Below are 55,628 nucleotides of genomic sequence, written 5' to 3'. Positions count from 1 at the left end.
ACACGGACCGGGCCATCCTCTTCTCGCCGGAGATCACGCGGGCGAACGGTCTCGCCCTCGACATCGAGAACGACGGGACGGGCTGGACGATGACCGTCTGGCTCCCCGACCGCGACCGACTGGCTCGCCTCTTTGCCTTTGCCGATGCCCACGACGTCGATATCGACCTCCGGCGCGTCAACGACTACGCCGGCCCGGTCGAGGGGGCGGTCGACCTCACCGCCGCCCAGCGCGAGGCGCTCCTCACCGCCCTCGACGCGGGCTACTTCGAGGAACCACGCGAGGCGACGCTCGCGGCGGTGGCGGCCGAACTCGACATCTCACAGCCGGCGGCGGGCGGGCTGCTTCGGCGCGGAATGAAACGGCTCCTGCTGGCGACGGTGGCCCGGGACGACTAGTCGGCGCGGCCGTCGGTCTCACCGCCGGCGGTGCCGTCGGCGGCGCCGTCGACGCCGATCCGGCCCTGAAGCTCCCGCTTCGACGCCGGGCTGATCGTGATCCCAGCCGCCTCCAGTCGCTCCTTGGCCGCCCGGGCGTACGCCGACCGGACGGCGAAGATGTCCCGCCGACGCGGGTCCTCGATCCAGTAGTGGACGCGGAGCACCACCGAATCGGAGCCGAAGTCGTCGACGTACGCCTTCGGCGTCGGCTCGGCTACGATGTCGTCGACGGCTTCCGTCGCCGCCGTCAGGTGATCGAGCGCCGCCGCCACGTCCGCCTCGTAGGCGACGCCGACGTGTTCGACGATGCGTCGTCGCCCCCGACCGTACGGTCGGGTGATCGCCTGTCCCGTCAGGAGCGTGTTCGGTACCGTGACGAGTTCGCCGTCCGGGGTCAGGATCCGCGTCACCCGGAGCGTGATGGACTGGACGGTCCCCTCGCGGTCCGCCCACTCGATGTAGTTGCCGACGTTGAACTCGGGGTCGACGACGAGGACGAGGCCGCTGACGATGGAGCCGATGACGGTCTGCCCGGCGACGCCGACGGCGAGGGTCCCGGCCGCGATGACGAGCGCCGAATCGCCGATGAACCGACCGTAGCCCGCGGTGCCCGCGGCGACGAAGAAGGCGACGACGAGGACGAGCAGGCGGACGTACCGCGAGACCGCCTCCTGGATCGTCGGGTTGTTGCTGTTGCGTCGGCGGACGAACCGTGCGACCAGCGGTTCGACCGCGAACCACCCGACGAGGACGACGGCGACGAAGCCGGCGACGAACCACACCGCCCGACGGATGAGGGCCCAGTAGGCGGCGAGGCCCTCCGGGCCGACGACCGGCGTCGGCACCGGCGTCGGCGTGGCCGTCTGGAGTGCGACCTGGAGCATACCGACGCCACGGTCGGACGGTACAAAGCTCCTCGGCGTCGCCTGGCTACTCCGTCGTCCCGGCGTCCTGCCGGTCGAGTTCGGCCGTCAGTTCGTCGGTGCCGGCGTGGGGGAGCTGCTCGCGCAGGCGACCGATCACCTCGCGCGTCTCGACGAGTGAGGAGCCCGCGACGGCCCGAACCAGGGCCGCCGCCCGCTCCCGACGGGTGTGCCGCCACGACGCCTCGCGGGACTCGTAGGTGCGGATCGCCCGCAGGAAGTCGATCTTCGAGAACTCGGGCCAGTACGGCGCACAGAAGAAGACGGCGGCCTCGTTGCCGTTGGCGTGCCACGGCAGGAAGTTGCTCGTCCGCTCGTCGCCGCCCGTCCGCACGATGAGGTCCACGTCGCGGACGGGGCGGGCGTAGAGCCGGCGCTCGATCTCGGCGGCGTCCACGTCCGCCGGATCGAGGTTGCCGGCCGCGACCGACCGTAGCGTCTCGCGGGCGGCGCCGAGCAGCTCCGCCCGGCCGCCGTACGCCAGCGCGACGTTCAGGCGGAAGCGGTCGTACCCCGCCGTCCGTTCCTCGGCGTACGCGACGGCGTCGCGGACGCGTTCGGGGAGGCGGTCGACCTCCCCGAGCGCGCGGATACACACCTCGTTCTCGTGGACCTCCTCCCTGTCCGCGAACGACCGCAGCTTCGACTCGATGAGGTCGAACAGGTGGTCGCGCTCCTCTGGCGGGCGCTCGAAGTTCTCGGTCGAGAAGGCATAGAGCGTGAGTTCCTCGACGCCGAGTTCCTGACACCAGCGGAGCACCCGCTCGGTGGTCCGGGCACCCTCCCGGTGGCCGTCGGCGGCGCCGTCGCCGCGTTCGCGGGCGTAGCGTCGGTTGCCGTCCTGAATGACGGCGACGTGGTCGGGGGTGCCGTCGATGTCGCGCCGGAGAAGCCGCTCGTAGGCGCGCTCGACCAGTCGGGGGACCCGCGTGTGCATATCCGTGGCGTCGGCACCGATTGGTATGGTTCTTTTGACACGCGGCTTCGACGACGACAACCCCTATTAGCTTCGGGCGTCTGTGATTTCACGATGAGTGACGCCGACGCGGCGGTCGGGGACCCCGATTTCGAGCACGTCCCCGAGACCGACCAGTCGTTCGAGAACGCGCTCGCGAAGGCGCGGAACGGTCACCGTCTCACCGTCGACGACGGGGTCGAACTCCTGACGACCGGGACGGATCGGGCGGGGATCGACCCCGTCCGGAAGGAGCGGGTGCTGGAGGCGGCCGACCACCGCCGCGCCGACGTCGTCGGCGACGACGTGACGTTCGTCGTCAACCTCAACAACAACGTCACGACGGCCTGCGACACGGGCTGTCTGTTCTGTAACTTCAAGGACCGCGCGTCGGCGTTCGAGGCCGACGCCCCCGACGACCACGGCGGCTTCACCAAGACGCCGGCCGAGTCGCGCCGGGCGGTCGAGGACGCGGTCGAACTGGGCATCTCGGAGGTGTGTTCGGTCAGCGGTCTCCACCCCGCGTTCGCCCTCGACGCCGACCACCGCGAACTGCTCGAATCGGCCGCGGACCCGGGCCGCCTGAACTACCGCCCGCCCGAGGCGTACACCACCTCGCCGGGCACCTACGCCGAACAGGTCCGCGCCATGTCCGTCGACGGCGTCCACGTCCACTCCGTGACCCCCGAGGAGGCCTACCACGCCCGCCGCGGCACCGACTGGTCCTACGAGGCGGTGTACCGCCGCCTGCGTTCGGCCGGCCTCGACAGCGCACCCGGCACCGCCGCGGAGATTCTGGTCGACGAGGTGCGCGACGTGATCTGTCCGGGGAAGATGGACACGGCGGAGTGGCTCGACGCCATGGAGGGGGCGATGGCCGCCGGCCTCCCCGTCACCGCGACGATCATGTACGGCCACGTCGAAAACGAGATGCACCGCGCCATGCACCTGAAGCGGGTGCGCGACCTGCAGGACCGCACTGGCAACATTACGGAGTTCGTCCCCCTCTCTTTCGTCCACCAGCGGACGCCGCTCTACGACCGCGGCCTCGTCTCGGGCGGCGCCACCGACGCCGAGGACGAACTCATGATCGCCGTCTCCCGGCTCTTTCTCGACAACGTCGAGAACGTCCAGACCTCGTGGGTGAAGTTCGGCGACGAGAAGTCGCTGAAGACGCTCTCCTGTGGCGCCAACGACTTCATGGGGACCCTGCTGTCCGAGGAGATAACCAAGCGCGCCGGCGGCGACTACGGCGAGTTCCGCTCCGTCGCCGACTACGTGGAGATGGTGACCGCCATCGGCCGTCGGCCGGTCGAGCGGTCGACGGACTACGAGCGCCGCCGGCCCATCGACCCCGACGATGCCCCCTACGGTCCCCGACTCGGCCCCCGCGCCGACGGGACGCCGATGCTCGACCGGTCGCTCCCCTCCTCTCCCGCGGCGGACGACTGACGATGATGGCGACCACCCACGCGGCGGTCGGACTCCTACTCGCGGTGCCGTTGGCCGTCCTCGCCCCCGACCTGGCCGCCGCCGGCGCCCTCGCCGCCATCGCCGGCGGCGTCTTCCCCGACCTCGACCTGTTCGCCGGCGTCCACCGCCGGACGCTCCACTTCCCCGACTACTACTGGCTGGGCGCGCTTCCCGCTCTCGCCGCCACCGTTCTCTTCCCGTCCGCCCTCACAGTTGCCGTCGCGTACTTCCTCCTCTCGGCCGCCGTCCACTCCGTCAGCGACGCCTTCGGCGCCGGCACGGAACCCCGGCCGTGGGAGCGCACGTCCGCCGAGGCGGTCTACCTCCACTCCCGCAGCCGGTGGCTCCGGCCGCGCTACTGGGTGCGCTACGACGGCGCCCCCGAGGACTACCTGCTCACCGTCCTCGGCATGTCGCCGGGGCTGATCCTGTTCGGGCCGACCGTCGGCCGCGTCGCCCTCGCCTGTCTGCTCGTCGGCGGCGCCTACACGCTCGTCCGCAAGCGCCTGCCGGACCTCGAGGAACGGCTCCTGTAACCGTCACCCACAGGGGGTATCGACGTACGTCGGACCGATTCCGATCGGGCCGTTCTCGGTTTCGCTCCGACTCCCGACCGTGACGACGGCGGCGACACACCCCGGGTCCTCGTGGTCGTCACCGTAGTACGTGGTGTAGTCGTCGCGGGTGAACGTATACTCCCGACCGCTGGATTCACGGTCGCCGTCGTCGCCGACGTGGAGCGCCCGGACCGTGTACTGCGCTCGCCGCGCCGACCACGACGGCTCGACGATCACCGACGCCCCGGCGTCGCCGGCGTCGAGTGCCGAGAGTTCAATCCTGCGGTCGAGGAGCGTCTCGTCGCCGCGCTCGATCATGAGGCGGATTCGGTTCGACACGAACGAGGAGTTGATGATCTCGACTCGCCCGAGCACCGTCCCCGACCCGAACCGACCGGACGCACAGCCGGCGAGCGCGACGCTCCCAGCCACGGCCAGCCCTTCGAGTGCGTCGCGGCGGTTCATCGACATACCGACGTTCGCCGTCGCGGGTGAGCCTTACGATGCGTCCGAGACGGCGCGATACCGCCGCCCCGCGTCGTCGTCCGCGTCGAGCGCCTCCCGAATCTTCGGCCGGAGCCACGTCCCCGGCGTACTCTCGACGTCCGCCCGCCGGAACGCGGCGGGGAGGTACCGCTCGTGGGTCGGGAGACGTTCCCGGAGGGGGACGCCCGCTTCGGACGCGAGCGATTCGAGTTCGTCCAGCGCCGGCCACGCGTAGTCGGGGTTGATGTAGTCGTCCGTCACCGGCGAGACGCCGCCCAGGTCGTCGACGCCGCAGTCCAATAGCTCACGAGTCGGCGAGAGGTTCGGCGGCACCTGCACCGATACCTCCGGCGGCAGGGCCGCCCGCGCCATCGCCGTCGTCTCCCGCATCGTCTCGACGCTCGGGCGCTCGAAGTCCGAGCGCTCGTTCGGGACGACGGTCTGGACGATCACCTCCTGAACGTGGTCGTATCGCTCGTGGAGTGCGCGGATGGCCAGCAGGCTCTCCGCGCGGTCCCGGCGATTCTCGCCGATGCCGACCAGAATCCCGGTGGTGAAGGGAACGCCCACCTCGCCCGCCGCCCGAATCGTCCCCAGTCGGCGCTCGGGCGTCTTCCGCCGGCCGCCCGAATGCGCGCTCACGTCCGCCGTCGTCTCCAGCATCACGCCCATGCTGGCGTTGACCTCGGCCAGTCGCACCAGCTCCGCCCGCCGCAAGTCACCTGGATTGCTGTGGGGGAGCAGCCCGACGTCGAGCGCCATCTCGCAGGCGTCGTAGAGATAGTCGAGCACGTCGTCGTACCCCCAGTCGTCGAGCTGGTCGTGGACGGCCGTGTAGCGCTCGTCGGGCGCGTCGCCGAAGGTAAAGAGCGCCTCGGTACAGCCGGCGTCGGCGCCCACCCGCAGCTGCTCCCGGACCGCCTCGGGGGGCATGAGCGTCGCCTCGCCGGGGACGTCGTAGAACGTACAGTACGTGCAGGTGTACCGACAGGCGGTCGTGAGGGGCAGAAAGACGTTCCGCGCGAAGGTGAGTTCGGGAGCGGACGCCACGTCGTCGGGCGCCACGTCGAGGAGGGCGTCGACCGCGGCGTCGTCGACGAGGGTCTCGGGGGCGACCCGCTCGTCGTCCGCCTCCGGCGCCCGTGGCATGGCCCCGGTTCCGCGCCGGAAGGGGAAAAACCTCACCCCACGCGGTCGAGACCGACCCGCCCCTCGCCCGCGTCGAGTTCGAACCGCGCCCCGAGCCACGCCGCTGCCTCGCCCTCGCCGTGGAGCAGGACCTCCACTAGGTCGGTCGGTTCGTCCACGTCGGTCGACAGGCGCATCGAGTCGACGACGGCGATGTCGGCACCCACCTCGCGGGCGGCGGCGACGTGGTCGCGATAGGAGACGCCGTGGAAGTCGACGCGGAAGTCCGGATGGTCGATCACCAGCCCGTTCGTGCCGCCGCCCCGTCCGGGCGCGATGGCGACGTCGGCGTCGGCCGCGACGTCGACGAGACGGTCGACGGCCCTCGGCGTCGCGAGCGCGAGGTCCGCGACGACGACGCCGAGCGGTTCCGCCCCGCCGAGGCGAGCGTTCACCGCCGCGGAGAGCGGGCGGTCGTCGACGGTCACCGGCGCGTCGGCCACCTCGACCGGCGCCGTGGCGATCACTTCGGGGTCGTGGCCGGCGTCGAGACAGGCGTCGAGGACGTCACGGAGCATCGCCCGCGCCACGTCCTCGCGTTCGTCGGCGTCGAGCACCCCGTCGAGGCGCGTCTTCGGATCGGTCGCCTCGAACGGGACGAGAATGCGCATCTCTGTCGTGATTCACGTGGGTGCGTATAGATAGCTTTCCGATGATCGACGGTTCGGCCGTCGGCCTATCCCAGCGGGTCCTCGGGACCCTGCTGGGAGCGCCAGTAGAGGACGCCGCCCACGAGGAGCGCGAGGACGACCAGCCCGCCGACGGCGTAGATAATCGTCTGGCGGGTCTGACTGGACTGCTCGGCCTGATTCGCCTGCTCGGTCGCGCGGTTGGCGAGGTTGGTCGCCACGTCGAAGCTGCCGTCCTCGTACGCCGCGATGGCGTCGTCGTAGTTGGCCTGGGCGTCCGAGGGGTTCGCGCCGGCGGCGCGGGCCTCCTCGATGGCGGCGCCGGCCTCGTCGATGGCCTGCCGAGCCGCGTCGCTTCGCTCGGTGTAGTGGTGCGACTCCCAGCTGTCGATGGTGCTACTCGCGCCGCCGGACTGCCCGCGGGTGAGCTCCATCGTGGTGAACGCTTGGGCCGGGTCGTAGCTGTACGACCCGACTTCGGGGACGGTCCCCGTCACCCGGACCTCGACCTCCGCGGTGCCGGTGCTCGCCGCGATGTCGACCCCCGAGAAGGACTGGCCGGTGGGTTCGACCAGTTCGACCTGCGAGCCCGTCTGGTCGTAGAAGACGACCGTCCAGGACACGTCGGTCAGTTCGGTCGTTCCCGAGAGCTGCCACTGCTCGCTCTGGGGGTTCCGATACAGCTCGTCGAGGGTGACCGTCGCCGATACTTGCGTGCCGACCTGCCCTTCCTCCGGAACGTCCTCGCCAGTGACGGAGACTGCTGCCGCCGGGACGGTCGCGGCGAGCAGAACGACGATGGTGGCGAGGACGACCCTAGAAGAGTGATTCGAGTTCGTCCTCGTCATCTTCGACTAGATTCTGGAGATTAGCTTCGCTCTCTTCGCGGATTTCGTTGATGTTGTCCTGTGCTTCGATGGCGACCTGCTGGAGTTCCTTGATGCGGGGAACGTTCGTGACGCCGGAGAGCAGGATGGCGGAGGCGACGAAGTCGCTGTTGTTGATTGGGTAGTCGCCGCCGCGGACCTCCATGCTGCCGGTCTGCTCTTCGAGCCACTTGCGGCCACGCTCGATCCCTTTCCGATTCAGGTAGGCGGAGGGGCCGGCCATCACGAGGAGGGCGCGTTCCGTGCCGTCGATTTCGCAGGGAAGGGTGAGGCGACCGAGGGCGGCCTTGCGGACGAGGCTGGTGATGCGGTTGGTGGTGTTCGCGGAGTCGAGTTGGTCTTCGATCGATTCGTCGTTGCCCGTGAGCTTCGAGAGCAGGCCACCGGATTTCCCCTTGCGCTCGACCGTCTCGCGGGCGTAGCCGACGGTGGAGACGCCGCCGCCGGAGAGCGTGTTGATGATCTCGGAGCTGTCGACGACGGATTCGGCCACTTCCTGTCCCTGCCGGACCTCGCCGGCGCCGAACAGGATGCCGAAGCGCTTGACGATCTCCTCGTTGATCTCGTCGTAGCCGCTCTGGACGGACTCGCCGGTCTGTCGCCAGGCGTCGTTGTCGAAGACGAGGAGGTTGTCCACCTCGTTGACGAGCGTCTGGAACGAGCGGGCGGCGTTGAGCGTGTAGATGCCCCCCTCGTCGCTGCCGGGGAGGATGCCCAGTCCGTAGACGGGTTCGGTGTAGATGCGCTTGAGATGTTTCGCGAGGACGGGCGCGCCGCCGCTCCCGGTGCCGCCGCCGAGACCCGCGACGATGAGGAAGGCGTCGACCTCGTGGACGGGGATGCCGTCGATGGCCCCCTGCACCTCGCCGATGTCCTCCTCGGCGACCTCCGCGCCGAGTTCGTTGTCCGCACCCACGCCGTGTCCCTTCACGCGGGACTGGCCGATGAGCACGCGCTGTTCCTGTGGGATGTGCTCCAGTCCCATCAGGTCGGCCTTGGCCGTGTTGACCGCGACGGCCGCACGGACGATTTCGCTCCCCGTCCGCTGATCGTACTCCAGGAACTTGTCGACGATCTTCCCACCGGCCTGTCCGAAACCGATCATGGCCAGTTTCATAGTTTCAGACCCCTCTTCATTGGGAAGAACCCAGGCGCAAAACGGACATAAACCTTGTGGGCGATTGCTCGATTGACGGGCGGTTTCGACGACCGAATCGGCTGACTGCGAGGGGACGAGCGCCGATCCGGTCCCGTCCGACGGGCGTCTGCCGTCCGTCAGCGCTCGCCGAGGTAGTCACCGAGCGTCCGCAGGTTGGCCTCGTCGACGCCGAAGGCCTCCACGTCGTTGTGGGCGGTGGTGTTGTCGAACTGGAGCGACCGGTACTGATCGGCACCCATCGGGGCGCCGGGTAGCGATCCCAGCACCGACAGTCCGACCTTGGCGAGCGCCATCGGGACGGGAACGACCGTCGCCGGACGCCCCTCGCTCCCGTGAACGAGGCGCGCGATGTCCGCGAGCGTGCGCTTCTCCGGGCCGCCGATTTCGTAGACACCGCCGTCGTAGGCGTCGTCTTCGACGCCGTCGGCGAGCATGGGGGCCAGATCGCCGATCCAGATGGGCTGGAACCGGGTCTTGCCGCCGCCCGGCAGGGGGGTGAGATACGGCGGCGCGAGCTTCTTCGTGAACGAGACGAACTCGCCGCCGTCACCGAAGATGACGGACGGACGGAAGATGACGTAGCGCAGCGACGACGACCTGACGATCTCCTCGGCCTCGCCTTTCGCCCGGATGTACGCCGTCGCGCCGTTCGGGTCGGCGCCCAGCGCGCTCATCTGGACGATCTTCTCCACGCCCGTCTCCTCGGCCGCGTCGACGACGTTCTGCGTGCCCTGACGGTGGACGACGTCGTGCATTTTATCGCCACCCGAGGGTTTGAACAGCGGCGACAGCGCGACCAGGTTGACGACGGCGTCCATCCCCCGCATCGGTTCGAGCAGCGAGTCGTACGCCGTCACGTCGCCCATCGCCTTCTCGACGCCCCCGGGAAGGTCGCCCTCGCTCGGTCGTCGGGAGAGCGCCGTCACCGAGTGCCCCCGCGATTTCAGTTCGCGGCACAGGTGTCCGCCGACGAACCCGCTGCCGCCGGTTACCAGAATCTTCATAGCCGATACATATCCGCGTATCGACCTAAAGCTAACGCGCTGTGAACCGTTCACACGGCGGGTTTCGGTCGCCCCACGACGCCACCGAGATAGTATCAAAAAACAGATATTATCGCCGCGTCGGCGACCCGGATCGTTAAACGCTCGCTCCCGTATGCACCACTATGCTCCTCACGCTGGAGGGTCTCGACGGCAGCGGCAAGACGACGATCTGGCGGGCGCTCCGCGACCGCTACCCGTCGGCCGTCTTCACCCGCGAACCCACCGACTCGTGGTACGGCGAGGCCGTTTCCCGCTCCATCGCCGACGACGACGCCGACCCGCTGGCCGAACTCTTCCTCTACGCCGCCGACCACGCCGATCACCTCTCCCGCGTGATCCGCCCGGCGCTCGCCGACGGGTCGTTCGTCGTCTCCGACCGCTACTCCGACTCCCGCATCGCCTACCAGGCGGCGACGCTCGTCGACCACCTCGACGACCCGTTCGGGTACGTCCGCGACCTCCACGAGCCGTTCTCGCGCCCGCCCGACGCGACGCTGTATCTCGACGTCGACCCCGAAACCGCCGCGGAGCGAAGTGGCGGCACCAACAAGTTCGAGCGCGCCGACTACCTGCGGGCCGTCCGCGAGAACTACGAGCGCCTCGTCTCCAGCGACCCCGAGCGGTTCGTCCGCATCGACGCCACGCAGTCCGAAGCCGCCGTCGTCGACGAGGCCCTGGCCGCCGTCGAGCGACTCCGTTAACGTCCCGTCGTCTCGGGCAACTCGTACTCGTCCGGCGCGGGAACGTACAGCACGTCGATGGTCACGCCCAGTCCCATCGGGAGCCCGACCATCAGGCCGAGGACGGCCGCCGCGCTTCCGAGGTCGACGCCGACGCCGAGGCTGAACGCGACGATGGTCGTCACGACGAGGGCCAGCGGCACCAGCAACGCGGTGTAGACGACCGATCCCCACCGCGTCTTCAGCTGGAGGCGGAAAAAGCGGGTCATGACCGCGGCGATGGCCGTGTTGCCGGCGAAGACGGCGGCCATCAGGGCGAAATCCAGTATCGTCGCCATGGCGGTGATAGAACCTCGACCGGCTTTGGCCTGTCGACTCCCTACCGCTCGCCCGCCCCTCGCGCCCGGTCGACGAGCCCCGCCACCGGGTCGACGTAGTCGTACCCGGGGATGATCCCCTGGACGTACGTCCCCTCTACGTAGTTGATGATCGCGGCCGCGTCCTCGACGCCGCGGCGCTCGTCGATGTCGGTGTACGCGAACCTGACGACCACCTCGCCCGCCGTGGGGTCGACGCTCGGCTCGAAGTCGTGGTCGCCGCGCACGACGCCGTCGGCGTCGGCCACGCGGAGTTCGAACGTCTCCAGCCATCCCTCCTCGATCACCGGCGCCACGTCGCCGTCGACGGCCGTCGAGAGCGAGGGCACGCGAACGCCCACCTCGTAGTCGATCCGTCCGTCGGATTCACGCGCCGTCACGACGGCGTCGAACGCCGTCGTCGTCGCCTCGAACCGACCGTCGTCGGCGCGTTCGAAGCCGTCGTGATCGCGGAACGCCCGTGCGACCCGTCCGGATGTCTCGGTCATGTCCGTGACAGGCACCGCGCGGCCAAAAGCCCCTCGCGTTCGCCCCGCCGTCGCTTTCGGCACCCCCGCCATCCTGCCGACTGCGGCACGCTTAAGTTTCTCCCCCTGCTTTGTCCACGTGACGCTTCGTCTGGAGGGCCGAAGCGTCAGCGGGGACCAATTCAGGGCGGCAAGCGATTCGACGGACCCTCTTTCCCCGTCGAATCGCTTTTCGCTTTACCGCTTTCATCGTTCGAGCCGACGGCTCGTCGATGCTGTCCGTTTCGTACGACACGGTGCACGTTCCGTACTGCTAAGCGGGTGCGTGGGAGGCACACTGCACGCTCCGCACGTTCGTTGGACGGGGTGCGAGGAAGGGGATTCGAACCACGGTCGTTCCGCTACGCTCCACTCCCTGATTCGAATCCCCTCGGCACACTGCACGCTCCTCACGTTCGTTGGACGGGGTGCGAGGAAGGGGATTCGAACCACGGTCGTTCCGCTACGCTCCACTCCCTGATTCGAATCCCCTCGGCACACTGCACGCTCCTCACGTTCGTTCGGAGCGGCAGTGCGAGGGAGGGGATTCGAACCCCCGAACTCCTACGAGAGCGGGTCTTAAGCCCGCCGCCTTTGGCCTGGCTCGGCCACCCTCGCGCGCTACACTCCCCGTTTCCCGTTCCGCCGCAAGTGGCTTTCGGTCGGTGAACCGACGCCGGCCGGTTACTCGTCGTCCTCGTCGAACGTCCGGAACTCGACCGACGCGCCGAGGATGTCCGCCAGCGACGTGACGGTCGCCCGAAGCTCCTCGATCTGTCGGTCCTGCCGGTCGAGCCGGTCCGCCAACCCCTCGACCGACGTTTCCAGTTCCGCCAACTCGCCTTCCAACTCCTCGGGTACCCGCTCCGAGAGGTCCGCGACCGTCTCCTGTACCTCCTCGGCCTCCGACGCCGCGACGAGGCCGTGCTCCGACGGGTTGGTGAGCATCCGTCGGTGGGAGAGAATCGCCTCCGAGACGCTCTCGCTCCCGTCGGGCAACCCGATAGTCAACGGCTCCACCTCGCCCGTGACCGCGCTCTCGGGCGCCGACTCGTCCGAGCCGTCGATCACGGTCGCCTCGGCCGTGCCGTCCGTCGCCGTCTCCGATTCGTCTTCGTCGTCGACCACGGTCGCCTCGGCCGTGTCGTCCGTCTCCGTACTCCGCTCTGCCGGATCGATCTTCATACTCCCGCGTTCGGACCGTCTCCTGATAAATTATTGTCAGACAATGGTAACTTTCGAGACACGACCTTCGCCGTGCCGACCGACCTCACGACCGGTCGGCGGCCCCGTAGCACGCCTCGACCCGTCGGTCGAACGCGTCGGCGAGGGCGTCGGTGGTTGCCCCGCCGCCGACGGCGGCGCCGTCGACGGCCGCCACCGGCCGCACCTCCCACGTCGTGTTCGTCAGGAACGCTTCGTCGGCCGTGCGCACCGCGTCCACGTCGTAGGTCCCCGTCTCGACCGGAATCCCACGCTCGGCGGCCAGTTCGAGCACGACGGCCCGCGTCACGCCCGGCAGGATCGGTCCCGCGAGCGAGGGCGTCTTGAGCGTCCCGCCGTCGACGAAGAAGACGTTGCTCGTCGCCCCCTCCGCGACGGCGCCGTCCACGTCGCGGACGAGACACTCGTCTGCCCCCGTCCCCCGCAGTTCCAGTCGCGCCAGAATTCCGTCGAGGTAGTTGTGCGTCTTGGCGGCGGCGGGCATCGCAGTCTCCGGAATCCGGCGCCGCTCGACCGTCCGCACGTCGGCGGGGCCGTCCCACACGTCCTCGCCGTCGACGCCGCCGCGGGGGAGCGGCTTGACGATAATCACCACCGACGGCTCCACGTCGTCCGCGGGCGTCAGCTTCCCCGGCTGGACGCCGCGCGTGACCGAGACGCGGACGTACGCGTCCGCGAGGCCGTTCGCCGACAGCGTCGCGTCGATCCGGTCGTGGAGGTCGTCGGGCACGGCGTCGGGCATCCCCAGCGTCTGGCAGGTGTTCGCCAGTCGCGTCAGGTGGGCGTCCCACTCGAACACCGCGCCGCCGTAGGCGCGACACGTCTCGAACGCGGCGTCGCCGTAGAGGAACCCGCGGTCCTCGACGCTCACCGTCGCCTCGCTCGACTCGACCAGCCGGCCGTTCACGTGGTACTGCATAGCTCGAGGAAGTTGCGGACGAGCCGTTTCCCGTCGTCGGTCAGGATACTCTCGGGGTGGAACTGGACGCCGATATGCGGCTTCTCGCGGTGGCGGACACCCATCACGACGCCGTTGCCGTCGTCGGTGTGGGCCGTCTCCACCAGTGCGTCGGGCACGTCGTCGCGGCCGACCGCCAGCGAGTGATATCGCCCCACGTCGAAGCGCTCGGGCAGGCCGTCGAAGACGCCGCCGCCGTCGTGGGTGATCGTCGACCGCTTGCCGTGGACCACCTCCGGGGCGTGGCCGACCGTCGCGCCGTGGACCGCACACAGCGCCTGATGGCCGAGACAGACCCCCAGGGTCGGATACTCGAGGTCGGCGAAGACGGGCATCGACACGCCCGCCTCCTGCGGGGTGCCCGGCCCCGGCGAGACGACGATGCCGTCCGGGTCCAGCTTCCGAATCCCGTCTACGTCCACCGCGTCGTTCCGGCGGACGAGCACCTCGCCGGCCGCCTCGCCGACGTACTGGACGAGGTTGTACGCGAAGGAGTCGTAGTTGTCGACGACCAGAATCCGACTCATCCCCCCGTCACCTCCATCTCCATCCCGTCGCCGAGGGCGGCGTCGACGGCGTTGACCAGCGCCCGCGCCTTCGCCAGCGTCTCGTCGTACTCGCGGTCCGGCACCGAGTCGTGGACGACGCCGCCGCCCACCCGGAGGTGGTACTCGTCGCCGTGGCGCACCAGCGTCCGGATGATGATGTTGAGCGTCGCGCGGCCGTCGAAGCCGATGGCCGCCATGCTCCCCGTGTACGGCCCACGCCGGCGCGCCTCCACCTCGTCGATGATCTCCATCGTCCGTGGTTTCGGTGCGCCCGTAATGGTGCCCCCGGGGAACGTCGCGCCGATGGCGTCGCCGAGATCGTACCCCTCGGCCAGTCGCCCGGTCACCTCGGAGACGAGGTGAAACACCTCCGAGTAGCGGTCGACGCGCCGGTACTCGTCGACGGTGACCGAGCCGTACTCGCTCACCTTCCCCAGGTCGTTGCGTTCGAGGTCGACGAGCATCGCGTGTTCCGCTCGCTCTTTCTCGTCGCTTCGCAGATCCGATTCGAGGCGCCGATCCTCGGCGTCGGTGTCCCCGCGCGGTCGGGTGCCAGCGATGGGCTCCGTCCGCAGGTGGTCGCCGTCCCGCTCCAGCAACAACTCGGGACTCGCGCTCACCAGGTCGACGCCGGGGAACTCGACCAGCCCCGAATACGGCGCCGGGTTCACGTCCCGGAGCGCGGCAAAGGCCTCGACCGGGTGGACCGCCGCCGGCGCCGTCAGCCGGTGGGAGATGTTCGCCTGGAAGGTGTCGCCGTCGCGGATGTACGCCTGCACCCGGCGCACCCGGTCGGCGTACGCCGCCCGATCACAGGAACTCGTGAAGTTCACCGGCCCCGTCGTCGGCGGGTCGCCGACCGACGGATCGCCCATCGTCGCCGCCGTGGCCAGTTCCAGCGCCCGTTCGACGCCGCGTTCGTAGGCCGCCTCCGTATCGCCGTCGACGCGCGGCGTCGCGACGATCCGCAGCGTCGACTCGCCCGCTCGCCACGCCGCGAGACAGGTGTAGCGTGCGAGTTGGAGCCGCGGGAGTCCCCGGTCGTCGACGGCCGACGACGGCAGGTCCTCGATCTCCCGGACCGTGTCGTAGGAGAGCCACCCGAAGAAGCCGCCGGGGTAGGGAACCTCGCAGTCGCCGCGGGCGAGCGACTCGTCCGCGACGAGGTCGGTGATGGCGTCGAGGACGCCCTCCTCGACCTCGTGGACCGCGTCGGGGTCGACGCCGAAGTAGCCCCAGCCGGGTTGCCCGCCCGAGGTTTCGAAGAAGACGGAAGGGGCGTCGCCCCGTGCGCGGCGGTAGGCCTCGAACGGCTCCGCGCCCAGCCGAACGACGACCGGTACGCGCGTTCCGGGCGCCGCACCGGCCGCCGCGTCACGGAAGGTGTCGAGCGACGTCTCGACCGTCGCGTCGTCGCTCACGCGCGCTCCACCCCCGCGCTGCGGCGATCACCGCCCGCCGCCCGCGTCGCCCCCTCAGCGGTCCACATCGACGTATTCGAGGCGGACCTCGTCGAGTGGCTGGTCGTTCGGGTCCGTCTTCACCGAGCCGAGTTCCTCGACGACGTCCATCCCCTCGATCACTTCGCCGAAGACGGCGTGCTTGTCGTCGAGGTGTGGCTGGGCGTCGAGGGTGATGAAGAACTGCGAGCCGTTGGTGTCCGGACCGCGGTTGGCCATCGAGAGGACGCCCGGGCCGTCGTGGCGGAGTTCGGGGTGGAACTCGTCGTCGAAGGTGTAGCCCGGGCCGCCGCGGCCGGTGCCGGTGGGATCGCCGCCCTGGATCATGAAGCCGTGGATGATCCGGTGGAAGGGGATGTCGGCGTACAGCGAATCGCCGCGCGTCTCGCCGGTCTCAGGGTCCTCCCACGTCACCGTCTCGGGAGCCGGGTCGTCGTTCGCCGCCGGGTCGTGTTCGGCGAGGTTGACGAAGTTCTCCACCGTCTTCGGCGCCCGATCCGCGAACAGTTCGACCGTGATGTCGCCGTGTGTCGTATGCAGCGTCGCAGTCGGATTGCTCATACGAACTCCTCGCGGGCCGGCGGGATAACGTTGCTGTCCCGTCGCGGGGTCGTCGTTCCGTCCGGACGGTCCGCGGGGCGGTCCCGCCGTGACGTTACGACTCCGCCGTCACCGGCGCCGCGGTCGCAGTCGTGGTCGCGTTCCCCGACGGCGTCCCCGACTCCGAATCATCGTCCGCGCCGAGTTCGTCTTCCTCGTCCTCCTCGGGCGGCGCCTCGTAGTCGCCCTCGATCATGAACTCGGCGACGTACGCCACCAACTGCTCGTTGTCGGCGACGCGGTACCGGTCTCCCTGCATGAACGTCTTGTCGCCGAGCAGGAGGACGTTGTTTCGCTCCACGGCGACCGGATACTCGCCGGTCACCTCGTCGCTCCCCGACTTGATCGTGTTCGGCGCGCTCCGGAGGAGGACGCTCCCGTTTCGGGCGGTGACGGCCGCCGCCGTGTACATCGTCGTCTGCTCGACACCGTCCAGTTCGCCGCTCGTCGGCCGGGCGAGGACGTGTTTGAACGTCCCGTCGGCGTTCTCCTGGTTGTAGAGGTACTGGGTGTCGACGCTCATCCCGTACCGGGACGCGAGCGTCGTGAGCCGGCTCTCCTGTGTCGCGATGCTGGTTCCGAAGATGCTGGCGCTGACGGCCGTCCGGTCCGGCTCGCCGATCATCACCAAGCGACCGCCGTTGCCCGTGAACTGCCGCACGTCGTCGATGTCGCCGGGCAGGTACTCCGACCCGGGATCGATCACGAGGAACGCGTCCGCGTCCTCGAGCGCGACGGCCAGGTCGCCGTCGGTGTAGAACTCGACGTGATACCCCTCCCGAACCAGCGCGTCGACGAGCGGTTCGATGTCCGACCGGCTGAAGCGGTTGGCGTGCCCGCGGTCGATGACGACCGTCCCCGTGTCGTCGGCGTCGGGATCGGGGTCGGGATCGACCGTCCCCGTCGCTTCGATGGGGTCGGGGACGACGGCGTCGGGTTCGTACTCGGGGTTCTGGAGCGACGTTCGCCCGTCCTCACTCTGGAGGAGCGTCGAGCCCCCGGCGACCACCGCGAGGACGACGGCGACGGTCAGGACGAGGACGACCAGCCGCTTCCCCAGTTCACGCCACATGGGTGCCTCCCGACGCCGCGGCGACGGCCGGAGACGGCGACAGGCGGGTCGCCGCGGTCGGTCGCGTTTCCGCCGCCGAGTCGTTGGCCGGGTTCAGATACGTCGCCGGCACCATCAGGAACACCGGTCCGGACGGCTCCTCGCCGTAGAGATACGTGGCCGACACCATCGTCTTGTTCGGCGCGGTCGACGCGACGTAGTTCGAGCGCGAGAGGAACCGCGCGGTCCCGTCGGGGCGCATGACGCGCACGTCGTAGTTGTCGAGTCCCGCCTCGTCCGCGGCGTGTTCGACCGCCGCCTGCCGCCCACCGATGGAGTCGACGAGGCCGTTCTGGACCGCCTGGGTGCCGCTGTAGATGCGCGCCTGTTCGAGTTCGGTCCGGGAGAGCTGAAGCTCCGAGCCGCGCTGCTCGAAGATGGCGCCGATGAAGGCGTTACCCAGTGACTCCAGGATGTAGTTGAACTCGCGTTCGTCGCCGCCGGTCAGCTTGTTCGGGCCGGTGGTGGAGATGACCGTCGTCGGTTCCAGTGCCCTCGGCGTCGTCGCGAGCACGCCCACGCTCCCGACCGTCGAGGCCGGCTTGGCGTAGATGTGATCGCTCGGCGCGATGGTGTAGTACGCGCCGGAGGCCGCCGCGGCGTCGACGCTGGTGATCACCGGCATCTCCTGGCTGGTCCGCTTCGTCTGGAGATACAACTCCTCGCTGGCGGCGGCGCCACCACCCCCGCTGTTTACGAGCAACACGACCGCCTTCACGTCGGAATCGGAGCGGGCCCGCTGTAGCATGGCCGATACCCCGGCGGACGTCCCGCCGTCGATGGTTCCCGCCACCGGAACGACCGCGACCGTTCCGTCCGAGGACGTGGCGTTCCACGCGACGGGTGCCAACGCGAGGCCGACGACCACTCCGATGACGACGAACAGCACGTACGACCGTGCGATTCGCCGAAGGAGGGCCCCTATTCTGCTCGCCATGACGTACGTGAAGGTGTACCACTACAAAAAACGTCGGCTACGACCGATCACAGCGGTGAGAGTCTCGCCAACAGCTGTGCCCCGCGGAGGGCGCCGGCTCTGGCCGCCGCCTGCCCTTTGAGCGCCCCCGCCTTCGCGTAGTAGCCGCTCTTCCGCGCCGACCCGACGGCGTAGTGACGGGCCGAGGCCGGGATGGGCTGTCTGCGACCCTGCATCCGCGTCGAGCCGTTACGCATCGCGTCGAGCACCGTGTCACCGTCCAGGTCCGCCCGCGCCACGCCGTCGATGACGAGTTCGGTGAACGCCCGGCCGACGTGGGGGACGGAGTGGGCGTCGCTGGCGGCCAGCGCCGGGTAGCCGCGTTCGGCCGCGAACCGCCGCGCCCGCCGGTTCCGAAACCCCGTGAACAGCCACGAATTGAACACTTCGACCGCGTCGCAGTCGACGAGGTGGCGCCGCGGAATCCCGTGGCGACTCCGCTGGAACGGGTGTGGAACCACCGCCACGCCGCCGTGGTCGCGAACCCACTCGACCGTCTCGTCGAGCGGCGCGCGCCGCGGCGGCATCTCGGTCACGCCGATAGCCAGCAGGTGTCCCACGTTCGTCGACACCTCGACGCCCGGAATCCCGATCAGACCGTACTCCGGGGCGAGTTCGGCCGCCCGGAGCGACTCGTGGATCACGTCGTGGTCGGTGACGACGATGCCGTCCAGCCCGATTTCCGCCGCCTGCTCCAGCAGCAGCTCCACGGGGTCGTGGCCGTCGTAGGAGCCCTCGGAGTGAACGTGCGGGTCGATTCGGAGCGTGGTCTGCACACCATCTATTCGCTCGGCGAAAGGATAAGCCTCGTGGCTCGGGGCCGCAGGGGACGACCCGTCGTAACTGTTCACCGTCCGTCGCCGTCAGCGCGGGCGATGACGGACGGAACTGACTTCCAACACCCCGTCTCACTCGGCGACGGCGAGCGTCTCCTCGAGGACGTCCCGCACCGTCGCCACTTGGTCGTCGTCGAGTTCGACCAGCGGCGGCCGCACCCCGTCGTCGTCGATGACGCCGCGTTCGATCAGCGCCGCCTTCGTCGTGGGCGCGAAGCCGAACTCCAGGGACGTGTCGAACAGGGGCGCGATGTGGTTCAACTGGAGGTCACGTCCGCGCGACACGTCGTTTTCCGCCGCCGCGTCGATGGCCTCCGCCATCAGTCCGGGCAGGTAGTTCGACACCGCGTTGATGCCGCCGGTGGCGCCGAGCGAGACGGCGGGGACGAGCTGGCTGTCCCACCCCTGGAACAGGTGGAAGTCGTCGCCGGTCCGCCGGATCACGTCGATGAGGTGGGTCAGATCGCCGCTCGTATCCTTCATGCCCGCGAGATCGGGGTGGTCCGCCACCGCCTCGATCAGGTCGGCGTCGATTGACTGCCCGACACAGGAGGGGATGTTGTAGAGAACGATCGGGAGCGACGTGTCGTCGAGGACGGCCCGCAGGAACCGCTCGTTGCCCGCGGGGTCGTTCGCGCCGTGGAAGTAGGGCAGGACGATCAACACGGCGTCGGCGCCGGCGTCGGCCGCGACGTCGATGCGTTCGAGGGTGCCGGCGACCGACGTCGACGCGGCGCCGGGGAGGACGGGCGCGCCGTCCGCGGCGTCGACGCTCGTCGAGACGACCGTCTCGTACTCCTCGAGGGTGAGGCTGGCGAACTCGCCGGTCGTCCCGCAGGGGACGAGGCCGTCGGCGCCGTTCTCGAGGACGAACTCCGAGAGGTCGGCGACCGCGTCCGCGTCGACCGAACCGTTCGCGAAGGGCGTCACCGTCGGCACGAGGGACGTGCCGTACTCCGAGTCTGCGGGTGCAGTTGGCATAGTGGTTGGCGTCTCGGCGCGCGGATAGTTAGGCGTTCCCCTGTGGTTACGGCGCCGGATCGGCGCCCGCCCCCGACCGCCCGAAGGCGTCGAGAATTCGGTCCTCGAGCGTGTCGAGGACGACCAGCGTCGGGGGGAGCGTCGCCAGCGCCGCCACCAGCGTCAGGAAGATGACGCCCACCGTCAGGAAGCCGAAGTCGGCGAGGATGGGGAACGGCGAGAGCGTCAGCGCCGAGAAGCCGAACACCGTCGTCATCCCCGAGACGGAGATGGCCTTCCCCACGCGGGTGGCGGCCGTCTCCACGGCGTCGAGCTTGCTCGCGCCCGCTCGCGACTTCTCCTCGTAGTACCGCTCCATCACGATGATGGTGTACTCGGCGCCGATACCGACGGTCAGCGCCCCGAGGCTGGCGCCGAGCGGTGACACCGGAATGTCGAGCGCCGCCATGTAGAGGTTCTGCCAGCCGATGACGAAAAACATCGGCACCAGCGGTGCAATCGCCTTCACCAGCCGCCGGTAGTACGCCAGCAGCAAGCCGAAGATGAGGGCGACGCCGAGCCCCGTCGTGACGTTCCGGCTCTCGATCTGATCGACGATGGAGGGCGGGGAGATGGCGGCCGTTCCGGTGAGCTCCGCCTGCACGCCCGGCGGCGGGTTGCTGAACTCGATGGCCTCCCCGACGTTCGAGATGAACGAGAGCGTCTCGTCGGTCGTCATGTCCTGGGCCGCGATCACCGTGATGTGTGCGTAGCCGTCGCTGTAGTATCGGGCGCGCTCCCGGGCCGGAACGCGGTCGAGGACGCGCTCGACGCCCGCCTGCGTCTGTGGAATCTCGCCGCCGTTGTACTCTTTGACGAGCGTCGCCGGCGAGTCGACGCCCTGAACGAGCGGCGCGCCAACGGCCACCCGTTCGAAGTCCTCCATCCAGCGCAACACCGCCGGATGTCTGAGGTCGCTCCCGAGGAGTATCACGTCGTACTGGACGGCCGTCCCGCCGCCCGTCGCGGCACGGAACTGCTGGAGGTCGACGTACGCCGGCAGGTCCTGCGGGATGAACTCCTCGGTGTCGGCGAGGGTGTCGAGTCCGGTGCCGGCCTGAAAGCCCGCGCCCATCAGCAGGACGGCGACCAGCAGCACGACCGCCGGGTTGGCCGCCAGCGTCCGCGAGGTGCGCCCGAGCGCCCGGCCGAACGCGCCGACCCGTTCGGAGTCGGTGGGGTCGTCGTCGCCGTCGAACCCCGGTTGAGCCGGGCCGACCGCGTCGCCGTCGACGGCCGGGTCGGTGGGCGGCGTCCCGTCCGGCGTGTCGTCGTCGGTGCCGTCGTCCGCATCGGTCGACGCCTCGCCCGACATCTCCTTCCACCCGCCGTCGGCGAGTTCGTGAAGCCCGAGTTCGCCGAAGCCGCGCCGACGGAAGCGTGCGTATAGCGTCAGCACCGGCAGCAGGACGATCAACCCCGCGAGGAAGGTCAGGAGGACGCCGAAGATGGAGGTCTGGGCGAACCAGACGAATGCGGGCGTCCCCTGGGTCGAAATCCAGGTGGCGCCGAAGCCGAGCGCCGCGGCGAGCATCGCGACGAACACCGGCGGTCCGATCCCCGCCAGCGCCCGCGGGAGCGCCTCCCGCGGCGGCGCCGTCTCCAACTCCTCCTCGTAGCGCTCGTGGAACTGGACGGAGTAGTCGATGCCGAGGCCGATCAGGATGGGGAAGACGGCGCTCGTCAGGGTCGAGTTCGGCACCCCCGCGTAGCCGATGGCGCCGAACGTATAGAGGACGCCCACGAACACGGCGACGATGGGCAGGAGGCGCAGTCGAACCCCCCGGAAGAGGAAAAAGAGCGCGACGATCATCAGCCCGACCGCGAGACCGAGCAACTGGTTCGTGCTCTGCTGGATGAGCACGGACAGCTGTGCCGAGAAGGCGGCCGAGCCGGTGATGATCACGTCCACGCCGGCGGGGAATCGCGCCCACTCCTCGGCGGAGAGCGCCTCGGTGTAGATGGGCCGCTCCTCCGGCTGGGTGAGTCCCGGCTCGAACACCACCTGCACGAACGCCAGGTTCGGACGCCCGAGGACGCGCTCGATTTTCGCCTCCGAGTCCGGAATCCGGCCGTACTCCGCGCGCACCCGATCGGCCGGGCTGGAGACGTACGCGACGTTCTCCACCGTCGACATCCGGTCGTCGAACCGGGCCATGGCCCTGAGCGTCGCCGGGTCGGTCACTTCGCCCCTGACGAGGACGGATATCGACCCGCGGTCGAACGAGTCGCCGAACTTCTCGAGGGTGGGGTTCTCGGCGGTAAAGGCCTGATCGCCGGTGACGCTCGTGATCTGTGCCGCCCCGCCGAACGCGGTGACGAGGAGGAGCGCGGCGATCAGGAGCGTCGCGACCGGGTGGGCCTGAATCTCGTGGCCGACGGTCCGGAACAGCCGTCGGAGCGCGGACACGTCAGCCCACCCCCCGTCGCGGCCCGGCGGTCGTCACCCGTCGGTCGGACGCGTCGGTCATTGCCGACGGTACCAGACGACGCCACCGATCACGGCCAGCACGACGACGACGCCGATGACGACCGGCGGGACCGGCGGGCCGCCCGACGGCTCGTCGACCGGCACGCCGATGGGCATGCCGTCCGTGAACTCCGTGTCGCCGTCGGCCTCGTCGTATCGCACTTCGATCGAGGAGGCGTACTCCTTGGGGAGGGCGTCGCTCGTCGCGCTGATCCGGAACGTGGCCGTCGACGTCTCGCCCGGTGCCATCCGCCCGAGGAACGCCCCGTCGTCGGACGTCGAGAGCGGGTCGCTGGTGAACAGGCGGGCGTTGACCGCCGAAATCGGCTCGTTACCGACGTAGCGAACGTCGGCCGAGAGCTGTGCCGTCCCGCCCGGCGTCACCGTCGTCGAGACGTTCGACACCTCGAAGCGGTCGCGCTCGGCCTCGATCACCGCCGTCTTCCGGATCGGGTTCGACGCCGTCAGCACGTCGCCGTCGGCGTTCTCGTACTCCACGTCGAAGGTGAAGGAGTTCGCTCCCGGTTCGGCGTCGCTCGTGATGGCGGCGGTGAAGGAGACGTCGGCGGACTCGCCGGGGGCGAGCGTCCCGACCGCCGATTCGCCGTTCGTCGGCGTCACCGTCCCGTGGTCGCGCATCCTGACCACGACGTTCCGGGCGGGAGCCGGCCCGGTGTTCGTGATCTGTCCCGAGACGGTCGCCTCGTTCTCGTCGACGCGGAAGTTCGACGTGTCGAGATCGGACAGCGTGAATGTCCGCTCCGGGCGCACCGTCACGCCCGTCGTCAGCGCGTCCGAGCGCTGGCCGATGTCGTTCTCGTCGCGGTAGGAGACGACGGCGTCGACGGGGTACGCACCCGGCGTGACGTCGTCAGTGGCACCGACCTGTACCGACACCCGCCGTGTCTCGTTCGGGTCGAGCGACCGTACGAACACGCCCGTCTCCGCCGCCGGCGTCGCCGGGCTCCCGAAGAAGAGCCCCGACGCGCCCGAGGAGAGCCGGATCGACGCGTTCCGTGCCGTCTGCGTCCCCGTGTTCTTGATCGTGAATGCCAGCGACCCCGTATCGCCCGCGAACAGGTGGTTCGTTCCCTCGGAGACGATGTCGAACGACGCCCGTTCCTCGATGCGGATCGTCAGATCGACCGTCCGCTCCTTGTCGAGCCAGACGTACTCGATCTCCGAGGGTCCCGACGCCGTCTCGTCGTAGATCACCGCACGGGCGTGACGGTAGGTGACTTCGACCGGCACGGTGTACGTGCCGGGTTCGACGTCGCCGATTTCGAGGGCGAACGTGAACTCACTGACGCCGCCGGGACCGATGCTTCCGGCCGTCACCGTCCCCGTCTTCACGTCGATGGGCGCGTCGATCCGCCCCTGGCGGACGCGCATCTGGACGCTCCGTGCCGTCTGTACCTGCTCCTCGAAGCGCCCGACACCGCCGTCTTCGATGTTGCCGTCGTTGGTCGTGACGACGGTCAGCTGTGCCCGCTGATTCGGCTGGAACGTGTTGTCGGCGACGCTGTGACTCAACTCGGGGTTCCCGGTGACGACGCTCGACGCCACCGTGGGAACGACCGGCGCCAACAGCAGACAGCCGACGACCGCCAAAATCGTGATCCGCCTCATGGTGGCACCTGCGGTGCGCCGGGGATAACGATGACGATTACGTCGATACAACGACAACAGCATTCAACTAGAATCGAGTTGTTTCGGAGACGACGACGACCGCTGGCCCTGCTATCGGAACTCGCGGTCAGTACGACAGTCGAACCACTCGATCCGTGTCACCGTCGACGAGTTTCAACGTCTCGCGATCGTTGTCGAGGACGGGTGCCGAGGCGCCCCAGTAGACGTGTCCGTCGCGGTTCCGACCGTCGCCGACGTGGACGACGAGTTGCTCGCCCGGCCTGAGCGTCCGCCCGTCGAAGAAGAAGTACGTTCGGTCGCCGCCGTCGGTGAGGTACCAGTCCGAGAGGTCGACGCTCTCCTCGCCCGCGTTCTCGACGACGACGTACTCGTCGTCGAGCGCCGCCGCGTCGTCACCCGGCGGGTTGGGGTGGACGGCGGCGATGCGGAGGGCCGGTTCCGCCGACTCGCGGAGCGGCGGCGTCGGCTCAACGGTCGCACACGACCAGACGCCACGCCCGGCGCTCCGGGCCGCCCGCTCCGCGTCGGCGTATCGGTCGTCCGTGGCACGGGCGTACCCCCGTTCGACGAACCGGCGGTTGAGCGACCGCCCGTCGGCAGCCAGGACGGCGGTCGGCGCGCCGGCGCTGCCCGTCACCGAGCGAACCGTGACCGACTCGCCGACCACCGCCGTGCGCGCGTCGATCAGCGCCCGTCGGCCCACCTCGGCGAGACACGTCCGGCCGTAACTCCCGGTCACGACCCCGTCGAACCGCTCGGGGTCGCCCCCGCCGGCTCCGAGGGCGTCGATGCCCGCGAGTCGGATCGTCCGCCGCTCGCCCGCCGCGGTCCGGTAGGTGATCCGGCCGCCGCCCGCGACGCCGACGACCGTCGCCGACGCGTTCGCGGCCGCGACGGCGCCCGTCTCGCCGTGGCGCTCGGCGACCGTCCGGCGGTCGTCGCTCGCGGCGGGCGTCGTCGCGTTCGGGACCGGGTCGCTCGCCACCGTCGTCGCCACCTCGACGGGCGCGGGCGGTGCCGACTGCGCGGCCACCCCACCGACCGCCAGCCCCACCGCCACGACGACGAGCAGGGTTCGGTGGTCCAGGGCGTCGATCCGGGTGACTACGTACGCACCGACGGCGAGAACGACGGCGAGAACGAGCATAAACGAGGCGAGCGGAAGCATGATGAGAGACCGGCGACGTTGCTTCCGCTCGGTCGTCGACCGACTTAGTTATTCGCCCGCGCTCTCAGTCCCGATAACGCCCCGTGCCCGCGCCGGAACTCCCCAGTCGTCGACGGCCCAAACCGTGATCGCCAGACACCTCGCTAACTCGTTCGTGAATCATCGGGTGTTCGACGGCTCATACGTACCGAATTCGACGGATCGAGAGTTCGAGTTCGAACCGGTTCGGGGCGACCGAGTTCTGCGCCCGGCCGTCGCGCTCGAACCGCACCTGGTCGGCCACCGTCGTGGTGTCGTCGGTGTCGAGGCCGTCGTCGTCGTCCCCGTCGTCGAACCAGAACCGCGGGTAGTCGGTGGCGACGATCCGGGACACCTCTTCGTGTTCGTAGCGGACGCGCACCCGGAACTCGACGTCGCGTATCGTCCGGGTGCCGGTGTTCTCGACGCCGAACCGGTAGGAGACGACGGCGAACTTCTCCAGTTCGGTCAGGCGGACGGCGAGCCGGCGGTTTTGCACCTCGATGTCCTCGCTCGGAAGCGGCGCCGGCGTCTCCGTCAGGGGGGTTCGCGCGGGCGTCGCCGTGGGCGCCGGTGTCGGCGCCGGCGTCGGCGTCGCCGTCGACCCCGCGTCCCCGTCCCCGGAGCCGGGCGTGCCCGTCGTTTCGGGTTCGATGAACAGGCCACTACAGCCGGTCAGCGACGCGAGCAGCCCAGCCCCGGCGCCGAGAATCGTCCGGCGTCCGATACGGTCGTCGCCCATCGAGGCGGACATCGCGGCCGGGGAAGAATAAAGCTCGCCCTTCGATTCTCAGTGCCGAGAGCGAGGCCGAAGGGGGCAGAGCGACCGAGGCCTCGCGGTGGAGCGGGGAGCGGAGCGACCCGCGGAACGGTGGAGCAGAGCGACCGAGGCCTCGCGGTGGAGCGGGGAGCGGAGCGACCCGCGGAACGGTGGAGCAGAGCGACCGAGGCCTCGCGGTGGAGCGGCGGCGAGGCCAACGGTCAGTCGGTTTCGAATCGAGCGGGGAGAGACGACCCGCGAGACGAGCGTAGCGAACCGCGGGACGGTGGAGCACGGCGACCGAGGCCTCGCGAACCCTTTTGCTCACTCCCCACTACCATCACCTATGAGCTACGAGGCGGTGCTGTTCGACAACGACGGCGTCCTCGTCGAACCCGTCGGCCGGTCGGTCCTCCGGCGGGCGACGTGGGAGGCCTTCGACGCCCTCGGCGTGTCCGACCCTGACCCCGACGACGTCGACCGGATCTCCATCGGCGTCACGCCAGATCTGCTCTCGACGGTCTGTGCGACCTACGACCTCGATCCCGAGCGCTTCTGGCGCGCCCGCGACTACCACTCCTCGCACGCCCAGCGCGTCGAACTCCGCGCCGGCCGGGCCGCCCTCTACGACGACTTCGACGCCGTCCGCGATATCGACGCCCCGCGCGGCATCGTGAGTTCGAACCAGCAGGAGACCGTCGAGTTCATGCACGACTTCTTCGCCACCCGCGACCTCTTCGCCACTGCCTACGGGCGCGATCCGACGATACGGAGTCTGTCCCGGAAGAAACCCGATCCGTACTACCTCCACCGCGCGCTCTCGGATCTGGACGCCGACGCCGCCCTCTTCGTCGGCGACAGCGAGTCCGACGTGCTGGCGGCACGGAACGCCGGCCTCGACGCCGCGTTCGTCCGCCGTCCCCACCGCGAGTCGTACGAGCTCTCGGTCGAGCCCACCTACGAACTCGACGGGCTGGCCGACCTCCTCGACATCGACGGGGTGCCGGTTCGCGGGCGGTGAGCGGGCGCCGGGGCTATACCCCTCCAGCCCCTACCTCGCGTATGAGCGAGAACGAACGCTCCCTCGCGGACCTGTCCGACGACGAGTGGCGCGACCGACTCACCGACGACGAGTATCATATCCTGCGCGAACGCGGCACCGAACCCAAGTTCAGCGGCGACTACCTCGATCAGAAGGCGGACGGCACGTACACCTGCGCGGGGTGTGGCGCCGCGCTCTTCGACGCCGACACCAAGTTCGACTCCGGGAGCGGATGGCCGAGCTTCTACGACGCCGTCGACGGCGCCGTCGAACTGGAGACCGACACCCGACACGGGATGCGGCGGACGGAGGTGCTGTGTGCGACCTGTGGCGGCCACCTCGGCCACGTCTTCGAGGACGGTCCCGACCCCACGGGCGAGCGCTACTGCATCAACTCCGTCGCGCTCGAGTTCGGCGAGGACGCCTAGTCGCCGCCGATATTGACGGTCAACACGGGCGCGTCGGACATCGTGACCACCTTCTGTGAGACGCTCCCGAGCATGTTTCGCTCGTAGTCGGCGCCGTGAGTGCCCATGACGACGAGGTCGATTCCCGCCTCGTCGGCGTAGGCGAGTACCTCGTCGGCGGGGTTGCCCTGCCTGATCGCCGTCCGGACGGTGACACCCTCGGCCTCGAGTCGGCTCGCCACCTCGGTGGTCGCCGTCTCTCCCTCGGCCCGGAGGCCGTCGACCACGTCGCCTTTCATGTCCTCCTGCAGCGTCAGGAACGAGCGGTCGTCGATCACGTACAGGGCGTGGACGGTGGCCGACCGGCGCGCGGCGACGTCGGCCGCGTGCTCGATCACCACGTCCATCGACTCGCTCCCGTCCGTCGGGAGCAGGATGTCCTCGTACATCGTGTACGTCGTCGGTTCGACGCGCGGGCTCTCACCCTTTTCGGTTCCGCGGTGGGTCAGTGAGTCAACAGGAGCAGTCGCTCCGCCGTCCGCGCGAGACAGAACGGCGCGTCGGGCGGGTTGCCGAAGGTCACCCGGTCGTCCGTCGAGACGAACAGTCGCTCGAACGGCCGCCCGCAGGCCGGGCACTCGTATCCGTTCCGGTTCTCAAGATACATCGACGCGCCGTCCTGCGTGTGGAGTTTCAGCCCCGCGCGGTAGTCGTGGACGTCGAAGCCGTCCGAGAGGTCGAGACGCTCGGCCATACACGGGGACCGCGGGCGACGGCGTTAGGCGTTGTGGCTGGCGACGATCTCGTTTCGCAAGGTTCCGACGCCCTCGTACGTGATCTCGACCGTGTCGCCGGGTTCGAGGAGGCCCGGGTTGGCCGGGCTGCCGAAGGAGATCACGTCGCCCGGGCGGAAGGTGTAGCGCTCCGAGAGGAAGGCGACGATTTCCTCGGGGTGGAAGATCATCTCGTCGGTCGTCGCCGACTGCCGGTTTTCGCCCGAGATGACCGTCTCCATCGCCATCCCGTCGAGGTCGACGTCGGTCTCGATCCACGGTCCCAGCGGCGCCGATCCGTCGAACGCCTTCCGCGCCGTCCGGCGGTCCTGTTCGTAGGCATCGAGGTCGTTGAGGATGGTGTAGCCGAGGAGGGCGTCCTCGACCTCGTCCACGGTGAGATCGTGACACCGCTCGCCGATCACGGCGGCGAGTTCGCCCGCGTAGGTGAACGACTCCACCCACTCGGGGTACTCGATGGGTGCTTCCGGCGGGTGGAGGGCGTGGGGCGGCTTGACGAACCAGTCCGGGCGGTCCGGTCGGTCGCCCTCGCCCATCTGTTCGATCTTCGCGCCGAAGTTCCGGCCGGTACAGAAGATGGCCGCGGGATCACAGGGCGCCATCAGTTCGGCGTCCTCGCCGACGACGTACGTCTCGCCGTCGCCGTCGGTCGTGACGACGCCGTCCTCGTACTCGCCGGTGAAAATCCCCTTCGCCGTGCAGATGCGGGCCAGTCGCATGGGCCGACGACGACCGCCGGTCGGCTATCGGTTTCGGTTTCGTCTACGCCAGGCTCGCGAACGCGAGCGTTCCGCTGATGTTGTCGATTTTCGCCTCGACGGTCTGTCCCTCCTGTGCGCCGGGGACGAAGATTGTGTACTTGCCGCGCTCGGCGACGCCGTCGCCCTTGCGGCCAGTGCCCGTGACCTGTAGCTGGTAGGTCTTGCCCTCCTCCAGCGTGGGCGTACTCGCGGACGAGGTCTGTTTCGGCCGCTTCTCGACGGGTCGGAACGCCCCACACGCCGTACAGCGGAGCATGTCGACGCCGTCCTCGCGCACGAGGTTGGTGTCCGGTAGCCCACACTCCGAACAGGTGACGTACTCGGTGACGTAGGCGTCGATGGCGGCGTCGAAGTCGCTCGCGGTAAAGGAGCCGTTGTAGCGCGCCCGGTCGCCGTCGAACTGGCCGTTCGTCCCGAGTTCGCGCTGGATCGAGCGGTGGAGGTGTTCGGGCTTGCGCCCCAGCGCCTCCGCGATGTCGCCGAGGTTCGTCAAGCGCGTGAACGCGCCGTCGGTCTCGCCCGCCGGGTCGGGGACCTGCAGGCGGTCGCCCGCCTCACGGGTTCGCTCGGGCAGCGTGTCGTAGGCACGGTCGAGCGCAGAATCGTAGTTCATACTGTCTGGATGGTCTCACGTCGTAAATCGATTCCGTGAGTCGCGATGACACGTCCCTATAGGGAACATCGGAGATTCTCGCCGTGACGGCCCTGCGAGAATCTCTGGACAGTTACGATACCCCCTACTAGAACTCCGCGTCGACCAGCGCCGCCGCCTCGCGCTCGCCCATCGGTCCCCGCTCGGCCAGCAGGTCGAGCAGCCGCGCCACCCGGTCGTCGGTCGGCTCGACGCCCGCCCGCTCCAGCAGGGCACGGGCGCTCCCGCGGCCGCTCCCGGCGCCGAAGACGAGGCGGCGCTCCCCGCCGAACGTGGCGGGGTCGAACGGCTCGAACGTCCCCGGATCGCGGAGCATCGCCGCGGTGTGGATGCCCGACTCGTGGGTCGTCACGTCCGCGCCCAGCACCGGCGTCCGCGGGTCGACCGACTCGTCGAGGGCGTCGAGCGCCGCTTCGCAGGCGGGGACGAGTTCGGTGCGGTCGACGGCCGCCGCGCAGCCGCCGGGTCCGTCGACCCCGTCCGCGACGACCACCCGCTCCAGCGCCGCGTTGCCCGCGCGCTCGCCGAGCGAGGCGACGCTCACGTCCGCCGCCGTCGCCCCCGCGTCCACCGCGGCCAGCGTGTTCGCGACGGCGACGCCCATGTCGTCGTGGAAGTGGACGCCCAGTCGGTCGCCGTCGACGCCCCGGTCGACGAGGTCGGTCACCATCTCTCGCACGCTGTCGGGCGTCCGCGCCCCCACCGTGTCCGCGACGGTGATCGTCGGCACCGACGGGAAGCGCTCGTAGACGGCCGCGAGGTGGGCCGGATCGGTTCGGAACCCGTCGACGAGGGTGAGGTGGACCGCCGCGCCGCCGTCGCGGGCGCGGTCCAGCGTCCCGGCCGCCATCGCCATCGCCTCGTCCCGCGATTTCCCGAGGACGTGGTCGAGCTGCCGCTCGGAGGTGGGGACGAACACCTCGATCACGTCCGCCTCGGCGTCGAGGGCGGCCTCGACGTCCCCGGTCGTCGCGCGGGCGATGCCGACCACGTCGGCGTCCACGTCGCCGTCGCCTGCGAGCCGTCGGATCGCCTCGCGGTCCGTCTCGCCGACGGCGGGAAAGCCCGACTGAATCGCGTCGAGGCCGAGGCGGTCGAGCGCCCGTGCGGCCGCCAACCGGTCTTCGACGCCGTACTCCCGGCCGGGCATCTGTGCGCCCTCCCGGATCGTCACGTCGCGGAGCGATACGGTCATCAGATCACGCCCTCCTCGCGGAGTCGGTCGTACTCCGTCTCGTCGAGGCCGAGTTCCGAGCGGAACACCTCGTCGTTGTGCTGGCCGTGACCGGGGCCGGCGTGGTCGACGGTCCCCGGCGTGCGCGTGAGTCGCGGCACCGGCGCCGCCGTCCGCAGACTGCCGAGGTCTTCGTCGTCCATCGCCACGATGTCGTTGCGGGCCGCGTACTGCTCGTCCTCGAAGATGTCGGCCATGTCGTAGACGGGACCGACGATGGCGTCGGCGGCCTCCATCGCCGCGATGGCCTCGTCGGTCGAGCGCTCGCGGGTCCACGCCTCGATGATCTCGTCGAGTTCGTCCGCGTGGTCGACGCGCGCCTCGTTGGTGGCGAAGCGGGGGTCGTCGACGATGTCCGGGCGGTCGATGGCCTCGGCGACGTTCTCGAAGATGGACTGGGCCGACGCCGAGAGCGTCATGTAGCCGTCCTCGGTTTCGTAGACGTTCCGCGGTGCCGCGCTCTCGTGGTGGTTGCCGATCCGCTCGCGGACCTCGCCGAGGCGGTCGTACGCCTCGACTTCGGAGACGAAGAGTCGGAAGAGGGGTTCGTAGAGGCTCATATCGATCACCTGTCCCTCGCCGCTGCCGCCTCCGCGGCCGACGTCCCGCTCGAAGAGGGCGAACATGATACCCTGCACCGCGAAGTTCGCAGCGGTGAGGTCGCCGAGGCTGATGGGTGGCAGCAGGGGCTTGCTGTCCGGGAAGCCGTTGACGTGCGCCCAGTTCGAGATGCCCTCGGCGACGGTGCCGAACCCCGGCTTGTCGGAGCGGGGGCCGGTCTGTCCGTAGCCCGACTGCCGGACGACGATCAGGCCCGGGTTCTCCTCGTGCAACCGGTCGGGGCCGAGCCCCCACTTCTCCATCGTCCCCGGCCGGAAGTTCTCGACGAGGACGTCCGCGTCGTCGATCAGATCGAGGAGGAGGGCGCTCCCCGCCGCCGTGCTCAGATCGAGCGTCACGCAGCGCTTGTTGCGGGCGATGGACTTCCACCAGAGCGAGACGCCCTCGTCGTAGGGCGGCCACTCGCGGAGCGGGTCGGTGCCCTCGGGGTGTTCGACCTTGATCACGTCGGCGCCGAAGTCGGCCAACTGGGTCGTGGCGAAGCCGCCGGCGATCATGCCCGAGCAGTCGACGACCCGGAGGCCGTCGAGCGGTCCCTGTCGCTTACGTGCGGTCATGAGCGACCGCTACGGCGGGGGGTCCGATAAGCTGTCGGGATGGTTCGTTTACACGGCCTCGCTCCGCCCGTCGCCGTAGCCTGCGTAGCGGAGGAGTTCCGCGGCGCGGTCGGGTTTGGCGAGAAACACCTCGCGCCGGTCCGGAAGATCGGACTCGGCAACGTCCGGGGGGAGCCCCAGCGTCCCCGAGGGGACGCCCTCCTCGCCGAGGACGGGGAAGTGACGCCCGTCGAGTTTCATCACGAGCGGTGCGTCGAGGCGCTCGACGCCCTCGCCGGAGGCGTAGAGCCGCCGGTTCATCCGCTCGTGGTCCGTGCGGTGGATGACGGCGTGGCCGCCGTCGTGGGGTTCGACGTACAGTCGCCCGAGGTAGTAGCCCGCGGAGAACTCTTCGAACATGCGGTTCGGTAGATGGTACCACACCACACGGTATAAGTCTTGTCGGCAGCGTTTATATCGAACCGCAATGCAACCGTCAGGGGGCGTCTAACGGTCCGCAGTCACCGGCGCCGGTCGCGCATCGACCAGACGGCGATCAGGCCGAGGATCAAGGCGGGGATCATCGGGAGGACGAGCATCGCCGTGCGGTAGGTGGCGCCGAAGACGCGGCCGCCGGCGGGCCAGAGGTAGACCATCCCGGGGATCACGAGGACGGCGACGACGACGGCGGCGACCAGCACCCAGCCGGAGCGGCCGAGTCCCTCCTCGGGGAGTTCGGCCTCCGCCTCGGCGTCGGTCGGGACCTCGCCGGTGGTGACCGTCACCGTCGGTCCGTCACCGTCGGCCGCGTCGTCACCGCTCACTGTCGGGCACGACGACGACCTTTCCGAACCCCTCGCGGTTCTCCAGCAGTTCGTGTGCGCGGGCCGTCTCGCTCATCGGCAGCGTCTCCCGGATTCGTGGCTCGAAGGTGCCGTCCCACACCAGGTCGAGCACGTCGTCGAACTGGCCGGGCGTCGCCATCGTCGAGCCGATTACCTCCAGTTGGTTCCAGAAGATGCGATTGACGTCCGTCTCCGGGTTCGGCCCCGTGGTGGCGCCGCAGGTGACGAGGCGGCCGCCCTTCGCGAGGCTCTTCAGGGAGTCGCCCCACGTCTCCGCGCCGACGTGGTCGACCACCACGTCGACCCCGCGGCCGTCGGTCAGGTCCCGCACCTCGCCGGCGAAGTCGACGGCGGTGTAGTCGATGGCGTGATCCGCGCCGCAGTCGACGGCGTGGTCGAGTTTCGCGTCCGTGCTCGCGGTGGCGAACACCGCCGCGCCGAGGTGGTCGGCGATCTGGACGGCGGCGTGGCCGACCCCGCCCGAGGCGCCGAGGACGAGCACCGACTCCTCCGGGCCGAGGTCGGCGCGGTCGACGAGCATCCGCCACGCGGTGCCGAAGACGAGCGACGCCGACCCCGCGACCGTCCAGTCCACGTCGTCCGGAACGGGGACGAGGTTGGCCTCGGGCACCGCCACCTCTTCGGCGTGGACGCCGGGGACGTGTTCGCCGAGGATGTGATAGGAGACGCACATCGAGGGCTCGCCGTGGCGACAGAACTCGCAGTCGCCACACGAGACGCCGGCGGTGACGGCGACGTGATCGCCCGGCTCGAACCGGGTCACGTCCGCGCCCACCTCGCGGACGACGCCCGCCGCGTCGCTGCCCGGCGTGTGTGGCAAGTCGAGGTCGATGCCGGGCAACCCCCGACGCGTCCAGACGTCGAGATGGTTGAGCGCCGCCGCCTTCACGTCGACGCGTACCTCGTCCCGACCCACCGTCGGCGCCGGCGCGTCGGCGTACTCGATGACTGCCGGCCCCCCGTGTTCCACGAACTGAACCGCTTTCATACCACGGAGAACCACCGGCATCGACAAAACGCTGTGGTTCGACCCGGAGCGGTCGCGTGCACCGAGCGAGTCGGTCTATCGACTCGTCGTGTTCGTGCTCCCGCATTCGGGACACTGGGTGAGAGCGCCGAGCGACGGGTGGTCGGCCGTCGCCCACGCGTCGCTTCCCGCCGGCGTCTCGAACCCACAGTTCAGACAGACGACGCGACTCGCGGTGGTGGATCCGTCGACCATACCCGCGGGTACGGGTCGATCTGTCATAGGGTTTTCTCGTTTTGGGGCGGAACGCGGGGCTGTTTAGTGGGCGGCGACCGAATCGCGGGGCATGAGCGACCACGAACACGACGACCACGAACACGACGACCACGAACACGACGACCACCATCACCACCACGACGTCGAGACCCTCGGCGCCGGCATCGTCACCGTGTCGTCCTCGCGCACGCTCGACGACGACCCCGCCGGCGACGCCATCGCGGCGGCGTTCGAGGCCGCAGGCCACGAGGTAGCGACGCGGGAACTCGTCCCCGACGACTACGACCGCGTGCAGGCGACGCTCCGGAACGTCGCGCGGCGGGGTGACGTCGACGCCGTCGTGAGCACCGGGGGCACGGGCGTGACGCCGGACGACGTGACCGTCGAGGCGGCCGACCCGCTGTTCGAGAAGACGCTGCCCGGCTTCGGCGAACTGTTCCGCCGGCTCTCGTACGACGAAATCGGGACGCGTATCGTGGGCACGCGGGCCGTCGCGGGAATCGTCGAGGGGACGCCCGTCTTCTGTCTGCCGGGGAGCGAGAACGCCGCCCGGCTCGGCGCCGAAGAGGTAATCGTCCCCGAGGCCGGGCACCTGTCGGGGCTGGCGACGCGGGAGGAGTGAGCCCGCCGGTCGGCAGGGTTTTAATCACCCGAGTGAGTAGGGGTGGCACATGAGCCAACAGCAAGAGCCCGACAACGAGGAGCCGTACGCCGGGAGCAAGGACCCGGAACTCCGGAGCAACGAGGTGACCGCGGGGCGTGACCGCGCCCCCCACCGATCCATGTTCCGCGCGATGGGGTTCGACGACGAGGACCTCGAATCACCGATGGTCGGCGTCGCCAACCCCGCCGCGGACATCACGCCGTGTAACGTCCACCTCGACGACGTGGCGGAGTCGGCCCTCGATGGCATCGACGACGCGGGCGGCATGCCCATCGAGTTCGGCACCATCACCATCTCCGACGCCATCTCGATGGGGACCGAGGGGATGAAGTCCTCGCTGATCTCCCGCGAGGTCATCGCCGACTCCGTGGAACTCGTCGCCTTCGGCGAGCGCATGGACGCTCTCGTCACCGTCGGCGGCTGTGACAAGAACATGCCCGGCATGATGATGGCGGCCATCCGGACCGACCTGCCCTCCGTCTTCCTCTACGGCGGCTCGATCATGCCCGGCGAACACGGCGGCCGCGAGGTCACCATCCAGAACGTCTTCGAGGGCGTCGGTGCCGTCGCCTCCGGCGACATGTCCGACGACGAACTCGACACGCTCGAACGGAACGCCTGCCCCGGCGCCGGCTCGTGTGGCGGCATGTTCACCGCCAACACCATGGCCTCGATCAGCGAGGCCATCGGCTTCGCGCCGCTCGGCTCGGCCTCCCCGCCCGCGGAGGACGAGGGGCGCTACGACGTGGCCCACGAGACCGGCGAACTCGTCCTCGACGTGGTGGACCAGCAGCGCAAACCCTCCGATTTCCTCTCCGTCGAATCCTTCGAGAACGCCATCGCCCTGCAGGTGGCGGTCGGTGGCTCGACCAACGCCGTCCTCCACCTGCTGGCGATGGCGGCCGAGGCCGGCGTCGACCTCGACATCGAGGACTTCAACCGCATCAGCGAACGGACGCCCAAAATCGCCAACCTCCAGCCCGGCGGTGAGCGGGTGATGAACGACCTCCACGAGGTCGGCGGCGTGCCCGTCGTCCTGCGTGAACTGCTCGACGCCGGCCTGCTCCACGGCGACGCCCGCACCGTGACCGGCGAGACGATGGCCGAGGCCATCGACCGCTACGACCCGCCCGCAATCGACGATCTGGACGTCGACTTCCTCCACACCGTCGACGACCCGATCCACGAGCGCGGCGCCATCCGCATCCTCACCGGCAACCTCGCCCCCGAGGGCGCGGTCATCAAGATCACCGGCGAGGACCACCTCCACCACGAGGGACCGGTCCGCATCTTCGACGACGAGGAGAACGCCATGGAGTACGTCCAGGAGGGCCACGTCGAATCCGGCGACGTGATCGGCATCCGCAACGAGGGGCCGCGCGGCGGTCCCGGCATGCGCGAGATGCTCGGCGTCACCTCCGCCGTCGCCGGACAGGGCCACGCCGAGGACGTTGCGCTCTTTACCGACGGCCGGTTCTCCGGCGCCACCCGTGGCTTCTCCATCGGCCACGTCGCCCCCGAGGCGTTCGTCGGCGGCCCCATCGCCGCGCTCGAAGACGGCGACGTGATCACCATCGACATCGACGAACTCGAACTCTCCGTCGACCTCTCGGACGAGGAGATCGAGTCTCGACTGGCGGGCTACGCGGCCGAACCGAACTACACGTCGGGCGTCCTCGCGAAGTACGGTCAGTTGTTCGACTCCGCGGCCAACGGCGCGGTGACTGATCCGGGCGCGAAGCGGGAGTAGGTCGAAGACTGCTGGCGAGCGAAGCGAGCCAGCAGGAAGTTTCGGTCCAGCGTTTGCGACGAGTGGTCGCGACGGGAGGGAGCGACCCGAGGATGGAAACGGTGGAACTGGGGCGGTGACTGATCCGGGCGCGAAGCGGGAGTAGGTCGAAGACTGCTGGCGAGCGGAGCGAGCCAGCAGTGGGTTTTCCGTTAGCGTTCGTCCGTAGCGACCGTCAGTCGTCCGCACCGGCGCCGGCGCCGGCCTCGATGCTCCCCATCTCGGGCGTGGCCCGCTCGCCGCGGGCGGACTGGAGTTTGCCCAGCACGACGGCACAGACGTAGATGGCCACGGCGAAGAGGACGATGATCCCGCCGGCCGTGACGCCGCCGTAGTAGGCGGCGCCGATGCCGAGCAACACCGCGAGTTCCGCGAGCACGACCGAGACGACGAGCGACTCGGAGAAGCTCCGGGACACCTGCGTCGCACCCGCGACCGGAACGACGAGCATCGCCGCGACGAGGATGACGCCCATGATCTGCATCGCGCCGACGACGACCATCGCCGTCAGCATCACCATCACCCGGTTGTACCAGTTGACGGGGATGCCGGAGACGGCGGCCGCCGTCTCGTCGAAGGTGACGTACAGGAGCTGGTTGCGCGTCACGGCCACCGTCCCCACGATGACGGCGAAGAGCACAAGCAGGATGGCCGCGCTCTGTGGCGATACCGTCGAGAGGTTGCCGAAGAGGAACTGGTTGACGCCGACCGCGAGCCCGCCCGCGTTGAGGCTGATGAGTGTCGTCCCCAGCGCGAACCCCGTCGAGAGGACGATGGCCATCGACACGTCGTTGTAGGCGTCCGTCACCTCGGAGATGAGTTCGATGAACAGCGCGGCGATCATCGCCACGACGACGGCGGTGAGATACGGCGAGACGCCGAGGTCGATGACGGCGTTCAGGAACAGGCCGACGGCCACCCCGGCGAAGCCGGTGTGGGCCAGCGCGTCGCCGATGAGCGCGAGCTGTCGGTGGACCAGGAAGGTGCCGATGAGTGGCGCCATCACGCCCACGCAGAGCCCGACGAGTATCGCCCGGTGCATGAACCGGTACCGCGGGTTCAGCATCTCCAAGCCCGTGACGTAGTACACCCAGTCCATCAGCCAGTACCACTGCTCCAGGACCCACAGGAGGACGCCGAAGACGGCGTCGCCGACGGCGCCCAGCCCGCTCTGCAACGGGAGCAGCACCGACGGGTCCACGGCGATGGCGGGGGCCACGACCGCGCCCGCGCTCATCCGTCCACCTCCGCGAGGAACCGCGCCTCGGTTCCGAACGCTCGGGCCAGCGCGTCGCTGTCGACGAACTCGTCGGTCGGCCCGTCGAAGTAGATCTCGCGGTTCAGGCAGACGACGCGGTCGGCGTGTTCGACGACCGCCCCGAGGTCGTGCTCGATCAGGAGGACGGTGATGCCCCGCCCGTTGAGCGCCGCCAGCAGGTCGTAGAAGGCGTCGACCGATTCGGCGTCGACGCCGACGGTCGGCTCGTCGAGGACGAGCAGGTCGGCCTCGCTCGCCAGCGCCCGCGCGATGAACGCGCGCTGGCGCTGGCCACCCGAGAGCTGCGTCACGCGTCGGTCGGCGAAGGCGCTCATGCCGACGGTCGAGAGGGCGTCGTCGACGATGGTCCAGTCCTCGCTCGACAGCCGGCCGATCCCGACGTGTGGGAAGCGGCCCATCTTCACCACCTCGCGGACGGTGATGGGCATCTCCTTGGCGGCGCTGGCCCCCTGGGCGACGTAGCCGATCCGTTCGCCGTCGTCGAAGCGGTCGGCACGCTCGCCGAACAGGCGGGCCGTCCCCGTGTCGGGGTCGAGTAGCCCGAGCATCAACTGCATCAGCGTCGACTTCCCCGACCCGTTTGGACCAACGATGGCGACGTACTCGCCCGCGTCGACGGTCAGCGACACGTCCTCGACGACGGGCGTCGCCGCGTAGCCGAAGGTGACGCTCGCGAGGTCGATGATCGCCCCCTCCCGGTCGGTCCCGGCGGTCGCCGCCGTGGCGTCGGCATCCCGCGTCATACCGGCTCGAAGTTCCGCCACTGTTCGAGCCAGCCCTCGGACGGGGCCGCGTTCTCGGGGGTCTCGTTGCCCAGGACGATCTCGAACGTCGGCATGTTGATGTTGTACGCGATCTCCTCGTACCCCCAGTTTTCCGCGACCCACTCCTCGCGGACGCCGGCGTAGGGAGTCACGGGGAAGTACGCGTCCACGGCCGTCTCGCGGACGAGTTGCTGGGCCGGGCGCTGGGATTCGAAGACGCCGTTGGCGATGTAGCGGATGTCGTTCTCACGGATGACCCGCGCCGCCTCGCGGATGTCCGCGGGTTTGACGTCGCCGCTCGCCGCGAGGTTCGTCACCAGCGGGCGCATCCGGACGCCGTAGCGCACGCCGATGTACTGGAAGGCGTTGTGCGCGGCCAACTGGACGATGTCGCGATCGGAACGGTCGAAGATGGCCTCGTAGTCCGCGTCGATGCGGTCGAGGACGTCGGCGGTGTACGACTCGGCGTTGTCACGGAAGGTGTCGGCGTACTCCGGTAGCAGGTCGACGAATCCCTCGGCGATGTTGTGGACGGATCGCTTCGCGCGCCGGGGGTCGAGCCAGAAGTGCGGGTCCTTCCCCCGCTGGGCACCGACGCCCTCCTCGTCCCGATCGAGCGTCGCGGCCAGGTCGACCAGTTCGACGCCCTCCCGAGCGTTGATGAGTGCCGTGTCGACGCCGTCGCCCTCGATCGTTTCGATGGCGCGGTCGGCCCACGGCTGGAAGTCCGCGCCGACGTGGACGAACGCGTCCGCCTCGATGATCCGCTGGGTGATGCTGGCGTTCGGCTCCCAGCCGTGGCCGTGCAGTCCAGTCGGGACGAGGTTCTCCACCGTCAGCGGGGTCCCGTCGGCGACCTGCCGGCCGAAATCGAAGAAGGTGAAAAACGAGGCCACCGCGACCGGCCCGTCGCCGTCGCCGTCGCCCCCGGTCTGTCCCGGCGCACTCGGCAACGACGTACACCCGGCCACCCCCGCCAATGCTGCCGCCCCGCCGGCGCGGAGCGCGTCCCGTCGCGTCACCGTTCGCTCGCCGTCTGTGTCGTATGTCATGATCTATCTCGAAACCCCAAATTAGACTTATCTAATCTTTAGATTACTCCGTGCGCATTTGTAGATTGCGGTTCCACAACAGCGCGTACGCCGACGCCGCGCCGTCGCCGACGAGTGGCGGTTCCGTGGCACCGCCGTCACGCTCGCCCCCAGTTCACTCGTCGAATACGTCCGCGAGCGTCTCGTGGACGCCGACGACCATCGCGGGCACGATCAGCATGAACAGGTGTTCCTCCAGCGGAATCCCCAGGAGTTCGACCCCCGTCCGCATCGGGATGGCGAAGACGCCCACTTCGAGCGTGTACCAGTCCCAGACGTAGGCGAAGGGGTAGAGAACGGCCGTCGTCCGGAGGGCGGCCCGAACGGCGTCGGCACGGACGACGAGCGCGACGGCGACGGTGCCCCACAGCACCTCGGTCGCGAGGTAGGTGTACGGTCCGAGGGCGGTGATATCGGGGAGCGCGAGGCCCGCGAGCGGCCGGAGCCACACGGCGACGACGAGGAGCGCGAAGAAGAGGTAGGAGGCACGGACCAAGAGCTTGGTCGCCAGTTCGGCGTCGGCACGGCGGGCCACGACGGCGACGGCGGCGAAGGGCACGACGGCGAGCGCCGATCCGCGGGGGACGACCGCGGTAACGGACAGGGCGACGACGGCGACCATCCCCGCCGTCATCAGCCCGGTCGCGAGGCGCCGCGCCGCCGGGGGACCGAGGACGACGGCGACGGTGCGTTTCTCGACCGAGCGGTCGTAGTCGTAGTCGGTCGTGTCGTCGATCACCTTGATCCCGGCGAGGACGACGACGAAGACGACGGCGAAAGCGACGGCAGCCGTCGAGAGCGTTTGGGTCTGGACGTAGTGGCCGCCGAGGAGGGCGAAGCCGATGCCGACGGGGTAGCCGAGCGTCGCGCCGAAGGGGTTGGTGTCCAACTGCGGTGCGTGGAGGACGGCCACCAGCCACCCCGGCAGGGTGAGGAGGGCGGCCACGGGGTCGACGAGGACGCCGAGGGCCGTGGCCCCGACGAAAAACAGCGCCGTCGACCCGGCGAGCGCGAGGTGACAGCCCCGGCGCGTGAGCGGGTGGTCGTCGTCCTCGCCGCGGTGGTGGAAGTCGACGAGGCCGTCCTTGACGTGGGCGGTGTAGAGCGCGAAGAAGGCGACACCCACGTGGAAGACGGCCAGACTCGGGTCCTGGAGGCCGCCGAGGACGGCGCCGAAGCCCGAGGCGGCGAGCGGCGGCGTCATGAAGACGGGGTGGATCTGCGAGGCGACGGCGCCGAGGGTCGCGCGCGGACCGGTTCCGTGCCGGGCGATAGCCATGCCACCGTGGATACGTGTTACACTCACATATACTGCCGGCCGCAGGGTAGAAGGCGCCGGGGGTCGGTCGTACGTCCATGCTCGACTCGTTGCTCGGCCGCGCCGAACTCAAGGCACGGATCGAGGAACTCGAAGAGGAGAAACGGCACCTAGAGCGCCGACTCGACGCCGAGAGCGAGCGCCGCGCGGACGCCGTGACCGCCCGACAGGAGGCCGAAGAGCGGGTCAACCGCTTAGAGGACCGCATCGCGGATCTGGAGGGCCGTCTCGACGACGCGGAGGAGACGGAGGCGGCGACTCTCTCCCCCCGCGGGGTGGAGTCGCTCCGGGGCGACCGTCTCGACGCCGTCCTCGACCGTCTCCGGAGCGTCGGCGCTGGACCGGAGGGGGCGCTGACCGCGTTCGTCGACGACGACGTCCCGGCCGGCGTTTCCGACCTCCTCGGCGACCGCGCACCCCTCGTCGCCCGCGCCGCGCCCTGTCTGGTCTGTGTCGACGACGCCCGCCTCGTGAGCGTCGCCCTCGACCCGCCGCTCGCGCCCGACCCGTTCGTCGAGTGGGGCGCCGGCTTTCGCCTCGACGACGACTGGTTCCACCCGACCGACGGTCTCACCGTCGCGCTGGTTCGCTCGGACCGTTTCGCCGTCGGCGTCTACGACGACGGCGCCCTGACCGACGTGGAGACGGTCGAGACGGACGTGAAATCCGCCCACTCGAAGGGTGGGTTCTCGCAGTCGCGCTTCGAGCGCCGCCGCGACGAACAGGTCGCGACCCACCTCGACGACTGCGCGGCGGTGCTCGACCGGCGCGACCCCGAACGACTCGTCCTGCTCGGCGAGCGGACCGTCCTCGACGACGTGGATCGGGACGCCGTCGCCGTTCAGGCGGTGGACGCGAGCGGCGATCCGGCCGCGGCCCTCGACGACGCCGCCCACTCTTTCCTCACGACGCGGTTGACGCTGCTGTGACGTTCGAGGCCCGCGCGCTCGTTTCGATCGACACGCCGGAGACGTAGTCGCCGTCAGGCCCGACGTACACCCCGTCGCGCCCGCAGTCGGTGGTGAGCGAGCAAATTTTCACCTCGGGCGGCCAGATGACACGGATATCTCGCACCGTCCGGTCGACGCTCGCCGTCTGCCGGTAGGTCACCGTCGTCCCCTGCGGTTCGACGAAGGTGACGAGGAGCGTCACCCGACTGACGCCGGCGGGAAGCGGTGCCGTCGCCGCCGCGGTGCCGTTCGGGGCGAGGACGCCCGCCGTTCCGTCGGTGGAGTCGACTCCCCAGTCGACGGTCACGGGGCCGTCGACCGGTCCGAGCGCGTACCGCGCGCTCCCGTCTTCGGTGACGATGCGGGCGCGGGCACGGGTGGCCCGCGCCGGCACCCCGACGGTCGTCGTCGCGCGCACGCGGTCCCCGCGTTTCACGTCGAGGGGCGTCAGCGCCGGTTCGGTCGGCGTCACGGCGCCCGTCCACTCCCCCTGATACGTGAATCGGTACGGACGGCGGTCGGGGGCCGCGTCGATGGCCTCGAACCGCTCCACGTCGCCGTCGTTGATGACGTAGAGGGCGTCGCCGTCGAAGCCGGGGTCGTTGCGGAGGTGCTGGAAGGGGTGATGGAGCCAGTCGCCGTAGGGGTCGGGGACGAACACGAGGGCGCGCTCGGGCGACCACGACTCGAAGGGCTCGTAGGTCTCGGACAGATGCGACGTGCGCAGGCGGTTCTCGTCGTACGGCTCCTCGACGGCGTCGACGGCCGCGACGCCCCCGACACCCGCGGACAGGAGGAGGGCGACGGCGAGGATGGCCCCCCGTTTCGGCGCGTCGAGGTCGGCCGTCGCCGTCCGCAGGCGGTCCCAGCAGACGAGCGCCCCCGCGGCGCCGAACGCCGAGAGCGGGAGGAGGAGGTCGAAGTGGTAGTACGGGCCGAGCAGGCCGATCAGGCCGTTCTCCAGCCCGTTGAGCGTCCCCCAGAAGTAGGCGTTGCCGAGGACGACGGCGGGGACGAGGCCGACGAGGACCACCCGGAGCGCGGGCGCGGAGAGCCTCGGGTCCGCGAGCGCCTCCCGGTCGGTCGGGAGTTCCGCGAGGCCGACGAGCGCGAGGAGGGTACCGACGGGGCCGGCGACGGTCCACTCCGTCGTCAGGAGTCGGAGGAGACGGACCGTCGTCTCGGCGGCGAGTGCGGGGGAGTAGACGCGGTCGTAACCTAGCAACTCGTGGCGGCCGAAGCCGATGCCGTCGTTCGGGCCGAACGCCTTGTAGGGGAAGACGAGGGGGTCGCCGGTCATCACGAGGTTGTACGCGAGGGTGACGGCGACGCCCGCGACGCCGAGGCCGGCGACGGCGAGGAGGCGGGTGAGCGTCGGGCGGAACTCGTCGGTGCCCCACGTCCACCACAGCGACCCGACGGCGTGGGCGATGAAGGGCGACGCGAAGAGGACGGCGGTGTAGGGGCGGGCGAAGAAGGCGAGACCGACGGCGGCGCCGGCGACGAGGCCCCACCGCGGCGAGTCGCGGCGCATCGTCCGCACGTACGCGAACGCGAACGCGAGGTTGAGAAGCGTCGTCGGGGCGTAAGGGAGGAAGACGGCGGAGGTAAAGAGAAAGAGCGGGGCGCCGAGGAGGAACGCGACCGAGAGGTGGCCGGTCCGGCGGTCGAAGGCGTCGGCCGCGAGCGCGTAGATCAGCGCGGCGTTGCCGGCGGCGACGAGGCCGAGCGAGAGGTTCCAGTCGCCGAGGACCTTGCCGACGGCGAAGACGCCGGCCGCGACGGGGGAGTACTTCGAGTAGTAGCGGAGGTCGCCGCCCGCGGTATCGGCGACGAAGAACCACGGCCGGACGAGGGGACCGAGGTCGCCGGGCCGGAGGAACAGCCGCCCCTCCAAGAGCATGGCCGCCTGCGTGAGGTAGACGCCCTCGTCGTCGTTGACGGAGTGGTACGGAAAGAGATCGACTGCGAGCCAGTAGACGACGACGCCGGCGAGGAGCGCGAAGCCGGCGGCGACGAGTCGGTCGCGTCGGGGCCGCGGGACGGACACTATTCGTCGGGTTCGGGCGGCCGCTGGTCGGTCGGGAACCAGGCGAGTTCGTGGTCGGCGTCGAGTTCGATCCGAACCTCGGTGTCGAGTGGGATGGACTCGTCGTGGTTGTGCATACACTGGACGGCGGTGTCGTCATCCAGGCGGACCTCGTAGAGGACCGTCGGGCCGAGGTAGCGCCGGGAGACGACCAGGCCGTCGCCCTCGCCGTCGACGGGGACGGCCCGGATGTCGTCCGGACGGACGAGTACGTCGATCCGGGTGCGGTCGTACGTCCCGGCGAGCCCGTTGATCTGGTCACGCGGGATGGGGCCGAGGCCGGTCGTCACCTCGCCGCCGTGGACGTAGCCGGGGAGGAAGCTGGCGTGGCCGAGGAAGCCGGCGACGAAGCGGGATTCGGGCTGTTGGAACACCTGTTCGGGGTCGCCGACCTGCTCGATCCGGCCGTCGTTCATGACGGCCACGCGGTCCGAGATGGACATGGCCTCCTCCTGGTCGTGGGTGACGGAGATGGCGGTCACGCCCGTCTCCTTGAGGATGCGCCGCACCTCCTCGCGCATCTTCACGCGCAGGTCGACGTCGAGATTGGAGAAGGGTTCGTCGAGCAGGAGCACCTCGGGTTCGGGCGCGAGCGACCGGGCGAGCGCCACCCGCTGTTGCTGGCCGCCGGAGAGTTCGTCCGGGTAGGAGTCGCCCTGGGCCTCCAGTCCCACGAGGTCGAGGAGTTCGTCGACCCGTCGCTCGCGGGCGTCGGCGTCCCAGGCCTCCAGCCCGAAGGCGACGTTCTCGGCGGCGGTGAGGTGGGGAAAGAGCGCGAACTCCTGGAAGACGACGCCGATGCCGCGGTCCTCGGGTTCGACGAAGCGGTCGGGACTGGAGACGGCCGCACCGTTCAGCGCGACTTCGCCACCGTTCGGGCGTTCGAGCCCCGCGATGAGGCGAAGCGTCGTCGTCTTCCCGCAGCCGCTGGGCCCGAGGAGCGTGAGGATTTCGCCCTCGTGGACCGAGAGCGAGAGCTCCTCGATGACGCGTTCGGTGCCGTAGGACTTCGAGACGCCGTCCAGTTCGAGGACCGGCGCGTCGCCGGCGGTCGGTTCGTCGGTCCGTGCGTCCGTCGCGTGCATCGTCCTATTTGACATCGTATCCCTCCTGTGAGAGGATGACCAGCATCGAGAGCGCCGAGACGCCGAGGAGAATCAGGGCGGGGACGGCGGCGTGGCCGTAGTAGCCCGACGCCGTCGCCGTCCAGATGTGGGTGACGAGCGTCTTGAACCCCGACGGCCGGAGCAGGAGCGTCGCGGGCAGTTCCTTCATCGTGGTGAGAAAGACGAGCGCCGCGCCGCCGAAGAGACCGGGTGCGATGAGCGGGAGCGTCACCGCGCGGAAGGCGCCGAAGGAACTGCGCCCGAGGGTCCGCGCCGCCTCGGGGAGTGCGGGGTTGACCCGCAGGAACGACGCCCGCATCGACCCGACCGCCTGCGGGAGAAAGCGGACGACGTACGCCGCGATCAGCAGGTAGAGCGTCTGGTAGATGGGTTGGGCGTACGACGTCCCCAGATACACCAGAGCGAGGCCGAGCACCACGCCGGGGACGGCGTAGCCGACGTACGTCGCCCGCTCGAAGGCTTCGGTCAGGCGCGAGCGGTGTTTGGCGGCGAGGTAGGCGACGGGCAGGCCGGCGACGGTGGCGACGAGCGCCGCACCCGCCGAGACGCCGACGGAGTTGAGGGCGTAGGAGGGCTGGAAGGCGAGCGCGCTCCCGACTTCGGCGCCGCCCTGTGCCAGCCAGGTCAGCAGGATGCCGAGCGGGACGAACAGCGCCAGCCCGGAGACGGCGAGACACGCCGCCATCGCGACGTACTTCCACTTGCCGAGCCGGACCGTGCCGCTCGTGCGGCCGCCCTGCCGCCCGGCGTACAGCGGTTCGTTCCCCCGGATGTGCGACTCCAGCCCGAGAATCAGCAGGGTAACCGCGACCAACTGGAGCGAGAGCAACGAGGCCACGTCGCGGCCGAAGGTGGTGAACTCGACGTAGATGACGCGCGTAAAGGCGTCGAACTGCATGATCGCGGGGGTGCCGAAATCGGAGAGGGCATAGAGCGCAACGAGGAGGGAGCCGGCGCCGACCGCTGGCTTGATCTGCGGGATGGTCACGCGGCGGAACGCCTCCCACTGGCCGTGTTCGAGCGTCCGCGCGGCGTCGATGAGCGTCGTATCCAGCGACTTCAGCGCCGCGCGGGTCGTGATGAACACGTAGGGGTAGGTGTAGAGCGTGATGACCAGCGAGGCGCCGACGAAGCCGTAGATTTCGGGCAGGCGCTCGACGCCGAGGGGGGCGAGCAGCCGCTGGAACGCGCCCTGCGGGCCAAAGGCAGAGACGAAGGCGAAGGCGCCGATGTAACTCGGAATCACCAGCGGAAGGGAGACGGCGACGGTGAAGCCGCGGCGGAAGGGGAGGTCGGTCCGCACCGTCAGGTAGGCGAGCGGGACGCCGATGAGCACCGAGGCGACGGTGACGACGACGACGAGCGCGGCGCTGTTGACGAACACCTGGATCGTCGACGGCCGCGTCGAGATGTCGATGGCCTCCGACAGCCCCACGTCGAGCGCGGTTCGGACCAGCCACACCAGCGGCAGCAGGACGGCTGCGGCGACGGCCCCGCTCGCTATCGTCGTCGGTAGCGGCAGGTCGTCGCTCGCGTCGTCGATGGTGGGGTGGTCCGTGGCCATAGGGGGTGTGTCAGAGCACGCCGACGTCCCGGAGGAGATCGACCGTCCCCTCCAGATCGGACAGCTGAGTGAGGTCTAAATCCTCGGGGGGGTTCAATTCGTCGATTGTCGGCAGGCGGCCGATGGGTTCGACGCCGGGCACCAGTGGGTACTCGAACGTCTCCCGCGCGAAGTAGTCCTGTGCCTCCGCCGACAGCAGGTGCCGGACGAAGTTGGCGGCGAGGTCGGTGTCCGAGGCGGTGTCGAGGACGCAGGCGCCGGCGACGTTGAAGATGGCGCCAGCGTCGCCCTCGGTGAACGCGGTGGCGATGGGGGCGTTCGGTCGCCCGGCGAGCACCCGCTGGATGTAGTAGTGGTTGGCGAAGCCGGCGCGGAGTTCGCCGTCGGCGACGGCCTGACTCACCAGGAACTCGTCGGCGTAGTTGGTATCGAGGCCGAGTTCGAGCATCCCGTTGAGCCACTGCCGGGTCTCCTCCTCGCCGTTGAGCACGCGCATCGCCGTGATGAACGCCTGGAACGAGCTGTACGTGGGGGCACAGCCGATGGCGTCGCGGAACGCCTCCGTCTCCGGGAACGCGAAGATGTCGTCCGGGACGTCGGAGTCCGAGAGTTCGTTCGTGTTGTAGGGAATCGTCCGGGCGCGCCCCGAGGTGCCGATCCACGTCCCGTCGCTGTCGTGGAACTGGTCGGGCACCATGTCCAGCACCTCGGTCGGGAGTTCGACCGTCCGTTCGCGGTCCTTGAGCGCGCCGAGCGAACCGGCGTTGACGGAGTAGAACACGTCGGCCGGGCTGCCCGATCCCTCGGTTTCGATCTGGTTTACCAGCTCCGCGGCCGAGTTGTACCGCGGCCGGATCGTCAGGTCGGGGTAGAGGTCCTCGATGAAGGTGATCAGTTGGCCGACGAGCGGTTCGCCGCGGCCGGAGTAGAGGGTCAACTCGCCGCTCAGGTCGGGCATCTCCGCCATCGAGACGCCGCCGGAGATGTCCCGTGAGCCGAACGGGGAGCGCCCGGAACCGATCTGTCCGACGACGTTCTCGCCGCCGGTGCCACCGCCGCCATCGCCGCCGTTCGTGCCGTTACCGCCGCCACCGCCGAGGAGTCCGCTACAGCCCGCGATCGATGCCAGTCCGGCGGCGCCCCCGAGTTGGAGGACTCGACGCCGGGAGCTACGGTTTTCCTTCATGGTTTGATTTAGGCTACCCTAAAACACTTATATTTGCCGATTCGGAAACTCTGCGAGGAGTTCACGAGAGTTACGGCTCAACACGAGAAATTCCCGTTGGAACTCGTGTGACGCCCCTCAGTCGTCCGCCGGCACCGCCCGCTCGGCCGACTGCAGGTCGTCGAGACACGCCAGCCAGTCGTGCATGTGTTCGCCGACGTACGCGAGGAAGTCGCCGTTGCGGTAGTCGGCCTCCGCGTCCAGCAGGGCGTCGGCCATCGCCTCGAAGACGCCGGCGTAGGTGTCGGCGTCGGCGCCCGCGCCGTCGATCAGTTTCCAGAGATGTTCGTTCAGTTCCAGCCCCGCCACCTCGTTGTGCAGGTCGTCGAACGTCGAGCGCGGCGCCTTGTCGTGGCGGCAGAGTGGGTCGCCGGTCAGCACGTCCTTGCCCAACACGTCGGCCGCGCGCTTGAGGAAGACGCCACTCCAGATGTCGTCGAACCGGCCGACCGACCACTCGTTGTCGTCCATGGGACACTGGTAGAAGGCGGGGACGACTTCGCGCTTGAAGCCGAGGTTCATCGAGCAGACGGTGAGGTAGTGGCCGGGTTCGACGACGAAGTCGGGGCCGAAATCGGCGGCCGTCAGGCGCGTCTCCGCCTGCCCCTGCAGGTCGCCGTCCATCAGGATGCGCACCGCGTCGAGGTCGGGCACGTTCGTCCACAGGCCCTGCGAGGCGACCACCTCGTCGACCTCTCTCTCCCCCGTCTCGATCGTCTCGTCCATCGCGGCGTACGGGTAGCCGCGGGGGTAGAGGCCGTGGTTCTCGGCGTCGTGGTACAGGACGTTCACCCAGTTCTCGTCCGACTGCACCGACTCGACCGTGCGGTCGGCGGTCAGGTTGTCCAGGTGGGTGCCGAAGAAGTCAACGGTCTCGTGCGGGCGCGTGTCGTCGTCGATGAAGACGCCGTAGGGGTGGTCGTGGGCCCACAGGTAGAGGAGGCCGAAACTCGTCTGTGCGTGGCTCCGCGCCGGAATCAGGTGGTCGTAGTCGCCGACGCCGTGGTCCTCCAGCCACGCCTCGCGCCGACTCCCGTCGAACACCTCGCCCGCGACGCCCAGGTCGTCGAGCATCGCCGCCATCTCCTCCGTCGGACAGTGGTCCTCGGTCACCAACACGAACTCCAGTCGGTCGGTGTCGAAGCCGTGGTCCGCCGCGTTCGCGACGTACGACCGCACGCACTCGTACTCCCTGATCGTCGGGACGATCACACAGACGTCTTGGCTCATGCTCATCCCTCTTTAGGGCCACCTAAAGTAACTGGCGATTAGGCTCGCCTAAAGTAACTGTCACGCCGCAGTGGCGATATATATTTCTCGATAGAACGACGTAGAAATCATACCAACGGCTTTCCGTGGTGTCGCCGTCCGGGACGGTGATTCGCGCCACGGCGCCGACGCCGTGGCACCTCCCAGCCATGTCAGATTCAGACGATTCGGACGGGTCACGCGGCGACTCCCCGGACCTCGACGACACGCGATACTACCTGAACCGCGAGTTGAGCCACCTCGAATTCCAGAAGCGCGTCCTCCACGAGGCGCTCGACGAGCGGACGCCCCTCCTCGAACGCGTGCGGTTTCTCGGTCTCTTCACCAAGAATCTCGACGAGTTCTTCATGAAACGGGTGGGCGGCCTGAAACAACAGATCGACGCCGGCGTCACCGATCCGACGGTCGACGGGCGGACACCCCGCGAGCAGTGGCGCGAGATTCTCGACACGACCGGCCCGATGTTCGACCGCCAGACGGACTGTTACCGCGAGGTGATCCGTCCGGCGCTCGCCGAGGCGGGCGTCGAGATCGTCGACTACGACGGCCTCACCGCGGCCGAACGCGAGCGGATGCGGGCGTACTTCGAGGAGTCCGTCCTGCCGACGCTGACCCCGCTGGCGTTCGACCCCGCCCATCCCTTCCCCTTTATCTCCAATCTCAGCCTCTCGCTCGGCGTCTTCGTCCGCCACGACGCCGACGAGGACCCCATCTTCACCCGGATCAAGGTGCCCCAGAACCGCCCGCGACTCGTCCCCGTCGAGGAAGGCTCGCGGTACGTTCTCCTCGAGGACCTGATCGAGGCCCACCTCGACCTCCTGATGCCGAACGTCGAGGTGCTCGACACCGCCCCCTTCCGGATCACGCGCAACGCGGAGGTGCACCGCGACGGCGAGGTGGCGGAGGACCTCATCGAAGCCATCGAGGAGGTGATCGAACAGCGACGCTTCGCCACGGCGGTTCGCCTCGAAATCGGCGCCGACGCGCCCGAGGCGATGATCGATCTGCTCCGGAACCAACTCGACCTCGACCCCGAGGAGGTGTTCCGCCGCGCCGGACCGCTCGACTACCGCGACTTCTCGACGCTCGTCGACCTCGACCGCCCCGACCTGAAACGCGAGCGGTGGTCGCCGCTCCCCCACCCTCGGTTCGCGGAGGGGCCGAACGCCGACGTGAGCCTCCACGGCGCCGACCTGTTCGACGAAATCGCGAGCGACGACGTACTCCTCCACCACCCGTACCACTCCTTCGACGGCACCGTCCAGCGCTTCCTCGACGCCGCCGCCAACGACCCCGACGTGCTGGCGATCAAAGCCGCCATCTACCGCACGGCGAGCGATTCTCAGGTGATCCAGCGCCTGATCGACGCCGCGGACAACGGCAAACAGGTGGCCGTGATGGTCGAACTCAAGGCCCGCTTCGACGAGCAGAACAACCTCCAGTGGGTGCGCAAACTCGAGGAGAACGGCATCCACGTCGCCTACGGCACGGTGGGGTTGAAGACACACACCAAGACGGCCCTCGTCGTCCGCGAGGAGGACGACGGCGTGAAACTCTACTCTCACGTCGCCACCGGGAACTACCACTCCGAGACGGCGAAAGGCTACGTCGACCTCGGCCTCCTGACCGCCGACCGCGACGTCGGGCAGGACCTCGTGACGGTGTTCAACTTCTTCACCGGCCCGTCGCTGGACGAGGAGTTCCGCAAACTGCTCGTCGCGCCGGTGACGATGCGCGAGCGCTTCACCGACTTGGTGCGCCGCGAGGCTAGGTACGCCCGCGCCGGCCGCCCGGCACGGATCGTCGCCAAGATGAACGCGCTCGAAGATCCGGAGATGGTGAAAGAGCTCTACTGGGCGTCGATGGCCGGCGTCGATATCGACCTGCTCGTCCGCGACATCTGTCGCCTGCGCCCGGGCATCGAGGGCGTCAGCGACACCGTCACCGTCCGCTCGGTCGTCGGACGCTTCCTCGAACACTCCCGCATCTACTACTTCGAGAACGGCGCGGGACCGGACGACCCCGACGACGGCGGGGAGCGACGCACCCCGGGCAGTCGGCCAGCGACCGACGATGGCGGCGAACCCCAGTACTTCGTCGGCTCCGCGGACTGGATGACGCGCAACCTCGACTACCGCGTCGAGGCCGTCGCGCCCGTGACCGACCCCGACCTCCGCGAGCAGCTCCGCTTCGTCCTCGAAGTCATGCTGCACGACAACCGCTCGGGCTGGGAGATGAACGCGGACGGGAGCTACGACCAGCGGACGCCCGGCTCCGACCCCGTCTGGGGCACTCAGGAGATTCTGATGGCCGCGGCCCGGGCCGCCCACGAGTGCGACGACGACCGCGGCATCGATACCGACCACCCCGCGAGCCCCGGCGATCTGTTGGTGACGGGTAGCGCCGGCGGGACTGGCGACGCCGACGCGACGGACGACGCCACGGACTAATGCGTCAGCGCTTCCAGCAGGAGGACCGCCGGCTCGGGCGCTAGCGGCTCGTTCGCGTTGCCGCAGTGTGGCGACTGGACGCAGGCCGGACAGCCGTCCGCACACCCGCAGGCGTCGATCATCCGCCCCGTCCGGGCCAGCAGGGGTTCGATCCGCTCGTGGGCGCCGCGCGCGAGGCCGACGCCGCCCGGATGGCCGTCGTAGACGAAGATGGTGCTCGCGCCGGTGTGGTCGTGATACGGCGTCGAGAGGCCACCCACGTCCCCCCGGTCACAGAGGAGTTCGAGGGGGAGTAGGGAGATGAGGCCATGTTCGGCGGCGTGGATGCCGCCCGCGAAGTCGCCCACCTCCCGCATCGCCATCTCCACGTCGTCGGGGACGGTGACATACAGCGCCGTCGTCGACAGGGTCGTCTCGGGGAGGTCGAGGGCCTCCCGACCCAGCACTTCCCCCCGCTTCGCGTCGCGCCGTTCGAACCCGGTCACGCGCTCGGCGACGGTCACGTCCGCGAGGCACACCTCGACGTCGGGCCGGGCCGACAGTGGGGTCGCCGCCCGGTCCCGGTCCACCGTGATCGACTTCTCGGTCAGCACGCGCGTGTAGTAGTCCGCCCACGTCGACTGGAGCGTGGCCACGTCGCGGTCCAGGTCCAACTCCCCCACCTCGTAGGACTGCCCCTGATGGTGGTAGACGGCACCGGGGTGGGCGTCACGGAGCGCGTCGCCGAAGCCGAGGGAGGCGATCACGTCGCCGTCGGCCAGCAGGTCGATTTCGCGGTCGTCGACGGTTCGGAGGTTCGTCTCGTGCTGTGGACTGTGGTCGCCCGCGTGGGTCCACCGGACGCCTTCGGCCGTCTCGCGGCGCTCCAGTACGCCGTCCGCTTCGAGGTCGGTGACGACGTCGGGAAAGCCCTCGCCGAAGTGGGCCTCGTCGGCCCGCGACAGCCAGTTCTCCGCGGCCGCCGACGCGACGTGGGCGGGCAACAGGTGTTCGTTCTCGGGGTCGACGGTCGCCCGCTCCGGGTCGCCGGCAAAGAGGTCGTCGGGGTTCGCCATCAGATACTGGTCCAACTGGTCCTCGCCGGCGACGAGGCCGACGAGCGCCGGGTCCGATCCGCGACCCGCCCGCCCCGCGCGCTGGAACGTCGACATCCGGGTGCCGGGGTAGCCGTCGAGGAGGACGGCGTCGAGTCCCCCCACGTCGACGCCGAGTTCGAGCGCGCTCGTGCTCCAGACGCCCCGCACGTCGCCGTCGTGGAGGCCGTCCTCGATGTCGCGCCGGCGGTCGTCCCGCAGCGAGGCCTGGTACGCCTCGATCCGGTTCGCCAGGTCCCGCTCGCCCCGGTCGCGGAGGGTGTCGGCGCTCTCGGTGGCGTAGCGTTCGGCGGTCTGTCGCGCCCGCGTGAAGACGAGGCTCTGGTGCCCCTCAGCCACCAGGTCGGCGAACAGTCGCTTCGTCTCGACGTGGCTAGACCGGCGCCGTCCAGAGCCCCCGTCGCCCTCGTACTCGGGGGGGTTCCAGAGGAGCCAGTGGCGCGGCCCCCGGCCGCTCGTCTCCTCGTCGACGAGCGCGAACCCCGACTCGGGCCGGTCGGTCAGGCGCGCGGCGTGTTCGACCGGGTTGCCGATGGTGGCCGAACAGCAGACGAACTGCGGGTCGCTCCCGAACCGCTCACAGAGGCGGGCGAGCCGTCGGAAGACGAGGGCGACGTGGCTCCCGAAGACGCCGCGGTAGCCGTGGACCTCGTCGACGACGACGAGGTCCAGCGAGGAGAAGAGCCACTCCCACAGCCGGTGACCGTGGGGCAGGAGGCCGTAGTGAAGCATGTCGGGGTTCGAGAGGAGGACCGTCGGTCGTCGATCGCGTACGTCCCGTTTCTCGGCCTGCGAGAGCCGGCCGGTGTAGGTGTCGACGGAGACGCGGCTCCCGAACCCCAGGTCGCACGCGAGTTCGGAGAGGCTCTCGGCCTGATCGGCGATGAGGGCGTTCTGCGGGCCGAGATACAGCGTGCGACCCCCGTGATCCATCGCCCGCTCGAACGCGGGGACGGTGTACGCGAGGCTCTTGCCGCTCGCCGTCGGCGTCGCGAGCACGGCGTCCCGGCCGTCGCGAACGGCCTCGATGGCCTCGACCTGGTGGCGGTAGAGGCGGTCGATCCCCCGGTCGGCGAGCGCACTCGCCAGTCGCGGTTCGAGATCACAGTCGGCGTACGTCGGCTCGCGGCCCGGGAGGCGGCGGTAGTCGGCGAGCTGCCCCTCGCCGGCGCGCGCACGCAGTCGGTCGACGGCGTCCACATCGCCGCTCGGGACGGCACGGTCATACCGGTTGCGGTCCCGCCGACTTCGGCGTCGGGGGTGGGCGACGCGCGGCCGCGGATCACGACACCGTTTTCCTCCCCGACGCCGCACGCGGCCACATGGACGACACGGACGCCGCGGGTGGCACCTACACCCTCCTGTTGTCCCTGCCCGACCCGGCCGAAATCGCCGTCGGCGCGCTCGGTACGCACGCCCTCCCTGCCGGCGCGTACGCCTACACCGGGAGCGCCCTCGGCAGCGGCGGCTTCGCCCGCGTCGACCGTCACCGGCGCGTCGCGGCCGGCGACCACGACACTCGACACTGGCACGTCGACTACCTGACCGGGCACCCGACGACCGAACTGGTCGGCGTCGTCACGTCACCCGGCGTCGACGCCGAGTGTGCCGTTGCCGCCCGCCTCCCCGACGGCCCGGTCGCCGGCTTCGGCGCCTCGGACTGTGGCTGTCGCTCGCATCTCGCGGTCGGTCGGGGTATCGAGTCGATACGGACGGCCGTCGAGGCGGCACATCGAGACGCTCGCCGAGCGGTGTAGAAGTATGGGCGACCGGGGACGCCCAACCGCCGGCCGATCCGGGCGAATCGGCCGTCGGTCGGGCAACGGTCGGGAGGCGGGCCGGGCAACCCGCCACGACCCTTCGTGTCAGAGGCACCCCGGCACTATTAAACACATTCGACGATAGCTTCATGTTACCGCCTGGAGAATACGTCAGCGGGTGAGTTCAAATATATAAAAATATCGGTGGTGAGGGTCGGTGACCGACTCCTCGGCCGTGGCCACCGTCGACCGGCGTCTCGACACGCTTCGTACCCTCGGCGAGGCGCCGGCGTCGAAGGCCGGACTGTCGGAGCGAATCGACGTTTCGCGGTCGACGGCGGAGCGGTCGATCCGCGAACTGGAGACGCACGGTTTCGTGGCGGCGTCGGACGAAGGGTATCGGGTAACGGTCGCCGGTCGGCTGGCGCTCGCCGCCCACGACGAGCGGCGGCGGCGGACCGCCACCGCCGCTGCCGTCGCACCGCTGTTCGACGGCGTCGACCTCTCCTTTGACGTCGACCTCTCCGTTCTCGACGGGGCGCGCGTCGTCGAGGCCCATCCGCACGCTCCGAACCGGCCGGTCGAGTGCGTCGCCGCGCTCGTCGCGGACGCCACCCACGTCTCGGTGTACACCGGTCGGTTTCTCTCCCGCCACGCCCGCCTCTACCACGACAGAGTGCTCGACGGCATGACCGGCACGTTCGTGGCGACGGATCGCGTGATCGATCGACAGCGCTCGGCTCGGCCCGGGGAGATGCGGGAAGCGATGGACCTCGGCCGCGTGGCCCTGTGCCGTCTCGACCGGGACGACCCCGTCTCGCTGGTCCTGGCGGAGACGCCCGACGGCCCCGAGATGGGGCTGGTCGTCTACCGCGACGAGACGCCGCGGGGGTTCGTCGGCAGCGACGACCCCGCGGCGACGCGGTGGGCGCGT

55 protein-coding genes and 1 tRNA gene (2 of these 56 cut by a window edge) are annotated in these 55,628 nt (G+C 69.5%); 12 read left to right on the top strand and 44 right to left on the bottom strand.

Annotation, left to right across the window (positions count from 1 at the left end; all coding sequences use genetic code 11):
• Positions 1–398: the 3' portion of a helix-turn-helix domain-containing protein gene (locus DU484_RS16995; protein ID WP_114584098.1), read on the top strand. 283 nt of this gene lie to the left of the window's left edge; the window shows 398 of its 681 coding nt (coding positions 284–681); its start codon lies off the left edge, out of view; it ends in the stop codon at positions 396–398.
• Here DU484_RS16995 and DU484_RS16990 read toward each other — a convergent pair.
• On the bottom strand, positions 395–1,324 hold the full coding sequence (locus tag DU484_RS16990) for a mechanosensitive ion channel family protein (protein WP_114606523.1): 930 nt from the start codon (positions 1,322–1,324) through the stop codon (positions 395–397). The two genes, DU484_RS16995 and DU484_RS16990, sit on opposite strands and share 4 nt — an antisense overlap.
• A gap of 46 nt (positions 1,325–1,370) precedes the next feature.
• Positions 1,371–2,300 carry a polyprenyl diphosphate synthase gene (gene uppS / locus DU484_RS16985; protein WP_114606522.1) on the bottom strand — a complete coding sequence of 310 codons (930 nt, stop codon included), beginning with the start codon at positions 2,298–2,300 and terminating at the stop codon, positions 1,371–1,373.
• A 93-nt stretch (positions 2,301–2,393) separates the two neighbouring features.
• Here uppS and cofH point away from each other — a divergent pair, with 93 nt between their 5' ends.
• Positions 2,394–3,770 carry a 7,8-didemethyl-8-hydroxy-5-deazariboflavin synthase subunit CofH gene (gene cofH, locus DU484_RS16980; RefSeq protein WP_114584095.1) on the top strand — a complete coding sequence of 459 codons (1,377 nt, stop codon included), beginning with the start codon at positions 2,394–2,396 and terminating at the stop codon, positions 3,768–3,770.
• Between the two features lie 2 nt (positions 3,771–3,772).
• Positions 3,773–4,327, top strand: a complete 555-nt coding sequence (locus DU484_RS16975) for a metal-dependent hydrolase (RefSeq protein WP_114584094.1) — start codon at positions 3,773–3,775, stop codon at positions 4,325–4,327.
• 3 nt (positions 4,328–4,330) lie between these two features.
• Here the strand turns inward: DU484_RS16975 and DU484_RS16970 are convergent, their stop codons facing one another.
• The 6 genes from DU484_RS16970 to DU484_RS16945 form a co-directional block, all read right to left on the bottom strand.
• Positions 4,331–4,813 (bottom strand): hypothetical protein, encoded by a 483-nt coding sequence (locus DU484_RS16970; protein ID WP_114584093.1) that lies wholly within the window; start codon positions 4,811–4,813, stop codon positions 4,331–4,333.
• Between the two features lie 33 nt (positions 4,814–4,846).
• Complete coding sequence (cofG, locus tag DU484_RS16965; RefSeq protein WP_114606521.1) at positions 4,847–5,983, bottom strand: 7,8-didemethyl-8-hydroxy-5-deazariboflavin synthase subunit CofG; 1,137 nt, start codon at positions 5,981–5,983, stop codon at positions 4,847–4,849.
• A 32-nt stretch (positions 5,984–6,015) separates the two neighbouring features.
• On the bottom strand, positions 6,016–6,633 hold the full coding sequence (gene cofC, locus DU484_RS16960; RefSeq protein WP_114587113.1) for a 2-phospho-L-lactate guanylyltransferase: 618 nt from the start codon (positions 6,631–6,633) through the stop codon (positions 6,016–6,018).
• Between the two features lie 65 nt (positions 6,634–6,698).
• Entirely contained in the window at positions 6,699–7,499 is an 801-nt protein-coding gene (locus tag DU484_RS16955; protein ID WP_114587112.1) for a hypothetical protein, read from the bottom strand.
• A complete protein-coding gene (locus DU484_RS16950; RefSeq protein ID WP_187347720.1) occupies positions 7,468–8,655 on the bottom strand; it encodes a tubulin/FtsZ family protein in 1,188 nt (395 codons plus the stop codon). The genes DU484_RS16955 and DU484_RS16950 overlap by 32 nt, the downstream gene beginning before the upstream one ends.
• Positions 8,656–8,813: 158 nt before the next feature.
• Entirely contained in the window at positions 8,814–9,701 is an 888-nt protein-coding gene (locus DU484_RS16945) for a complex I NDUFA9 subunit family protein (RefSeq protein WP_114606520.1), read from the bottom strand.
• Between the two features lie 164 nt (positions 9,702–9,865).
• Between DU484_RS16945 and tmk the strand changes: the two genes are divergently transcribed.
• Positions 9,866–10,444 (top strand): dTMP kinase, encoded by a 579-nt coding sequence (gene tmk / locus DU484_RS16940; RefSeq protein ID WP_114606519.1) that lies wholly within the window; start codon positions 9,866–9,868, stop codon positions 10,442–10,444.
• Here the strand turns inward: tmk and DU484_RS16935 are convergent.
• The 16 genes from DU484_RS16935 to DU484_RS20085 all read right to left on the bottom strand — a co-directional run bounded on the left by DU484_RS16935 (position 10,441) and on the right by DU484_RS20085 (position 26,087).
• Positions 10,441–10,761 (bottom strand): hypothetical protein, encoded by a 321-nt coding sequence (locus DU484_RS16935; RefSeq protein WP_114587109.1) that lies wholly within the window; start codon positions 10,759–10,761, stop codon positions 10,441–10,443. The genes tmk and DU484_RS16935 overlap by 4 nt on opposite strands.
• 41 nt (positions 10,762–10,802) lie before the next feature.
• Positions 10,803–11,288 carry a DUF5813 family protein gene (locus DU484_RS16930; protein ID WP_114587108.1) on the bottom strand — a complete coding sequence of 162 codons (486 nt, stop codon included), beginning with the start codon at positions 11,286–11,288 and terminating at the stop codon, positions 10,803–10,805.
• 551 nt (positions 11,289–11,839) lie between these two features.
• Positions 11,840–11,924 (bottom strand) — tRNA-Leu (locus DU484_RS16925).
• A 66-nt stretch (positions 11,925–11,990) separates the two neighbouring features.
• Positions 11,991–12,491 (bottom strand): hypothetical protein, encoded by a 501-nt coding sequence (locus DU484_RS16920; RefSeq protein ID WP_114587107.1) that lies wholly within the window; start codon positions 12,489–12,491, stop codon positions 11,991–11,993.
• Between the two features lie 85 nt (positions 12,492–12,576).
• The gene (locus DU484_RS16915; RefSeq protein WP_114606518.1) at positions 12,577–13,449 is read right to left on the bottom strand and encodes an aminotransferase class IV; all 873 of its coding nucleotides are present in this window, start codon (positions 13,447–13,449) and stop codon (positions 12,577–12,579) included.
• Positions 13,434–14,015 carry an anthranilate synthase component II gene (locus DU484_RS16910; protein WP_114587105.1) on the bottom strand — a complete coding sequence of 194 codons (582 nt, stop codon included), beginning with the start codon at positions 14,013–14,015 and terminating at the stop codon, positions 13,434–13,436. Before DU484_RS16910 ends, DU484_RS16915 begins: the two co-directional genes overlap by 16 nt.
• Positions 14,012–15,457, bottom strand: a complete 1,446-nt coding sequence (gene pabB, locus DU484_RS16905) for an aminodeoxychorismate synthase, component I (protein WP_114606517.1) — start codon at positions 15,455–15,457, stop codon at positions 14,012–14,014. Before pabB ends, DU484_RS16910 begins: the two co-directional genes overlap by 4 nt.
• Before the next feature lie 54 nt (positions 15,458–15,511).
• Positions 15,512–16,057, bottom strand: coding sequence for a peptidylprolyl isomerase (locus DU484_RS16900; RefSeq protein WP_114606516.1), 546 nt, complete (start codon positions 16,055–16,057; stop codon positions 15,512–15,514).
• 94 nt (positions 16,058–16,151) lie between these two features.
• The gene (locus tag DU484_RS16895) at positions 16,152–17,168 is read right to left on the bottom strand and encodes a DUF4350 domain-containing protein (protein ID WP_114587102.1); all 1,017 of its coding nucleotides are present in this window, start codon (positions 17,166–17,168) and stop codon (positions 16,152–16,154) included.
• A complete protein-coding gene (locus DU484_RS16890; protein WP_114606515.1) occupies positions 17,158–18,144 on the bottom strand; it encodes a S49 family peptidase in 987 nt (328 codons plus the stop codon). The genes DU484_RS16895 and DU484_RS16890 overlap by 11 nt, the downstream gene beginning before the upstream one ends.
• 47 nt (positions 18,145–18,191) lie before the next feature.
• Positions 18,192–18,959, bottom strand: coding sequence for a CehA/McbA family metallohydrolase (locus DU484_RS16885; protein WP_114606514.1), 768 nt, complete (start codon positions 18,957–18,959; stop codon positions 18,192–18,194).
• A gap of 132 nt (positions 18,960–19,091) precedes the next feature.
• A complete protein-coding gene (locus DU484_RS16880) occupies positions 19,092–20,000 on the bottom strand; it encodes a dihydrodipicolinate synthase family protein (RefSeq protein WP_114606513.1) in 909 nt (302 codons plus the stop codon).
• Between the two features lie 46 nt (positions 20,001–20,046).
• Positions 20,047–22,449 (bottom strand): efflux RND transporter permease subunit, encoded by a 2,403-nt coding sequence (locus tag DU484_RS16875; RefSeq protein WP_114587098.1) that lies wholly within the window; start codon positions 22,447–22,449, stop codon positions 20,047–20,049.
• Between the two features lie 57 nt (positions 22,450–22,506).
• On the bottom strand, positions 22,507–24,138 hold the full coding sequence (locus DU484_RS16870; RefSeq protein WP_114606512.1) for a COG1361 S-layer family protein: 1,632 nt from the start codon (positions 24,136–24,138) through the stop codon (positions 22,507–22,509).
• Positions 24,139–24,265: 127 nt separating this feature from the next.
• Complete coding sequence (locus tag DU484_RS16865; protein ID WP_114606511.1) at positions 24,266–25,327, bottom strand: lamin tail domain-containing protein; 1,062 nt, start codon at positions 25,325–25,327, stop codon at positions 24,266–24,268.
• A gap of 178 nt (positions 25,328–25,505) precedes the next feature.
• Positions 25,506–26,087 (bottom strand): hypothetical protein, encoded by a 582-nt coding sequence (locus DU484_RS20085; RefSeq protein WP_114587095.1) that lies wholly within the window; start codon positions 26,085–26,087, stop codon positions 25,506–25,508.
• A 364-nt stretch (positions 26,088–26,451) separates the two neighbouring features.
• Between DU484_RS20085 and DU484_RS16855 the strand changes: the two genes are divergently transcribed.
• Together DU484_RS16855 and msrB are read left to right on the top strand one after the other, a co-directional pair.
• Positions 26,452–27,126 (top strand): HAD family hydrolase, encoded by a 675-nt coding sequence (locus tag DU484_RS16855; protein ID WP_114606510.1) that lies wholly within the window; start codon positions 26,452–26,454, stop codon positions 27,124–27,126.
• Positions 27,127–27,167: 41 nt separating this feature from the next.
• Complete coding sequence (gene msrB / locus DU484_RS16850; protein WP_114587093.1) at positions 27,168–27,575, top strand: peptide-methionine (R)-S-oxide reductase MsrB; 408 nt, start codon at positions 27,168–27,170, stop codon at positions 27,573–27,575.
• Here the strand turns inward: msrB and DU484_RS16845 are convergent.
• From DU484_RS16845 to DU484_RS20080, 10 genes are all read right to left on the bottom strand, one after another.
• Positions 27,572–28,003 carry a universal stress protein gene (locus DU484_RS16845; protein WP_114606509.1) on the bottom strand — a complete coding sequence of 144 codons (432 nt, stop codon included), beginning with the start codon at positions 28,001–28,003 and terminating at the stop codon, positions 27,572–27,574. The two genes, msrB and DU484_RS16845, sit on opposite strands and share 4 nt — an antisense overlap.
• Before the next feature lie 56 nt (positions 28,004–28,059).
• A complete protein-coding gene (locus DU484_RS16840; RefSeq protein WP_114606508.1) occupies positions 28,060–28,308 on the bottom strand; it encodes a DUF7385 family protein in 249 nt (82 codons plus the stop codon).
• 24 nt (positions 28,309–28,332) lie between these two features.
• Positions 28,333–29,067 carry a fumarylacetoacetate hydrolase family protein gene (locus DU484_RS16835; RefSeq protein WP_114606507.1) on the bottom strand — a complete coding sequence of 245 codons (735 nt, stop codon included), beginning with the start codon at positions 29,065–29,067 and terminating at the stop codon, positions 28,333–28,335.
• 43 nt (positions 29,068–29,110) lie between these two features.
• The gene (locus DU484_RS16830) at positions 29,111–29,722 is read right to left on the bottom strand and encodes a translation initiation factor IF-2 subunit beta (RefSeq protein WP_114606506.1); all 612 of its coding nucleotides are present in this window, start codon (positions 29,720–29,722) and stop codon (positions 29,111–29,113) included.
• Positions 29,723–29,849: 127 nt separating this feature from the next.
• Positions 29,850–30,956: a LeuA family protein gene (locus DU484_RS16825; protein ID WP_114606505.1), complete on the bottom strand. Its 1,107-nt coding sequence runs from the start codon at positions 30,954–30,956 to the stop codon at positions 29,850–29,852.
• Entirely contained in the window at positions 30,956–32,173 is a 1,218-nt protein-coding gene (locus DU484_RS16820) for a CaiB/BaiF CoA transferase family protein (RefSeq protein WP_114606504.1), read from the bottom strand. Before DU484_RS16820 ends, DU484_RS16825 begins: the two co-directional genes overlap by 1 nt.
• Before the next feature lie 48 nt (positions 32,174–32,221).
• Positions 32,222–32,572, bottom strand: coding sequence for a DUF5802 family protein (locus DU484_RS16815; protein ID WP_114606824.1), 351 nt, complete (start codon positions 32,570–32,572; stop codon positions 32,222–32,224).
• 101 nt (positions 32,573–32,673) lie between these two features.
• The gene (locus tag DU484_RS16810) at positions 32,674–32,976 is read right to left on the bottom strand and encodes a hypothetical protein (RefSeq protein WP_114606503.1); all 303 of its coding nucleotides are present in this window, start codon (positions 32,974–32,976) and stop codon (positions 32,674–32,676) included.
• Positions 32,966–34,006, bottom strand: a complete 1,041-nt coding sequence (locus tag DU484_RS16805) for a zinc-binding dehydrogenase (protein ID WP_114587085.1) — start codon at positions 34,004–34,006, stop codon at positions 32,966–32,968. The genes DU484_RS16810 and DU484_RS16805 overlap by 11 nt, the downstream gene beginning before the upstream one ends.
• A gap of 75 nt (positions 34,007–34,081) precedes the next feature.
• The gene (locus DU484_RS20080; protein WP_187347719.1) at positions 34,082–34,240 is read right to left on the bottom strand and encodes a hypothetical protein; all 159 of its coding nucleotides are present in this window, start codon (positions 34,238–34,240) and stop codon (positions 34,082–34,084) included.
• A gap of 91 nt (positions 34,241–34,331) precedes the next feature.
• Here DU484_RS20080 and DU484_RS16800 point away from each other — a divergent pair, with 91 nt between their 5' ends.
• Entirely contained in the window at positions 34,332–34,883 is a 552-nt protein-coding gene (locus tag DU484_RS16800; RefSeq protein WP_114587084.1) for a MogA/MoaB family molybdenum cofactor biosynthesis protein, read from the top strand.
• Between the two features lie 49 nt (positions 34,884–34,932).
• Positions 34,933–36,675: a dihydroxy-acid dehydratase gene (ilvD, locus tag DU484_RS16795; RefSeq protein WP_114606502.1), complete on the top strand. Its 1,743-nt coding sequence runs from the start codon at positions 34,933–34,935 to the stop codon at positions 36,673–36,675.
• Between the two features lie 214 nt (positions 36,676–36,889).
• Here the strand turns inward: ilvD and DU484_RS16790 are convergent, their stop codons facing one another.
• The 4 genes from DU484_RS16790 to DU484_RS16775 all read right to left on the bottom strand — a co-directional run bounded on the left by DU484_RS16790 (position 36,890) and on the right by DU484_RS16775 (position 41,127).
• Entirely contained in the window at positions 36,890–37,951 is a 1,062-nt protein-coding gene (locus DU484_RS16790) for a metal ABC transporter permease (RefSeq protein ID WP_114606501.1), read from the bottom strand.
• The gene (locus DU484_RS16785) at positions 37,948–38,736 is read right to left on the bottom strand and encodes a metal ABC transporter ATP-binding protein (RefSeq protein WP_114606500.1); all 789 of its coding nucleotides are present in this window, start codon (positions 38,734–38,736) and stop codon (positions 37,948–37,950) included. Before DU484_RS16785 ends, DU484_RS16790 begins: the two co-directional genes overlap by 4 nt.
• Positions 38,733–39,779 (bottom strand): metal ABC transporter substrate-binding protein, encoded by a 1,047-nt coding sequence (locus DU484_RS16780; RefSeq protein WP_114606823.1) that lies wholly within the window; start codon positions 39,777–39,779, stop codon positions 38,733–38,735. The genes DU484_RS16785 and DU484_RS16780 overlap by 4 nt, the downstream gene beginning before the upstream one ends.
• Positions 39,780–39,963: 184 nt before the next feature.
• The gene (locus tag DU484_RS16775; RefSeq protein WP_114606499.1) at positions 39,964–41,127 is read right to left on the bottom strand and encodes a lycopene cyclase domain-containing protein; all 1,164 of its coding nucleotides are present in this window, start codon (positions 41,125–41,127) and stop codon (positions 39,964–39,966) included.
• A gap of 77 nt (positions 41,128–41,204) precedes the next feature.
• Here DU484_RS16775 and DU484_RS16770 point away from each other — a divergent pair, with 77 nt between their 5' ends.
• Complete coding sequence (locus DU484_RS16770; protein WP_114587079.1) at positions 41,205–42,095, top strand: Vms1/Ankzf1 family peptidyl-tRNA hydrolase; 891 nt, start codon at positions 41,205–41,207, stop codon at positions 42,093–42,095.
• On the opposite strand, the gene DU484_RS16765 is transcribed toward DU484_RS16770, so the two are convergent.
• The 5 genes from DU484_RS16765 to DU484_RS16745 form a co-directional block, all read right to left on the bottom strand.
• The gene (locus DU484_RS16765) at positions 42,070–44,166 is read right to left on the bottom strand and encodes an ArnT family glycosyltransferase (protein WP_262342807.1); all 2,097 of its coding nucleotides are present in this window, start codon (positions 44,164–44,166) and stop codon (positions 42,070–42,072) included. The genes DU484_RS16770 and DU484_RS16765 overlap by 26 nt on opposite strands.
• On the bottom strand, positions 44,166–45,305 hold the full coding sequence (locus DU484_RS16760) for an ABC transporter ATP-binding protein (protein ID WP_114606498.1): 1,140 nt from the start codon (positions 45,303–45,305) through the stop codon (positions 44,166–44,168). Before DU484_RS16760 ends, DU484_RS16765 begins: the two co-directional genes overlap by 1 nt.
• On the bottom strand, positions 45,295–46,896 hold the full coding sequence (locus DU484_RS16755) for an ABC transporter permease (RefSeq protein WP_114587077.1): 1,602 nt from the start codon (positions 46,894–46,896) through the stop codon (positions 45,295–45,297). Before DU484_RS16755 ends, DU484_RS16760 begins: the two co-directional genes overlap by 11 nt.
• Positions 46,897–46,906: 10 nt before the next feature.
• A complete protein-coding gene (locus DU484_RS16750; RefSeq protein ID WP_114587076.1) occupies positions 46,907–48,082 on the bottom strand; it encodes an ABC transporter substrate-binding protein in 1,176 nt (391 codons plus the stop codon).
• 117 nt (positions 48,083–48,199) lie between these two features.
• A complete protein-coding gene (locus DU484_RS16745; RefSeq protein WP_114606497.1) occupies positions 48,200–49,351 on the bottom strand; it encodes an alpha-1 4-glucan-protein synthase in 1,152 nt (383 codons plus the stop codon).
• Between the two features lie 188 nt (positions 49,352–49,539).
• Here DU484_RS16745 and ppk1 point away from each other — a divergent pair, with 188 nt between their 5' ends.
• On the top strand, positions 49,540–51,840 hold the full coding sequence (gene ppk1, locus DU484_RS16740) for a polyphosphate kinase 1 (protein WP_114606821.1): 2,301 nt from the start codon (positions 49,540–49,542) through the stop codon (positions 51,838–51,840).
• On the opposite strand, the gene DU484_RS16735 is transcribed toward ppk1, so the two are convergent.
• Positions 51,837–54,134, bottom strand: a complete 2,298-nt coding sequence (locus DU484_RS16735) for a DEAD/DEAH box helicase (protein ID WP_114606496.1) — start codon at positions 54,132–54,134, stop codon at positions 51,837–51,839. The two genes, ppk1 and DU484_RS16735, sit on opposite strands and share 4 nt — an antisense overlap.
• 122 nt (positions 54,135–54,256) lie before the next feature.
• Between DU484_RS16735 and DU484_RS16730 the strand changes: the two genes are divergently transcribed.
• Positions 54,257–54,691: a GIY-YIG nuclease family protein gene (locus tag DU484_RS16730; protein WP_114606495.1), complete on the top strand. Its 435-nt coding sequence runs from the start codon at positions 54,257–54,259 to the stop codon at positions 54,689–54,691.
• 220 nt (positions 54,692–54,911) lie between these two features.
• Positions 54,912–55,628: the 5' portion of a helix-turn-helix transcriptional regulator gene (locus DU484_RS16725; RefSeq protein ID WP_114606494.1), read on the top strand. Its footprint extends 42 nt past the window's final position; 717 of the gene's 759 nt are visible here — the first part of the coding sequence; the start codon lies at positions 54,912–54,914; the stop codon falls past the right edge of the window.

The organism is Haloplanus rubicundus (genome assembly GCF_003342675.1).
GTDB lineage: Archaea > Halobacteriota > Halobacteria > Halobacteriales > Haloferacaceae > Haloplanus > Haloplanus rubicundus.
This window is presented reverse-complemented; position numbering and strand designations above follow the sequence as displayed.

Excerpts from the sequence above, each read along its gene's own strand:
- DU484_RS16990 (WP_114606523.1), bottom strand. The coding sequence starts at position 1,324 with ATGCTCCAGGTCGCACTCCAGACGGCCACGCCGACGCCGGTGCCGACG.
- uppS (WP_114606522.1), bottom strand. The coding sequence starts at position 2,300 with ATGCACACGCGGGTCCCCCGACTGGTCGAGCGCGCCTACGAGCGGCTT.
- cofH (WP_114584095.1), top strand. The coding sequence starts at position 2,394 with ATGAGTGACGCCGACGCGGCGGTCGGGGACCCCGATTTCGAGCACGTC.
- DU484_RS16975 (WP_114584094.1), top strand. The coding sequence starts at position 3,773 with ATGATGGCGACCACCCACGCGGCGGTCGGACTCCTACTCGCGGTGCCG.
- DU484_RS16970 (WP_114584093.1), bottom strand. The coding sequence starts at position 4,813 with ATGAACCGCCGCGACGCACTCGAAGGGCTGGCCGTGGCTGGGAGCGTC.
- cofG (WP_114606521.1), bottom strand. The coding sequence starts at position 5,983 with ATGCCACGGGCGCCGGAGGCGGACGACGAGCGGGTCGCCCCCGAGACC.
- cofC (WP_114587113.1), bottom strand. The coding sequence starts at position 6,633 with ATGCGCATTCTCGTCCCGTTCGAGGCGACCGATCCGAAGACGCGCCTC.
- DU484_RS16955 (WP_114587112.1), bottom strand. The coding sequence starts at position 7,499 with ATGACGAGGACGAACTCGAATCACTCTTCTAGGGTCGTCCTCGCCACC.
- DU484_RS16950 (WP_187347720.1), bottom strand. The coding sequence starts at position 8,655 with ATGAAACTGGCCATGATCGGTTTCGGACAGGCCGGTGGGAAGATCGTC.
- DU484_RS16945 (WP_114606520.1), bottom strand. The coding sequence starts at position 9,701 with ATGAAGATTCTGGTAACCGGCGGCAGCGGGTTCGTCGGCGGACACCTG.
- tmk (WP_114606519.1), top strand. The coding sequence starts at position 9,866 with ATGCTCCTCACGCTGGAGGGTCTCGACGGCAGCGGCAAGACGACGATC.
- DU484_RS16935 (WP_114587109.1), bottom strand. The coding sequence starts at position 10,761 with ATGGCGACGATACTGGATTTCGCCCTGATGGCCGCCGTCTTCGCCGGC.
- DU484_RS16930 (WP_114587108.1), bottom strand. The coding sequence starts at position 11,288 with ATGACCGAGACATCCGGACGGGTCGCACGGGCGTTCCGCGATCACGAC.
- DU484_RS16920 (WP_114587107.1), bottom strand. The coding sequence starts at position 12,491 with ATGAAGATCGATCCGGCAGAGCGGAGTACGGAGACGGACGACACGGCC.
- DU484_RS16915 (WP_114606518.1), bottom strand. The coding sequence starts at position 13,449 with ATGCAGTACCACGTGAACGGCCGGCTGGTCGAGTCGAGCGAGGCGACG.
- DU484_RS16910 (WP_114587105.1), bottom strand. The coding sequence starts at position 14,015 with ATGAGTCGGATTCTGGTCGTCGACAACTACGACTCCTTCGCGTACAAC.
- DU484_RS16900 (WP_114606516.1), bottom strand. The coding sequence starts at position 16,057 with ATGAGCAATCCGACTGCGACGCTGCATACGACACACGGCGACATCACG.
- DU484_RS16895 (WP_114587102.1), bottom strand. The coding sequence starts at position 17,168 with ATGTGGCGTGAACTGGGGAAGCGGCTGGTCGTCCTCGTCCTGACCGTC.
- DU484_RS16890 (WP_114606515.1), bottom strand. The coding sequence starts at position 18,144 with ATGGCGAGCAGAATAGGGGCCCTCCTTCGGCGAATCGCACGGTCGTAC.
- DU484_RS16880 (WP_114606513.1), bottom strand. The coding sequence starts at position 20,000 with ATGCCAACTGCACCCGCAGACTCGGAGTACGGCACGTCCCTCGTGCCG.
- DU484_RS16870 (WP_114606512.1), bottom strand. The coding sequence starts at position 24,138 with ATGAGGCGGATCACGATTTTGGCGGTCGTCGGCTGTCTGCTGTTGGCG.
- DU484_RS16865 (WP_114606511.1), bottom strand. The coding sequence starts at position 25,327 with ATGCTTCCGCTCGCCTCGTTTATGCTCGTTCTCGCCGTCGTTCTCGCC.
- DU484_RS20085 (WP_114587095.1), bottom strand. The coding sequence starts at position 26,087 with ATGGGCGACGACCGTATCGGACGCCGGACGATTCTCGGCGCCGGGGCT.
- DU484_RS16855 (WP_114606510.1), top strand. The coding sequence starts at position 26,452 with ATGAGCTACGAGGCGGTGCTGTTCGACAACGACGGCGTCCTCGTCGAA.
- msrB (WP_114587093.1), top strand. The coding sequence starts at position 27,168 with ATGAGCGAGAACGAACGCTCCCTCGCGGACCTGTCCGACGACGAGTGG.
- DU484_RS16845 (WP_114606509.1), bottom strand. The coding sequence starts at position 28,003 with ATGTACGAGGACATCCTGCTCCCGACGGACGGGAGCGAGTCGATGGAC.
- DU484_RS16840 (WP_114606508.1), bottom strand. The coding sequence starts at position 28,308 with ATGGCCGAGCGTCTCGACCTCTCGGACGGCTTCGACGTCCACGACTAC.
- DU484_RS16835 (WP_114606507.1), bottom strand. The coding sequence starts at position 29,067 with ATGCGACTGGCCCGCATCTGCACGGCGAAGGGGATTTTCACCGGCGAG.
- DU484_RS16830 (WP_114606506.1), bottom strand. The coding sequence starts at position 29,722 with ATGAACTACGATTCTGCGCTCGACCGTGCCTACGACACGCTGCCCGAG.
- DU484_RS16825 (WP_114606505.1), bottom strand. The coding sequence starts at position 30,956 with ATGACCGTATCGCTCCGCGACGTGACGATCCGGGAGGGCGCACAGATG.
- DU484_RS16820 (WP_114606504.1), bottom strand. The coding sequence starts at position 32,173 with ATGACCGCACGTAAGCGACAGGGACCGCTCGACGGCCTCCGGGTCGTC.
- DU484_RS16815 (WP_114606824.1), bottom strand. The coding sequence starts at position 32,572 with ATGTTCGAAGAGTTCTCCGCGGGCTACTACCTCGGGCGACTGTACGTC.
- DU484_RS16805 (WP_114587085.1), bottom strand. The coding sequence starts at position 34,006 with ATGAAAGCGGTTCAGTTCGTGGAACACGGGGGGCCGGCAGTCATCGAG.
- DU484_RS20080 (WP_187347719.1), bottom strand. The coding sequence starts at position 34,240 with ATGGTCGACGGATCCACCACCGCGAGTCGCGTCGTCTGTCTGAACTGT.
- DU484_RS16800 (WP_114587084.1), top strand. The coding sequence starts at position 34,332 with ATGAGCGACCACGAACACGACGACCACGAACACGACGACCACGAACAC.
- ilvD (WP_114606502.1), top strand. The coding sequence starts at position 34,933 with ATGAGCCAACAGCAAGAGCCCGACAACGAGGAGCCGTACGCCGGGAGC.
- DU484_RS16790 (WP_114606501.1), bottom strand. The coding sequence starts at position 37,951 with ATGAGCGCGGGCGCGGTCGTGGCCCCCGCCATCGCCGTGGACCCGTCG.
- DU484_RS16785 (WP_114606500.1), bottom strand. The coding sequence starts at position 38,736 with ATGACGCGGGATGCCGACGCCACGGCGGCGACCGCCGGGACCGACCGG.
- DU484_RS16775 (WP_114606499.1), bottom strand. The coding sequence starts at position 41,127 with ATGGCTATCGCCCGGCACGGAACCGGTCCGCGCGCGACCCTCGGCGCC.
- DU484_RS16770 (WP_114587079.1), top strand. The coding sequence starts at position 41,205 with ATGCTCGACTCGTTGCTCGGCCGCGCCGAACTCAAGGCACGGATCGAG.
- DU484_RS16760 (WP_114606498.1), bottom strand. The coding sequence starts at position 45,305 with ATGTCAAATAGGACGATGCACGCGACGGACGCACGGACCGACGAACCG.
- DU484_RS16755 (WP_114587077.1), bottom strand. The coding sequence starts at position 46,896 with ATGGCCACGGACCACCCCACCATCGACGACGCGAGCGACGACCTGCCG.
- DU484_RS16750 (WP_114587076.1), bottom strand. The coding sequence starts at position 48,082 with ATGAAGGAAAACCGTAGCTCCCGGCGTCGAGTCCTCCAACTCGGGGGC.
- DU484_RS16745 (WP_114606497.1), bottom strand. The coding sequence starts at position 49,351 with ATGAGCCAAGACGTCTGTGTGATCGTCCCGACGATCAGGGAGTACGAG.
- ppk1 (WP_114606821.1), top strand. The coding sequence starts at position 49,540 with ATGTCAGATTCAGACGATTCGGACGGGTCACGCGGCGACTCCCCGGAC.
- DU484_RS16730 (WP_114606495.1), top strand. The coding sequence starts at position 54,257 with ATGGACGACACGGACGCCGCGGGTGGCACCTACACCCTCCTGTTGTCC.